At 45.7% G+C, this 57,671-nt stretch carries 51 protein-coding genes, 1 pseudogene and 1 riboswitch (2 of these 53 running past the window's edge); of the genes and pseudogenes, 11 read left to right on the top strand and 41 right to left on the bottom strand.

Going from position 1 to position 57,671, the window contains the following annotated elements:
• Positions 1-1,042, bottom strand: the beginning of a protein-coding gene (locus FZC79_RS14275; RefSeq protein WP_252183336.1) for a bifunctional diguanylate cyclase/phosphodiesterase. The gene continues 1,202 nt to the left of window position 1, outside the view; only the first 1,042 of its 2,244 coding nucleotides appear in the window; it begins with the start codon at positions 1,040-1,042; the stop codon falls past the left edge of the window.
• A gap of 272 nt (positions 1,043-1,314) precedes the next feature.
• Here FZC79_RS14275 and FZC79_RS14270 point away from each other — a divergent pair, with 272 nt between their 5' ends.
• Positions 1,315-2,844, top strand: coding sequence for a BCCT family transporter (locus FZC79_RS14270; protein WP_148947440.1), 1,530 nt, complete (start codon positions 1,315-1,317; stop codon positions 2,842-2,844).
• An 811-nt stretch (positions 2,845-3,655) separates the two neighbouring features.
• Here FZC79_RS14270 and FZC79_RS14265 read toward each other — a convergent pair.
• Entirely contained in the window at positions 3,656-4,297 is a 642-nt protein-coding gene (locus FZC79_RS14265) for a vWA domain-containing protein (RefSeq protein ID WP_252183335.1), read from the bottom strand.
• A 42-nt stretch (positions 4,298-4,339) separates the two neighbouring features.
• On the opposite strand from FZC79_RS14265, the gene FZC79_RS14260 reads away from it, so the two are divergent.
• A complete protein-coding gene (locus tag FZC79_RS14260) occupies positions 4,340-4,840 on the top strand; it encodes a hypothetical protein (RefSeq protein WP_148947439.1) in 501 nt (166 codons plus the stop codon).
• Positions 4,841-4,951: 111 nt separating this feature from the next.
• On the opposite strand, the gene FZC79_RS14255 is transcribed toward FZC79_RS14260, so the two are convergent.
• Entirely contained in the window at positions 4,952-5,914 is a 963-nt protein-coding gene (locus tag FZC79_RS14255) for an ATP-grasp domain-containing protein (protein ID WP_148947438.1), read from the bottom strand.
• The gene (locus tag FZC79_RS14250; protein ID WP_148947437.1) at positions 5,907-6,971 is read right to left on the bottom strand and encodes an LLM class flavin-dependent oxidoreductase; all 1,065 of its coding nucleotides are present in this window, start codon (positions 6,969-6,971) and stop codon (positions 5,907-5,909) included. The genes FZC79_RS14255 and FZC79_RS14250 overlap by 8 nt, the downstream gene beginning before the upstream one ends.
• Before the next feature lie 240 nt (positions 6,972-7,211).
• Between FZC79_RS14250 and FZC79_RS23210 the strand changes: the two genes are divergently transcribed.
• Positions 7,212-7,385: a hypothetical protein gene (locus tag FZC79_RS23210; RefSeq protein WP_187442791.1), complete on the top strand. Its 174-nt coding sequence runs from the start codon at positions 7,212-7,214 to the stop codon at positions 7,383-7,385.
• Positions 7,386-7,548: 163 nt separating this feature from the next.
• Here FZC79_RS23210 and FZC79_RS14245 read toward each other — a convergent pair whose 3' ends face one another.
• The 15 genes from FZC79_RS14245 to FZC79_RS14175 form a co-directional block, all read right to left on the bottom strand.
• Positions 7,549-8,157: a DedA family protein gene (locus FZC79_RS14245; RefSeq protein ID WP_148947436.1), complete on the bottom strand. Its 609-nt coding sequence runs from the start codon at positions 8,155-8,157 to the stop codon at positions 7,549-7,551.
• Positions 8,158-8,476: 319 nt separating this feature from the next.
• On the bottom strand, positions 8,477-11,704 hold the full coding sequence (locus FZC79_RS14240; RefSeq protein ID WP_187442790.1) for a BTAD domain-containing putative transcriptional regulator: 3,228 nt from the start codon (positions 11,702-11,704) through the stop codon (positions 8,477-8,479).
• A gap of 892 nt (positions 11,705-12,596) precedes the next feature.
• A complete protein-coding gene (locus FZC79_RS14235) occupies positions 12,597-14,090 on the bottom strand; it encodes a class I adenylate-forming enzyme family protein (RefSeq protein WP_148947435.1) in 1,494 nt (497 codons plus the stop codon).
• 16 nt (positions 14,091-14,106) lie between these two features.
• Entirely contained in the window at positions 14,107-14,838 is a 732-nt protein-coding gene (gene fabG, locus FZC79_RS14230) for a 3-oxoacyl-ACP reductase FabG (RefSeq protein WP_148947434.1), read from the bottom strand.
• A complete protein-coding gene (phaZ, locus tag FZC79_RS14225; RefSeq protein WP_148947433.1) occupies positions 14,835-15,746 on the bottom strand; it encodes an intracellular short-chain-length polyhydroxyalkanoate depolymerase in 912 nt (303 codons plus the stop codon). Before phaZ ends, fabG begins: the two co-directional genes overlap by 4 nt.
• 15 nt (positions 15,747-15,761) lie before the next feature.
• Positions 15,762-16,766, bottom strand: coding sequence for a 3-oxoacyl-ACP synthase (locus tag FZC79_RS14220; RefSeq protein WP_148947432.1), 1,005 nt, complete (start codon positions 16,764-16,766; stop codon positions 15,762-15,764).
• Positions 16,763-16,957: a hypothetical protein gene (locus FZC79_RS14215; RefSeq protein ID WP_187442789.1), complete on the bottom strand. Its 195-nt coding sequence runs from the start codon at positions 16,955-16,957 to the stop codon at positions 16,763-16,765. The genes FZC79_RS14220 and FZC79_RS14215 overlap by 4 nt, the downstream gene beginning before the upstream one ends.
• An 8-nt stretch (positions 16,958-16,965) precedes the next feature.
• On the bottom strand, positions 16,966-17,973 hold the full coding sequence (locus FZC79_RS14210; RefSeq protein WP_148947430.1) for a branched-chain amino acid ABC transporter permease: 1,008 nt from the start codon (positions 17,971-17,973) through the stop codon (positions 16,966-16,968).
• Between the two features lie 4 nt (positions 17,974-17,977).
• A complete protein-coding gene (locus tag FZC79_RS14205) occupies positions 17,978-18,838 on the bottom strand; it encodes a branched-chain amino acid ABC transporter permease (RefSeq protein ID WP_148947429.1) in 861 nt (286 codons plus the stop codon).
• A gap of 11 nt (positions 18,839-18,849) precedes the next feature.
• Positions 18,850-19,557: an ABC transporter ATP-binding protein gene (locus tag FZC79_RS14200; RefSeq protein WP_148947428.1), complete on the bottom strand. Its 708-nt coding sequence runs from the start codon at positions 19,555-19,557 to the stop codon at positions 18,850-18,852.
• Positions 19,541-20,308 carry an ABC transporter ATP-binding protein gene (locus FZC79_RS14195; RefSeq protein WP_148947427.1) on the bottom strand — a complete coding sequence of 256 codons (768 nt, stop codon included), beginning with the start codon at positions 20,306-20,308 and terminating at the stop codon, positions 19,541-19,543. The genes FZC79_RS14200 and FZC79_RS14195 overlap by 17 nt, the downstream gene beginning before the upstream one ends.
• Before the next feature lie 284 nt (positions 20,309-20,592).
• Entirely contained in the window at positions 20,593-20,805 is a 213-nt protein-coding gene (locus FZC79_RS14190; RefSeq protein WP_148947426.1) for a hypothetical protein, read from the bottom strand.
• Between the two features lie 105 nt (positions 20,806-20,910).
• Positions 20,911-22,116: a substrate-binding domain-containing protein gene (locus FZC79_RS14185; protein WP_187442799.1), complete on the bottom strand. Its 1,206-nt coding sequence runs from the start codon at positions 22,114-22,116 to the stop codon at positions 20,911-20,913.
• Positions 22,117-22,409: 293 nt separating this feature from the next.
• Complete coding sequence (locus FZC79_RS14180; RefSeq protein WP_148947424.1) at positions 22,410-23,027, bottom strand: acetate uptake transporter; 618 nt, start codon at positions 23,025-23,027, stop codon at positions 22,410-22,412.
• 410 nt (positions 23,028-23,437) lie between these two features.
• A complete protein-coding gene (locus tag FZC79_RS14175) occupies positions 23,438-24,223 on the bottom strand; it encodes an SDR family oxidoreductase (RefSeq protein ID WP_148947423.1) in 786 nt (261 codons plus the stop codon).
• Positions 24,224-24,376: 153 nt separating this feature from the next.
• Between FZC79_RS14175 and FZC79_RS14170 the strand changes: the two genes are divergently transcribed.
• A complete protein-coding gene (locus FZC79_RS14170; RefSeq protein WP_148947422.1) occupies positions 24,377-25,579 on the top strand; it encodes an NAD(P)/FAD-dependent oxidoreductase in 1,203 nt (400 codons plus the stop codon).
• Positions 25,580-25,737: 158 nt separating this feature from the next.
• On the opposite strand, the gene FZC79_RS14165 is transcribed toward FZC79_RS14170, so the two are convergent.
• From FZC79_RS14165 to FZC79_RS14075, 17 genes are all read right to left on the bottom strand, one after another.
• Positions 25,738-27,420: a glycoside hydrolase family 13 protein gene (locus FZC79_RS14165; RefSeq protein ID WP_148947421.1), complete on the bottom strand. Its 1,683-nt coding sequence runs from the start codon at positions 27,418-27,420 to the stop codon at positions 25,738-25,740.
• A gap of 123 nt (positions 27,421-27,543) precedes the next feature.
• Positions 27,544-29,151 (bottom strand): glycoside hydrolase family 13 protein, encoded by a 1,608-nt coding sequence (locus FZC79_RS14160; RefSeq protein WP_148947420.1) that lies wholly within the window; start codon positions 29,149-29,151, stop codon positions 27,544-27,546.
• A gap of 212 nt (positions 29,152-29,363) precedes the next feature.
• On the bottom strand, positions 29,364-29,519 hold the full coding sequence (locus tag FZC79_RS14155) for a DUF1540 domain-containing protein (protein ID WP_148947419.1): 156 nt from the start codon (positions 29,517-29,519) through the stop codon (positions 29,364-29,366).
• A 687-nt stretch (positions 29,520-30,206) separates the two neighbouring features.
• Positions 30,207-30,662, bottom strand: coding sequence for a DUF305 domain-containing protein (locus tag FZC79_RS14150; protein ID WP_148947418.1), 456 nt, complete (start codon positions 30,660-30,662; stop codon positions 30,207-30,209).
• 130 nt (positions 30,663-30,792) lie between these two features.
• Positions 30,793-32,241, bottom strand: coding sequence for a glycoside hydrolase family 32 protein (locus FZC79_RS14145; RefSeq protein ID WP_148947417.1), 1,449 nt, complete (start codon positions 32,239-32,241; stop codon positions 30,793-30,795).
• Positions 32,238-33,200: an aminoimidazole riboside kinase gene (locus FZC79_RS14140; protein WP_148947416.1), complete on the bottom strand. Its 963-nt coding sequence runs from the start codon at positions 33,198-33,200 to the stop codon at positions 32,238-32,240. The genes FZC79_RS14145 and FZC79_RS14140 overlap by 4 nt, the downstream gene beginning before the upstream one ends.
• A 477-nt stretch (positions 33,201-33,677) precedes the next feature.
• Complete coding sequence (locus FZC79_RS14130; RefSeq protein ID WP_148941806.1) at positions 33,678-35,054, bottom strand: sucrose-specific PTS transporter subunit IIBC; 1,377 nt, start codon at positions 35,052-35,054, stop codon at positions 33,678-33,680.
• A gap of 410 nt (positions 35,055-35,464) precedes the next feature.
• Positions 35,465-36,289 carry a PRD domain-containing protein gene (locus FZC79_RS14125; RefSeq protein WP_148947414.1) on the bottom strand — a complete coding sequence of 275 codons (825 nt, stop codon included), beginning with the start codon at positions 36,287-36,289 and terminating at the stop codon, positions 35,465-35,467.
• A 286-nt stretch (positions 36,290-36,575) separates the two neighbouring features.
• Positions 36,576-38,438, bottom strand: a complete 1,863-nt coding sequence (locus FZC79_RS14120; protein ID WP_187442788.1) for an alpha/beta hydrolase family protein — start codon at positions 38,436-38,438, stop codon at positions 36,576-36,578.
• A gap of 599 nt (positions 38,439-39,037) precedes the next feature.
• Positions 39,038-39,814, bottom strand: a complete 777-nt coding sequence (locus tag FZC79_RS14110) for a 3-hydroxybutyrate dehydrogenase (RefSeq protein ID WP_148947412.1) — start codon at positions 39,812-39,814, stop codon at positions 39,038-39,040.
• A 75-nt stretch (positions 39,815-39,889) separates the two neighbouring features.
• Complete coding sequence (locus FZC79_RS14105) at positions 39,890-41,212, bottom strand: GntP family permease (RefSeq protein ID WP_148947411.1); 1,323 nt, start codon at positions 41,210-41,212, stop codon at positions 39,890-39,892.
• Between the two features lie 97 nt (positions 41,213-41,309).
• Entirely contained in the window at positions 41,310-41,960 is a 651-nt protein-coding gene (locus FZC79_RS14100) for a CoA transferase subunit B (RefSeq protein WP_148947410.1), read from the bottom strand.
• A 12-nt stretch (positions 41,961-41,972) separates the two neighbouring features.
• A complete protein-coding gene (locus FZC79_RS14095) occupies positions 41,973-42,638 on the bottom strand; it encodes a CoA transferase subunit A (protein ID WP_397541110.1) in 666 nt (221 codons plus the stop codon).
• A 248-nt stretch (positions 42,639-42,886) separates the two neighbouring features.
• Entirely contained in the window at positions 42,887-44,245 is a 1,359-nt protein-coding gene (locus FZC79_RS14090) for a sigma-54 interaction domain-containing protein (protein WP_148947409.1), read from the bottom strand.
• Between the two features lie 183 nt (positions 44,246-44,428).
• On the bottom strand, positions 44,429-44,968 hold the full coding sequence (locus FZC79_RS14085) for a response regulator (RefSeq protein WP_148947408.1): 540 nt from the start codon (positions 44,966-44,968) through the stop codon (positions 44,429-44,431).
• Between the two features lie 81 nt (positions 44,969-45,049).
• A complete protein-coding gene (locus FZC79_RS14080) occupies positions 45,050-46,081 on the bottom strand; it encodes a fatty acid desaturase (protein ID WP_148947407.1) in 1,032 nt (343 codons plus the stop codon).
• Positions 46,082-46,828: 747 nt separating this feature from the next.
• Positions 46,829-48,298 carry a protein adenylyltransferase SelO gene (locus FZC79_RS14075; RefSeq protein ID WP_148947529.1) on the bottom strand — a complete coding sequence of 490 codons (1,470 nt, stop codon included), beginning with the start codon at positions 48,296-48,298 and terminating at the stop codon, positions 46,829-46,831.
• Positions 48,299-48,536: 238 nt separating this feature from the next.
• Between FZC79_RS14075 and FZC79_RS14070 the strand changes: the two genes are divergently transcribed.
• Both FZC79_RS14070 and FZC79_RS14065 read left to right on the top strand, forming a co-directional pair.
• On the top strand, positions 48,537-48,935 hold the full coding sequence (locus FZC79_RS14070) for a YndM family protein (RefSeq protein ID WP_148947406.1): 399 nt from the start codon (positions 48,537-48,539) through the stop codon (positions 48,933-48,935).
• 192 nt (positions 48,936-49,127) lie between these two features.
• A complete protein-coding gene (locus tag FZC79_RS14065; RefSeq protein ID WP_148947405.1) occupies positions 49,128-49,739 on the top strand; it encodes a hypothetical protein in 612 nt (203 codons plus the stop codon).
• A gap of 52 nt (positions 49,740-49,791) precedes the next feature.
• On the opposite strand, the gene FZC79_RS14060 is transcribed toward FZC79_RS14065, so the two are convergent.
• Both FZC79_RS14060 and FZC79_RS14055 read right to left on the bottom strand, forming a co-directional pair.
• Positions 49,792-50,061: a hypothetical protein gene (locus FZC79_RS14060; protein ID WP_148947404.1), complete on the bottom strand. Its 270-nt coding sequence runs from the start codon at positions 50,059-50,061 to the stop codon at positions 49,792-49,794.
• Positions 50,062-50,152: 91 nt separating this feature from the next.
• On the bottom strand, positions 50,153-50,401 hold the full coding sequence (locus FZC79_RS14055; RefSeq protein WP_148947403.1) for a hypothetical protein: 249 nt from the start codon (positions 50,399-50,401) through the stop codon (positions 50,153-50,155).
• A gap of 141 nt (positions 50,402-50,542) precedes the next feature.
• Positions 50,543-50,644: riboswitch (TPP riboswitch) on the top strand.
• A gap of 72 nt (positions 50,645-50,716) precedes the next feature.
• Between FZC79_RS14055 and thiT the strand changes: the two are divergent.
• A pseudogene (gene thiT / locus FZC79_RS14050) lies at positions 50,717-51,313 on the top strand (energy-coupled thiamine transporter ThiT).
• Between the two features lie 87 nt (positions 51,314-51,400).
• Here the strand turns inward: thiT and FZC79_RS14045 are convergent.
• Positions 51,401-51,835 (bottom strand): ASCH domain-containing protein, encoded by a 435-nt coding sequence (locus FZC79_RS14045; RefSeq protein WP_148947402.1) that lies wholly within the window; start codon positions 51,833-51,835, stop codon positions 51,401-51,403.
• Between the two features lie 1,283 nt (positions 51,836-53,118).
• Between FZC79_RS14045 and FZC79_RS14035 the strand changes: the two genes are divergently transcribed.
• Together FZC79_RS14035 and FZC79_RS14030 are read left to right on the top strand one after the other, a co-directional pair.
• Positions 53,119-53,394 carry a hypothetical protein gene (locus tag FZC79_RS14035; RefSeq protein ID WP_148947400.1) on the top strand — a complete coding sequence of 92 codons (276 nt, stop codon included), beginning with the start codon at positions 53,119-53,121 and terminating at the stop codon, positions 53,392-53,394.
• A 285-nt stretch (positions 53,395-53,679) separates the two neighbouring features.
• Positions 53,680-54,510: a manganese catalase family protein gene (locus tag FZC79_RS14030; protein WP_148947399.1), complete on the top strand. Its 831-nt coding sequence runs from the start codon at positions 53,680-53,682 to the stop codon at positions 54,508-54,510.
• A 58-nt stretch (positions 54,511-54,568) separates the two neighbouring features.
• On the opposite strand, the gene FZC79_RS14025 is transcribed toward FZC79_RS14030, so the two are convergent.
• On the bottom strand, positions 54,569-55,438 hold the full coding sequence (locus tag FZC79_RS14025) for a proline iminopeptidase-family hydrolase (RefSeq protein WP_148947398.1): 870 nt from the start codon (positions 55,436-55,438) through the stop codon (positions 54,569-54,571).
• A gap of 156 nt (positions 55,439-55,594) precedes the next feature.
• Here FZC79_RS14025 and FZC79_RS14020 point away from each other — a divergent pair, with 156 nt between their 5' ends.
• Entirely contained in the window at positions 55,595-56,497 is a 903-nt protein-coding gene (locus FZC79_RS14020) for a hypothetical protein (protein ID WP_148947397.1), read from the top strand.
• A gap of 240 nt (positions 56,498-56,737) precedes the next feature.
• Here the strand turns inward: FZC79_RS14020 and FZC79_RS14015 are convergent, their stop codons facing one another.
• Positions 56,738-57,028 carry a hypothetical protein gene (locus FZC79_RS14015; RefSeq protein ID WP_187442787.1) on the bottom strand — a complete coding sequence of 97 codons (291 nt, stop codon included), beginning with the start codon at positions 57,026-57,028 and terminating at the stop codon, positions 56,738-56,740.
• Between the two features lie 149 nt (positions 57,029-57,177).
• Between FZC79_RS14015 and FZC79_RS14010 the strand changes: the two genes are divergently transcribed.
• Positions 57,178-57,671: the 5' portion of a hypothetical protein gene (locus tag FZC79_RS14010; protein ID WP_148947395.1), read on the top strand. The gene runs 61 nt beyond the window's last position; 494 of the gene's 555 nt are visible here — the first part of the coding sequence; it begins with the start codon at positions 57,178-57,180; its stop codon lies off the right edge, out of view.

Raw genomic sequence — 57,671 nt, 5'->3', positions numbered from 1 at the left:
CTGCAAAAGATTGTGAAACCTCCTTTTCAATGAAGGTGCTCAGGTTCTGCTTAAACATGTTGCGGTTCGGAAGGCCGGTTAATGTATCGTAATAAGCCATCTCCCGGATGGTTTCTTCTGATTTCTTTCGCTGGGTGATATCCCTCCCCACCAATTGGACCGCAGACTTTCCTCCATATAAAATGGGCATCATGGACACTTCTACATCGATAACGGCACCATCCATACGTGCTGCTTTTATTTCGAATATCAAATTTTCCGATTTAGCAGAACCATTGTACTGATTTGCAGATTCCCTTATCAATAGAATATCCTGCTCACTCGCTATTTCTGAGACGTCCTTATTGATTAGTTGAGAAGGGTCTTCCGTGCCAAGCACCCTGCTTCCCGCAGCATTCATATAGATGAATTTCCCGTTGCGGATGACAGAAATAATATCGGGCGACATCTCAACCAGACTCCGGTACTGATCCTCACTCTCTTTTCGGTCAGTGATATCAAACAGCACACTGGAAAAATAAATGAGATCTCCTTTCTCATCCAAGGTCGGAATTCCCCTGTCTTGAATCCAGCGCACATTTCCATCCGGCTTGATGATCCGGTAGGTGCTTGTACAAGAGCGGCCAGACTGAATCATTTTCCTTCGGTCTTCCTGAGTGTACATGTCGTCAGGATGGATGACCTTTTTCCACAAAAGAGTGTCGTTATAAAATTCTTCCTGCTTTCTTCCATATAATTTTTCAATTCCCGGAGTAATCAGCAGTTTGTCGGATTTCATATCGTGCGACCAGATGGCAACATCCAGTGATTCAAAGATATGGTTCAGCTTCTGGTTGCTCTCTCCCACTTCTTTCGTCGCCTTAAAAATTCCTTTGAGCATGTAATAGACCAACCCTAAGGTCATAATGGTCAAGGCCACCTGCATGATTAAATTAGGGAAACTTTCGACTGGAAAATATAATCCTAAAATCAACTGCAGTATTTGGATAAAAATAACAATCAGCACAATATTTTTAAATGAAGTGTTCGTTTGATAACCCACTATGTTGGACTCCCATATGTAAAGTTTTGTGATTAAAATCAATCCTTATCTATAATATCGTCTTAAATTGAAAAATAATAAGGTGAAATCAAGACATCCCACTTCCTGCTCCGCTTTTTTCTTCAATTGATGGTCGGCATCTTGTATTTTTTGATAGAACAAACGGCAATCTAAACATAAGCCTTAAGTTGTTTTGTTTTACAAGCTTAAGATATCTATGCCATAGTAGGAATTTCTGTTTACTAAAGGACTACATTTAAAGGAGTTAAATTATGACATCTAAGAAACACACATCAGCAATTGATTGGCCTGTGTTTGCCATCAGTGGAGGGTTACTGATTGCATTCGTTATTGCAGGATTTATCAGCATTGATTCATTGACTGCCTTTGTGAACAACGGTTTTCAATGGTCAGCAAACTACTTCGGGGCATTCTGGCAAGTCCTCATGCTGTTACACTTCCTTGTGGCATTATATATAGCTTTTTCCAAGTACGGAAGTGTTCAATTGGGATCTCTTGAAAAACCGGAAATGAGTACATTCAAATGGTTGTCGATCATTATGGCAACATTGCTTGCCGGCGGAGGCGTGTTCTGGGCCGCTGCCGAACCGATGTATCACTTTATGACGGTTCCTCCTTTACAAGGGGGGATCGAAGCTCAGACTGAAGCAGCCGTCATGCCGGCTCTGGCTCAAAGCTATATGCATTGGGGGTTCCTTGCGTGGGCTATCCTAGGTACTTTAAGTGCGGTCGTTATGATGTATGGTTATTATCATAAAGGAATGCCGATGAAACCCCGTACAATTTTATATCCCATCTTTGGGGAAAAATTAAGGACAAGCTTTCTCGGTACCATCATTGATGCTTTCTCAATCATCGCGGTGGCTGCAGGTACAATCGGGCCTATCGGATTTCTCGGGTTGCAGGCAAGCTATGGGTTGTCCGCTTTGTTCGGCATCCCGGATCAATTTTCCACACAGCTGGCGATTATTATCAGCTTAGTGGTGGTATCCACGATTTCCGCAGCCACAGGACTTCACAAAGGAATTCAAATGCTGAGTAACTTTAATGTCCGCCTGGCAATCGGTTTGATCGTGTTCGTTCTTATTTTCGGCCCAGGATGGTTCATACTGGATTCATTCATCTCGTCTTTTGGATTTTATGTGAGCAATTTCATTGAAATCAGCACCTACAGGGGAGACAAAGGATGGCTTGGCGGCTGGACTGTGTTCTTCTGGGGCTGGTTCATCGGATACGGACCTATGATGGCGATTCTGGTCAGCCGGATTTCCCGAGGAAGGACGATCCGCCAGATCATCGTGGCAATTGCGGTTATCGCTCCCATTGTCACAACGTTTTGGTTTACCGTTGTCGGCGGATCCGGAATTTTCTATGAGATGCAAAATCCAGGGTCTGTCTCATCAGAATTAGCAAGCGGCGGAATGCCGGCAGCCATGATTGCCATTACAGAGCAATTGCCATTGGCTGCGATCATTTCCCCCTTATTTCTGCTATTGACCATCGTCTTCGTCGTGACCACAGGCGATTCGATGTCTTACACCATTGCAATGGCTGTTTCTGGTGAAGGAGATCCCAAGGTTTCCCTGCGTGTATTCTGGGCGATTCTGATGGGGGCAATTGCTGCCATCCTGCTGTATATCGGCAATGGCGGTATCGATGCCCTTCAAAGCTTTATCGTAGTTACGGCTGTTCCAGTCTCGATACTTCTGCTGCCGATGCTCTGGCTTGCGCCTAAGGTTTCAAAGGAGCTCTATGCAGAACAGGTGAAAAGTACAGATTGAGGCTATGGCCTCTTCAATTGAAAATGCCTTTCCCGGGTTTTGGGAAAGGCATTTTTTTAGAGGAGTCTGTGACTCTTGCTCAGGTTGATGGTCTTTAGCCATTTGCTTGATGGAATGGTTGTTTTACAGACTTGTTTGGGGCTGTTTTTACTCTATCATGTATGGTTTTGTAGTTTTGATGCTGATTAAACGCTGGTTTTACGGTATCATAATTACTTTGTATTGAAGCTGATGCTGTTTAAGTGCTGGTTTTACTGCATCATATTTGCTTGTTTTGAAGTTGATGTTGTTTAAACGCAGGTTTTACTGCATCACAGCTGCTTTTTGGTGATGTTGATGCTGTTTAAACGCTAGTTTTACCGCATCATAATTACTTTGTATTGATGTTGATGTTGTTTAACACCTGGTTTTACTGCATCACAACTGCTTTTGGTGATGTTGATGCTGTTTAAACGCAGGTTTTACTGCATCATGGCTGCTTTTTGTTGAAGTTGATGCTGTTTAAGCGCTGTTTTTACCGCATCATAATTACTTTGTATTGATGTTGATGTTGTTTAACACCTGATTTTACTGTATCACGGTTGCTTGTTGTTGAAGTTAATGTTTAAAACTTGGTTTTACTGCATCACGGCTGCTACTTTAGAAGTTGATGCCGTTTAAACGCTGTTTTTACCGCATCATAATTACTTTGTATTGATGTTGATGTTGTTTAAACGCAGGTTTTACTGCATCATGGCTGCTATTTGTAGAAGTTGATGCCGTATAACTATACTGCAGTCTATCGAATACCGCACCGCTAATGAGGAATCCATCAATGCTTACCCCTCATCTGCGAGACTTCCTCACACATCTTCGAGTACATCTTCTCCACTCCCTCTTCTGATGCTTCAAACTCATAGGCACTTTCGGCAAGGATCCCGATGTTCTCTGCTTCCTGGACAACATCGATGTTGGCTCCCATGAAGATGAACTCCCAATTGTATATCTCCCGCTGATGACGAATCATTTCGTTTATTTTTTCATAGCTGAATTCAACGCTTGCATTTTCATGGCCGTCCGTTGTGATGGCAAAGATCACTTTGCCGGGCCTTTCGCCTTCTGGTGTTTGAAAGAGGCGGTGACCGACTTCGGCAATCGTTTTACCAATCGCATCAAGCATGGCCGTACAGCCCTTGACGTAATACTCCTTCTCCGTCAGTTTCACGGTTTCCGCCGGTTTCCCCTGCCAAAGCACTTCATAATCATCGTCAAAGAGAACCGTCGTAATGACAGTCTTTCCATCCAGCTGCTCCTGTCTTTTCACAAATCCGTTGAAACCGCCTATCGTATCATTTTCAAGTCCTGCCATCGAACCGCTTCGATCCAGCAAAAATACCACTTCAGTTAAATTTTTGTTCATTTCATCCATCTCCTTCAACTTCTTGATGATATAATCATAACTAATCAAACCCATATTTTGGTCGCCTGCAAAGCGACATTTTAGGAGGCTGATTTCATGCTTGATCTCCATTTTTTAAAAGAGCTGAAGGAATACGTCCATTTTTATCAAGAGGTGACGCCTCAGATTGATGTCTGTGAATCTGACAGCAACTTGGATTATAAGCTTGAGGCCCCCATTGAAAATAGTGAATTAGAGGAATTTATCAGCACCAATGAGCAGCCTTCATTCAGAGAGGAACTGCTTGCCTTAATTGATGAAAGTAGATTTACTGATCCAGACATTTATCGAAGAGCCGGCATAGACCGGAAGCACTTTTCAAAAATCAGGTCGAAGCCGGGCTACCGTGTCGGCAGGAATACCGCGATTGCGCTGGCCTTGGCGTTGGAATTGGGGATAGAGGAAGCCGAGGACTTATTAGCCGCAGCAGGATATTCTCTTTCATTCAGCGACACCTATGATTTGGTTATCCGGTTCTGCCTGGAGAAGGAGATCCATGACCTCGACTATGTGAACCAGGCCCTTGATTCCCTCAGCCTAAAACCGCTGACAGGGTGAGCTTTTTTACGTTAAAGCACTAAGAGGGACTGTCCCGTTTCGTACTGTAAAGCACTAAAGTGAATCTACGTAAAAAAGCCTTTCCCGGCTTCTCGCGGGAAAGGCATTTTTTCAGATGACAACCTGTTCATTTTGCTCGAGCTTCTGCAATTCCTGCGCCAGGAAAACGGCGAGCTCCAGCATTCCATATTTATCTGCTTTTGCTTCAGCATCAGAATTGTAGTTTGTATTGGTATTGATGTCATACGTATAGACATTGCCTTCTTTATCAAAGATAAATTCAATTCCAGCGATCTGAATATCGTTGGCGGCGAGAACCTTCTCGTATTTTTCAAGTACAGGGTGATAGAACCCGTCTATGATTTGGAATTTCGGCTTTTCTTCCGGCTGCTCTTCTCCCGCAGGGCAGAATAGATCTCCGATAGAGCACGCATCCGCAGGGCAAAGCTCAAACCCTTCCGACGTATCGACCCTGACGGCGTAGAGAAACTTGCCTCCGATAAATTCACAGCGCGTAATGAAGCTTTCCGGCGCAGAAATGTACTCCTGGATCAAGGTGATTCCATCTACCGGCTCCTCAAAATCCGGGCTCTCCACATAGTTCTTAAGAGACTGGAGGTTTTGGAACAACTGCACGCCCAAACCTTTTCCGGCACGATTATGTTTGGTGATGAACGGTCTGCCTTCAAAAGATTCAGCCGCTCTCAGGATCTGCTCTTTCCCTACTGCCGCAATGGTCTTAGGCGTCTCTACTCCTTGCTTGCTCAATTCCAGATACTGTTTTACCTTGCTGACTTCGAGTTGGAGTGCACGGCTGCCATTGAATACCTTCCTGCCATGTGCTTCAAGCCACGCCAGTACCTGCGCAGTATATTCCGGGGCATAACGGTTTCCCCGTGTATGGGAAGAGGCACTCATTCTGCTGTAAAAAATGCCTTCAGGGGGCTCTTGCGAAAGATCGAGAGTCCCTTCGCCCAGATGCCACTCTTCATATGGAAGGCCCAGTTCTTCCAATCGTTTTGTCAGATGAACTGTCCACTCTGTGTTTTCATGGATTACATATATTTTACTCAACGGAAAGCACTCCCTCTGCTGTTTTTCGTTTTTCTTCCACCAATGGCATGACCTGTTTGGCAAAACGCTCCATCTCTTCAAGCTGCGGTGAGAATTGAAGAAGAAGCAAATCCAGCCCTGCATCCTCATATTTCAGGATCCTGTCGGCGATTTGTTCCGGCGTGCCGATCAGATTCGGGCGGAGACCCCTGTTGGAAACGGAGTAGTCCTGCAGTTGAATCTGCTGTTCAAGCTGGGACTTGCTTGTGAAATCCTTAAAGCCGGAGTAAGCGTCGGATTCTTTTACATCGGTGATTCTATCGAGCTCTTCCTGCGCTTCTTCTTCGGTATCACGGCAAATGACATAGGCCGCCATTCCAAAGGAACTCAGCTCAGGATTGTCCGTCTGTTCTCTCCTCGATTTCATATCCGCTACTTTCGCCTGGATTTCTTCAACCGTTCCCCCATGCATTACATAAGCATCGCATTTATCCACAATAGTAGATTTTCCTTTTTCACTTTCACCGCCGGCATAGAGAATTGGATTCGGTCTCTGGACAGGCTTCGGAAACAGCTTGGTTTCCTCCAGTTGATAAAAGTCGCCTTGATACGAGAAGGAATCTTCTGTCCAAAGGCCTTTTAACACATCTATGAATTCTCTGGTGCGGTCATACCGTTCGTCATGTTCCGTGAACACACCGCCGTATTGGCGCGCTTCTTCCGCCCACCATGCGGACACGACGTTCAAGGTGAAGCGGCCTTTGCTCAAATTGTCGATGTTTGCCGCCATCTTCGCCGCAACCGCAGGATTATGAAAACCGGGGCGGATTGCTGTCATAATTTCCAGTTTGTCAGTCGCTGCAGCCAATGCCGCAGCCGTCGTCCATGCCTCCAGAGAATCGTGTTTCTGTCCTTTTATATCATTTAAATAAAGCTCCGCAATCAACGTCGTGGAGTAACCCCACTCTTCCGCTGACTTAGCAACTTTCTCGGCATATTCATAAGTGGCCGGCATGTTTTCATCCTCAACATTCCTCAGCCATCCTCCAAAAATCGGTAACCAAAAACCAAATTTCATGATTTTCTCTCCTCCACTCACTAAACTCGACTATTCCCACCAATCAGGTCGGTTTTAAAGATGATAATATTGCAAATTGAAGGAATTGTCAATCAGTTAAAGCGGATTTGGGTAAAAGTCCTTCGACAAAAACCGGGTGGTGACTGTCACTTAGAAGGAAAAACCCATTGTTTGGGAGAATTAATAAAGAAGTAAAGTATATAAAATAATAGTTAAAGAGTGCTGAATGGAGGATGAAGAGTGTTTGTAAGAAAAAGAAAGGAACGCAGAATAAGAAAAAAATCAGAAGGGACCTACACATTCTGGGATGCGGTTGGGGACGTACTTATCTGGATTCCTGAATTGATCGTCCTGCCTTTCCGCATCCTGTGGTACCTGATCAGGGGGATTGGAAGCATTTTTGACTGGACATGAAAGAAAGCCATACAAAAGGCGTGCAGCTATGGTATGAGCAGCACGCCTTTCTCAGTATAAATCCTTTATTACTTTAAAGCATTAAGAGGGACTGTCCCTTTTAGCGCTTTAAAGCAAAAAAGATCTCCCTTATTTTTTATGCTTCTTTAATAGTTTCTATATGCTACGAGGATTTCCTCTTGAAGAAGAAGAAAACCAAAAACGCAATCCCCAGCACAGCGATGACAGCATAAGCAATGTTCGAGTAGATATCCATATAATGAACAATCTGTTCCCAGGAAGCCCCTACTTTGGCACCAAGGTTCACCAGCACAATATTCCAGATGAAGGTTCCGGCCGTAGTAAAAATCAGGAACGGAACAAACTTCATATTCGACATCCCTGCAGGAATCGATATCAGGCTGCGGATCAGCGGCACAAAACGGCAGAAAAAAACAGACCAGTATCCATACTTATCAAACCACGCATCCGCCCTGTGGATATCCTTTTTCGTCAGCCGGAGGATATGCCCCCATTTATCCACAATTTTCTCCATCCGTTCGACATCAAGCTGCAGCCCAAGCCCGTATAAAACAACCGCTCCGATGACAGAGCCGAGCGTGGAGGCAATGACGACACCCGTTATGGTTAAATCTGATGTAGTCGTGACAAATCCCCCAAAAGTTAGAATGATCTCAGAAGGCACCGGCGGAAATATATTTTCCAAAGCGATTAAAAGGAATATCCCGCCGTACCCAAAGTTGTTGATAATCTCCATCAGCCAGTTTTCCATGTGAATCTCCTTTATATCAAATGATCATATTTTTCAAAACTTGCAAATATATTTGGAGTTCTCTTCAATTTTTCTCTCTTTCCTCTCCCTTACAGCCAGAGTTTAAAACCCCTCACCTACTCGTCTATTGTTACCCAGGTCCCTGAAAAGAGCAATATATTTTTAGCAGTAAGTTAGTGGAACTTTAGTGCTTTAAACCACTAAGAGGGACTGTCCCTTTCACTACTGTAACGCATTGAAGCACTAAGAGGAACGGTCCCTCTTAGCGCTTCAGTGTGTTTCAGTATATGGGTCTCCCCGCTCCAGATCTCGTGCCGCATCACCAGATCTCGAGGTCGGCTGCTTGGGTGATCATACGGTACATTTCCTTTGTGGGTTCCATTGGCTCGACGCCCAGCTCGGCATTCAGCACTTTTTTACATTTGCCGTACCACTTGATTGCCTGCGGTCTATTGTTTTTTTGATAGTAACAGAACATCAGCAGCCGGTATGCTTCTTCCCATGTATCTTCCTCCATCAGGATTCTTTCACACCAATGGATGCACGTTTCGAAGTCCGACAGCCGGACCGACACCTGTGCGAGCATTTCAGCGGCCCGCAGGAAGAGGACCTGAAGGCGTTCTCTTTCCGTCAGGCACCAGTCAGCAAAACGGTGGTCCGGCAAATAGTCTCCCTCATACAGCTTCAGGCCCCTCTCCAGCAGCTCCTTTGCCTGAAAAGGATCTTTCTCGGTCAACCCCTCGGTCACCCACTCCTCAAACAAAACGGTATCCAATTGAAATACAGCATCAGGATTGATTCCATAGAAAGCTCCGTTCCTTCTGATAAAATAGGATTCTTCCCTCGCTTTACGGTGCGGCTCGATGGTCTTCAAAAGGGAATTCAATGAAACTTTGAAACTGCGGCTGGCCGCGTCCTCGTCCTGCTCCGGCCAGATTTCCCGGAAGATCTCCTCACGACCAACCAACTTATTTTTATTTGTTATAAAAAACTCAAATAATTCCTTGGCCTTTCCCCTCTGCCAGTCACTCTCCGAAACAACCCGATTGCCTAAATGGATCCTGAATTTCCCCAGGGCAGACACCTTCAATGTATATCCTGGATGATTGTCCATGCTGCCCATTCCAAGTTCAGAGATCGATGGACTGTGAATATTATGTTTTTGGGCTTTTACCAGCAGAGGGACAAAATTTTGGATATCAGCAGGGCCGAATGTTGTCCTTCTTTTCAGGAAATACTGATAGTCCCCTGCCTGCATTTCGGTCAGGAACTGTTTCATCTCTTGGGTGAATACTTCTTCTTTTCCTGTTTCATAGGCAGCATACGCCTTCCAAAAGGAAGTAAGCATCATCCCGTAACGATCTCCGCATTCTTCAAACTGGCTTCTGACTTCAACCAGCACCTGATAAGCAGATTCATATTTTTCACAGTAAATCCCCGCTATCCCCATACAAAGCTGAATTAGTGTGGATAACCAAACATCCTTCACTCTCTCTGTCTCATATAAGCCTTTTTGACCTGCTTCTATCGCTTTTTCATACTGCCCCTGTGTTCCCAGAAGGATGCACAGCCCCATATAAGGTTCAGCCTTTCCCCTTGGCACATCAATCGTATCCATAATATCAAGGGCTGTGTTATAGCACTTCTCGGCCAGATACGATTCATAGCGCTCGATCAGCTGGACGGCATGCCCCATCCTCATCCAGCCGCATGCTTCTACAAACGGTGACTGGATATCCATCCCGAGCTTCATCCCTTGCTCTGCGTACTTTTTGCTTTCTTCCGCGCGGCCCCTGAAAGCCTCAATAATCGATAACAGAATTTCCGTTTCCCTATGAGACTGTGACAAGTGAACGATGCCGGTATCTTTCGTGCTGTTCTTTTTTTTAAAAAGAAGGTCTCTCGCCTTATTAAGCCTTCCGGTGCGCAAGTAAATCCGCGCCTTCAAATTTCCTTCTTCCAATGGCAGGTTCAACGCTTCAGCCCGTTCATACCATTTCTCGGCTTTCACGGCTTGTCCCGAATTGAGCAGGTTTTCTGAAAGGAGATGGTACAGCTCTGCCATTTCTTCCTTGCTTCCATCGGAACGCTCCCTTAAACTAATAGCCCTCTGCAGGACCCGTTCTGCCTTATCCGGCTGGATCGTATCAAGGTAGATCCGGGCAACCCCCTCCAGTGAGATACTCATTAAATAATGATCTCTGATAGTTTCTCCAATTTCTATCGCCCTTTTGTAGCAGGATTCCGCCCACTCGTAGGAAGAACGCAGCCGGCTGATCTCCCCCTGATAGAACCATAGAATCGGAAAATCATTTTTCAGCACTTCAGGAATCGGTTTCAGATAGTCCAATAGCGTTTGCAGCTTCCCTTTCTGCAGCAGATCCTTCCCGCTTTGGCTGATGACATGAGCAGCCCGCTCATATTCAGCCACCTCCAGGTAATGATAGACCGCATTCTCGATATTTTCTTTCTCGAAGTAACGGGCAGCCCTCCGGTTGAGCCTTGCATGCTCCTCCGCATTCTTCATTTTCAGCTGATTTTGCAGAAACTCCTTGAATAGCGCATGGTACCGGTACTTCCTTCCGTCTATCTCTTGAATGAAAACATTCTGCTGAGACAGCTTCATTAAAACAGAATCCGAGTCTACCGTGTCCAGCAAGGCATCGCAGACCAACGGAGAAAGTTCATCAAGTATGCTTGTTTTCAATAAAAACTCCTGATGCCCAAAGGGTTGTTTCGATAATACTTCCAAGGCTAAAAAATCAAACAAGTCCTGCAGGGTTTCCGAACGATTTTCCAGAAAGCTCCCTGAAAAATTTCCATTCCGAAAACTTCCGGCCAGCATATGCACGGCTATGGCCCAGCCTTCCGTCAGATGGTGAATCCGTTCCAAATCCTGGCTTTCAATCGTAATTTCATAGCTGTCTTCCAGAAGATGTTCAATTTCTCCAGAACTGAGCATGAGGTCTTCCTGGGTAATTTCAAGCAATTCACCCTTTACCTTAAGGGATGTCAGCAGTCCCCATGAAGGCTTGCTGCGGCTGGAGATGACCACATGCAGATTGGAAGGGATGTACTCCAGGAAATGCTTCATCCATTTCTCGATGACCATGGATTTTTGAACATGATGGTAATCATCCAATATGATCACGACCGGGGTTTGCAAACCAATCGTTTCATTCACGACCATCGAAATCAGCGACCACAATTGTTCATCACTAATATGGTTGTGCAGCTTTTGAAGTTCAGTCAGAATTGCAGCACCGAAACCTGGATACTTGGCTTTTACAGCATGGACGAATTTTGTTAAAAAAGGGATGATGTCATCATCGTTGGGGGAAATGGAGTACCAGCAGGAATTAACCTTGATATCATGGGCGAAAAGGGTAAGAGCGGTACTTTTTCCATAGCCTGCCCTTGCATGCAGAATGGTCAGGGGATAGTGAGGAATGGAGGCGAGTTTCTTATGTAAGTTGGCACGCCTCATAAAACTTTCTTTCACAGGCGGCGGCATCAGCTGGCTTTGGATCACCGGTATGACTCCCATCTCTTTTCCTCCTTTCTCTATTGTGATTTCATTTAAGAAGTGCATGCGCTGTTTAGCTCCGACAGGCAAATGTTCCCTGGAGAAAAAAAGCGGGCTTTACTTTTATTTGCTTTGGGTTATTTGATCCCGAGGGGGTAAGTCCGTTCCAGTGGGTACGGACCCTCGGGCGCTGGAGCTGGATTCAGAACGCTCCCTAATTTTCAAACTGAAATTTTATACTTTCTTATCTTTTAAGAACACCATTCCAGAATGGCCTCTATAAAAATATATGCAGTGACTTTCATGGCTTGTACCGAAATATTACCTTCTTATGTAAATTCGCTAAAAGACACTAAAATCCTTTTTGGACGTCTATACCAGAATTGGCCTTTTTGACTGGATTTGCGGACCAACATCCGGTGGTTTTCTTGATCTCAACGGCCCGTAAACTCGATTTGCGGGCCAACATCTGGTGCTTTCCTTAATCTCAACAGCCCGCAAATTGGATTTACGGGCCAACATCCGGTCCTTTTCTTGATCTCAACGGCCCGTAAACTCGATTTGCGGGCCAACACCCGGTCCTTTTCTTAATCTCAACGGCCCGTAAACTCGATTTGCAGGCCAACTTCCGGTGGTTTTCTTGATCTCAACGGCCCGTAAACTCGATTTGCAGGCCAACATCCGGTGGTTCTCTTGATCTCAACGGCCCGTAAACTCGATTTGCGGGCCAATATCCGGTGGTTTTCTTGATATTTTTCAGAGGGCCACCACTTTTTTGGCATGTTTCCCAGCTAACCCCACCATTTTTCACCCTTACCGAACACACCAGCATCCTAAAAATCCACTTTTTCCCGACAATCTCCTTCTTACACAAAAAGCACCCGCCCACATTCTAGTGTGGCGGGATGCTTCGTTACGTCACCTTATCCAAACTCTTCCGCAGCTCATTTTTATTGATTTTGCCCACATGGGTTTTCGGGAGCTCGTCAATGAAATAGAAGTTTTTTGGTATTTTGTATTTCGCCAGTTTTTTCTTGCAGTAATTCACCAGAACTTCTTCTGTAAGGCCAGGGCTGCCAGCCGTAATGAAGGCCACTACTTTTTCTCCCCATTTGTCATCAGGGATTCCGATGACCGCGACTTCTTCTACAGTCTCATGGCATTCGAGCCAGTTTTCAATTTCCAAGGGATAGACATTTTCCCCGCCCGTAATGATCATATCTTTTTTCCTGCCGACGATATAGTAGTAGCCAGCTTCATCCTTCATGGCCAGGTCTCCTGTTTGAAACCAGCCGTCCCTCCACACTTCCTTCGTCTCTTCTTCTTTGTTCCAATAGTATTCAAACAGGTGGCTGCCGCGCAGATACAGCTCGCCTACTTCACCAGGATCTGCTTCATCTCCGGTTTCTTTCACAACCTTCACAGCATTGAACAGCATCGGCTTCCCTACTGAGCCTCTTCGCTGAAGGGCTTCCCGGGGATCGATGTAAAAGTTATTCGGTCCCGCTTCAGTCAATCCGTATCCTTCTTTGAATGCCAGTCCCTTGCTGCTGAAAACATCATAGATGCCCATGGGACAAGGAGCCCCTCCAGACAAAAAGACCTTCATGTCCGGAAACTTAGCACTCTTGAACTCCTTTGTTCTCGTCAACATGTGGTACATGGTCGGAACAAACAGGACGATGGAGCACTTGTATTTGATAAGGTCCTTCACTGCCTGTTCAGGTTCGAATCCTGGTGATAAAACAACCGTTCCGCCCGCAATCAGAACGGGGACCGACAAAGCATTCAGGCCGCCGGTATGGAACATCGGGATGCATGTCATCGTGGTATCCCTATCTGTGAGATTCCAGCTGACGATGGTGTTTACGGCATTCCACATGATCGAACGATGAGAGAGAACCGCCCCTTTTGGCTGTCCCGTAGTGCCGCCGGTATAGATCATCGCAAGCGGATCGAACTCCTGCAGAAGAGGTTTGCGCAGCCTGTCAACAGCTGGAAATTGGTCCAGGTAGTTATTGGAGTCCACTTCTATTAAATAAAAATCCTCCTGAAGCCCGCTTGCCTGTTTAATGAAACAGGACTGCACCCCCATGATCACTGGAGCTGCGTCAGACACCACAAACTGAAGTTCGTCGGTCGAAAGCCTCCAATTCAACGGCACAAAAACTGCTCCTATTTTTAAACAGGCAAACAGAAAATCGAAATAACTTATATGATTTTCAGAAAAAAGTGCAATACGGTCACCTTTTTCAACTCCCTGTGCCAGAAACAGGCCAGCGAGCCGGGATGCGCGCTCATTCAGTTCTTTGTAGGTCCAGGAATCCTGTGTAACGGAATCAATGACAGCGCATTTTTCTGGAAATAAGTCAGACCTGCTCTTCACCCAATCGATTTCATAGCTCACTCCACTCTCTCCTCTTCTACATCATGATTCCTCCATCGACATGAAGAACATGGCCATTGACATAATCTGATTCGCTGCTCGCCAGAAACAGATAGGCATTGGCGATATCCTCGGGCTTCCCTAGGCGTCCCATCGGAACCTGGGCTTTCATTTTTTCAATCACTTTTTCCGGAACTTCGGCAACCATGGCTGTTTCAGTGAAACCCGGCGCCACTGCATTGACATTGATGCCTTTTCTGGCAAGCTCCTTTGCCCATGTTTTTGTCATGCCGATCACCCCGGCCTTGGCTGCCGCATAGTTTGTCTGTCCAACATTGCCATAGGTACCCGTTACAGAAGAAGTGTTGATGATTTTGCCGCTTCCCTGCTCTGCCATGTAAGGCAATACGGCCTGTGTGCAATGAAATACTCCCGTTAAATTCACATTGATGACTTGCTGAAATTGCTCGCTCGTCATTTTTGAGAGCATGGAATCTCTTGTGATGCCCGCATTATTGATAAGGATATCGATGGTTCCGAAACGGTCGATGACAGTTTGGACGAGGCTGTCGACACTATCCCTGTCCGAAACATCCACCCTGACAAAAACGACTCCTGGATTCGCTTCCTCCGCTTTCTTGCCTGCCTCTTCGTTAAAATCGGCGATCACAACGTTTGCGCCTTCCCGCTTGAACGTTCGGGCCGCTTCAAGTCCGATGCCGTTAGCCGCCCCGGTGATCACAGCTGTTTTGCCTCTCAGTCTGCTCATGCTTTCTGTTCCTCCCTCTCCAAAAATTGCTCCATATGCCGCAAGAGCCCATCCAAATCATCAATCAGCGGTGAATGCCCGCAGTCCTTCATTTCTATGAACTTCACCCTGCCTTCAAAATCCTCAACCAATTCCTTGGTCATTCTCTCTGTGACCACAAGATCCCGGTCTCCCCTTAAGGCAAGAACTGGGATGTCAATGGTGTCGACTTCACCGTTTCCTTTCGTTAATCCGTTGTCATGCTTGCTGATATTGAAGGTATTCAAAGCCTGATAGACATCGGCTAAGTTCCGCTGTGTGCACATATCATCAAGATACTTTTCATATCTCTCCGGTTCCGGTTTGTGACTGGTGTAGATGAGCGCATTCCATATCGCTCTCAGCAGTTCATGGTTCTTCTGGTCATAAGCACCTTGGACAGGGAGAGTCTTTCCGTGATCGCGCTTTACCTCATCCAGCGTTTTCAATCTTTTTTCCGGGTCCGGAAGTCCCTGGTCATTGCTGCCGAAAAACGGGTAGCCTCTTGTAGATGCAGAGGCGACAAGCACAAGCTTGCTGCACCTGTCCGGATAATCGATACAGAACTGCTGGCAGACGGCTCCTCCAAGAGACCAGCCAACCAGGGCAAAGCCGCTCAGGTCCAGAACATCCGCAAACCCTTTTACATCATCAGAAAAATCTTTAATAGAATGGATCGGCCTGTGGTAAGAGGAGGTGCCGAAGCCTCTCAGATCAATCGCATATACTTTATATCTTTCATCCATATTTTCAAGTACAAGGTCCCAGTGAGCAGACGACGTCATGTTGCCGTGAACAAGCACAACCGTTTGGCTGCCGCCTTCACGCTCTCGGTATCCAATCGTTTCCCCGTTCTGTAATGAAACTTCCTTCAACGTGATTTCCGCCATAATTTCCCCTTCCTTTCATCCCCAGCGAATGACGTTTGCTCCCCATGCATAACCTACCCCTGCGCTCACCAGGACGATTATATCCCCCGGCTTCAGCATCCCTCTCTCTTCTGCAAGCTGAAGGGAAATGATCTGGTCCATCTGCCCGATATGTCCATAGTCTTCAAGATAGATAGATTTATCAGGGCTGACCCCCAGTTCATTCAGCACATAGTGGTGGGCGGATCTTTTCATATGAAGAATTGCGACGTAGTCAATGTCTTCCTGGGTGCATCCGCTCTTTTCAAGCGCGATTCTAATCACTTTCAGGAAATTCTCCATCGATTTCTTTTCCAGGCGCGCCTTCATTCCTTCTGGATCAAGGACATCCAATTGATAAAGTCCTGCTTCCAGGGCTTCTGGATTCAACGGGCTTTTTGTGCCGCCAACCGGAACGACCACATCTTCTGAAAAGGATCCGTCGGTGATGATATGGCTGCCGAGGATGATGTTTTGATCGGTATCCCTTTCGAGAATCATCGCCGCTCCACCTGCTCCGAGATTATACATGAACCTCGTCCTCGGATTCTCATAATCTATGAAATCCACATTTCGATAGCCCCCTGCCAGCAGTACTGTTTTAATAGCTGGGTCTGCTATCATCATATCCTTGGACATCTTAACCGCCATGATCGTCGTGCCGCAGCGCAGTGCCATATCAAAGGCAAACGCGTTGACGGCTCCTATCTCCTCCTGCAGCTTTATGGCTGCGGTCCAGAGAGGATATTCTTTGTACTCCTCGCCGATATAGATCACCATATCAATGGAGGCTGGATCCACCCCTGTTTTATTGATCGCATCCCGCGCTGCCTCGATTCCCATCTGGCATGTATGATCATCGGGACCCGGCAGCGGCTTTTCTTTGATTCCCAGTTTCTCTATGACAATGTTCTCCGGCATCCCTGCTTTTTCCGCGAGCTCCGCAGCCGTCATTTTCCGCTGGGGGATGTATACACCCAGCCCTTTGATTCCGGCATTCATTTCCGGTCCTCCTCTGGTAATTTTTGCAATCCTTCGACTGTCTGCTTTATATGATTCATTGCATCTTCAAAAGAATCAAATGAAATTTCGTTTTCTCCTTGAACATGCGTCAACTTAATCCTGTAATCCCGCTGATGAGATTCAATCACATGGCAGCGGACAATGAACGATGTGATAAGCTGGTTCATCATATCCTCCTTTATCGGGCTATATTCTTTTCAGGTTTCACTGGTTTTTCACGCTTTCTTGCACTCCTTTTTTTGAAAACCTCTTGCAGTGTACCGGCGATCCCTTTTGGAAAAAAGATGACGGCGAGTATATACACCGTTCCGAAAAGAATGATCCACCTTTCAAAAATCCAGTGAACACCTGAGAGATCCGACAGCCAGTGATGGGCGAACTCCACCAGTGCGGCCCCGATGATCGGTCCAATCAATGTGCCGACTCCCCCAATGATCGTCATCAGCAAAGCATCCAGCGTGACATCAGTGGCAAATACACTCGTATCGACAAATCGGAGCGACAGCATATATAACACCCCGGCAATGCTTGCGACGACTCCTGAAACGACACTGACAATTACTTTGTAATGAAGCACTTTGTACCCGAGTGATTCTGTCCGGCCCTCATTCTCCCGGATGGCAAGAAGCACCCTGCCCAGCGGTGATTCAGTGAAGCGTTTTAGACCAAAAAAGACAAGTACCATCACAATGAGGCAGGTCAGATAAAGAGTCGTCCGGTCCTTGAATATATCGGGAATGGAAAACGTAAATCCATCCGCTCCGCCGGTTACACTCCGCCACTTTTCGGCAGCAACCAGGAACAGTCCCGCCAATGCCAAGGTCAACATCGCATAAAAATGGCTTTTCAAACGAAGTGTCAGGACACCCACGATGAAGCTGACAATGGCTGCCACCACGACTGCAATGACAATGCCAAGCAGCAGCGTCAGCAGTGTCGGTTCCTGCTTATTAAACATGACAGCTGTGGAATAGGCCCCGATGCCAAAGAACATTGTGTGCCCGAACGAAACAATTCCTGTATACCCGAGCAGCAAGTCATAGCTCATCGCGAAAATGCCGAGAATGAAAATTTGCATCACTAGGAACAAGAGGCTTCTTCCACTCACCATAAAGGGAAGAACCGCGAGCAGAAGGGCGATGACAAGATAGATCCATGTACTGTGGTTCATGCGCAATGACTGCATTGTTTCACCCCTTCACCATAAATAGTCCCTGAGGCCTGAAAATCAAGACGACAGTCATTAGAAGCATATTGACAGCGAGCGACAGTGCCGGTACATAGTAAGCCATGTAGGCTTGAGCCAGCCCTACCAGAATCGCTGCCAGGAGTGATCCAGGGAAGCTTCCCATCCCGCCGATGACCACCACGATGAAAGCGAGGATTCCGAACTCCAGCCCCATTTCTGCATAGATCACACCCGAATAAGGAGCCATCAGCATCCCGCCGAGTGCGGCCATGGCTGCCCCTGCCATGAAGACAAGAGTAAAGACTACTTGGATATTGATACCAAGCGTTTGAACCATTTCCTTGTTCATGACGCCGGCCAGGACGATCAGGCCGATCCTTGTTCTTTTTAAAATAAAGTAGGTAATGGCAAATACAATCAGTCCCACGAGGATGATGAACAATCGGTATTTAATTAAAATGACATCCCCGATCATAAAGCTTCCTGCAAGAAATTCAGGAGGGGCTGCCGCTTTCTGGTCCGGCCCGAATACTACTTTTATCAGTTCAGAAAGGACCAGCATCAGGCCCAGGGTGATCAAGATCTGCTGGGTGTGATTACCGTATACCGGACGGATGATCAGATACTCAGTTACAGCTCCAAGAATGAGGCCGGTAATGATCGCCGCAATGATTCCGACCCAGAAGGATTCTGTCAGGTTATAGGCCCAGACACCGCTGAACGCCCCCCAGACGAACAATCCTCCATGAGCAAAGTTAAGGACATCCATCAGTCCGAAAATAAGGGTAAGCCCCGCAGCGAGCAAAAAGATGAGCATGCCGGTTGCCAATCCATTGATGGTTAAGCTGAAAAGTAAGTCCACATCTCCACCTCCTAAGCAATTCCAAGGTATTTTTTCATTAAAGCTTTATCCTGCTTGAGCTCCCTCATTATGCCGTTATGGACCGTCTGCCCATCATCAATGATATGGAAGCTGTCCCCGATTTTGCTTGCCATGATAAAGTTCTGCTCCACAAGAACAATAGTCGTTTTTTCTTTCATCTGCTGAATCGTTTCCATTACTTTTTCCACTACAATCGGAGCCAGCCCCTTACTCGGTTCATCAATTAAAAGAAGTTCATTGTCATTCACATAGGCGCGGGCTATGGCGAGCATCTGCTTCTGCCCTCCGCTCAACTGGCCGCCCGGCTTCTTCCAGAATTTCTTGAGATCCGGGAAAAGCTCGAGAACCCATTCCAGCAGCTTTGCCGTCGTCTCATCCTCCTTTTGCATGGCCACACGAAGGTTTTCCCCAACAGTTAAATCTGCGAAAACCCCTTGATCTTCCGGGACGTAGCCGATCCCCTTTTTCGCCACCATATAGGGCTTCCACTTGTTAATTTCCTCTCCTTTGAATAAGATGCTGCCGGAAGTTGCAGGGTTCAAGCCCATGATTGTCCTCAGGGTAGTTGTCTTTCCCGCCCCGTTCCGGCCGAGGAGTACGGTCACCTCACCTTTAGGTACTTCAAATGAAATATCATGCAAAATGTGAAACTGGCCTATATGTGTTTGGACATTATTCAACTCAAGCAAGGTGTTCATCATACAACCCTCCCAGATAAGCAGACTGCACCGTTTCATTCTCCATGATATCTTCAGGGCTGCCTTGGGCGAGCAGTTCTCCGTGAAACAAGACGAGCACCTCATCCGACAAATCGAGGATCATATCCATCTTGTGTTCAATCAGGACGATCGTCCGCTCTCCCTGCTCCTTGATTTTTCTAATCACTTCAAGAATGGCAGGCACTTCTTCAATAGACATGCCTGCCGTCGGCTCATCAAGCAGCAGGACATCGGTTTCCAGTGCGAGCAGCATCGCGATTTCCAGCTTTCTTTTTTCTCCATGAGCCAGATTAATAGCAATCGTGTCTGCTTTTTCTTTCAACAGAACCACTTCCAGCAAATCCAATGCTTTTTCTTTCATGGCTTTATAGTGCTTGTAATGGGCAAAAATCTGATAGCGGACCTTCGCTTGGGACTGAACAGCGAGCCGGACGTTCTCAAGGACGGTCAGGTTGGGGAATACATTGGTGATCTGGAAGGAACGGCCGATTCCCCGCCTGGCCCGATCGGTCGGGGACAAGGATGTGATGTCCTCTCCTTTATAAATGATTTTCCCTTCGGTGGGGGACAGCTGTCCGCTTAACAGGTTGAACAACGTCGTCTTTCCGGCGCCATTCGGACCGATGACAGAAGTGAATTTCTTTTCCTTGATGGCTACTGTGATTCCATTAACTGCACGGTGGCCGCCAAAATCGATTGACAGGTTTTCTGATTTCAGAATGTCTTGCATGGAGTTCACCTCGTTTCTTTAGTAAAGGGTGTTATTGTAAGCAACATTTTGAAAAGATGGTTGCTGCATTATGAGCAAGGGATTTCCGCTTCAGGCTTACGACTCCGCGGGGCGGGCGGTGAGCCTCCTCGGCTTCGCCTGCGGGGTCTCACCTGTCCCGCTAGTCCCGCAGGAGATCGTACGCCTTCCGCTCCAATCCTTCTGTATGAGTATGATGGAGTAATAAAATATTCAAAAACAAAAATCTTTAAGAAATTCCTTTTATTAAACTTTGTTGCTTCACTTTAAAATTTTCGGGATATTTCATCTAAAGCATCTTGGTAACCAAGAAAGAAAAGAGCAACTCTAACCGAGAAAGTTCCGGCACTTGTAATTTTACTGAAAGAAACAATTAATCCGAAATAGCCATTAAAAGAGAGCCTTTTATAAAGGACAATAGTAAAAAAACTGCACACATGAATTGGTTGATAGATATCATCATTTAGTTCCTTTTTCATATCTTTCTCTTAAAATCAGCATGCGTTTTTGGTGACAGTGCTTTACCTCATTCAATGAGAATGCATACCCTCACCAAATAATTGGCAAGGGTACTTTTTACAGAGTTATTGATTTAAGATTGGCGGTTCTGTTTCTTCAGGTGTCAGAACCCGCTTCAGGACTGGTACCGGATAATCGAAACCATCCTTTTCCTCCAAGGTGATGGCGTACAGGGACTGCATAGCCTGATGGTCTTCGGCGCGGAAGGTCATCGTTCCTTTAGGACTCTCAAAGCTCATCCCTTCCATTGTCTCGATTAATTTTGCCGAATCTGTATCACCTTCCGATTGCTTCAGTGCCTCCACAATCGAGATGGCAGCACTCATTCCCCCTGGAGTGAAAAGGTCTGGAACCTCTCCGTCAAAACGTTTCTTATGTTCTTCAACAAGCCAGTCATTAACTTCATTATCAGGAAGGTCATGATAATAAACCGTGAAGCCTTCCATGCCCACAAGCGGCTTCATTGTGGCAAGTGCGGCAATATCAGGCGCACCTGTTGAGATCTTGATTCCCTGCTCCTGCACTTTCATATCCGCAATCTGGTTCCATGGAGAGTTTGCCCCTGCCCAGATAACAAACAGGTAATCCGGTTTTGAATTGATGATTTTCTGAATGTTAGCCGTGAAGTCTGTCGCAGCCGGGTCGGCATATTCTTCATGTACAATGTCCGCTCCTAAATCTTTAGCGGCTGTCGCAAAAGCAGCTACACCGTCACGTCCAAAAGAGTTGTCTGGAGCAAGTGTGACAATCTTGACACCTTCCTTAGCGATAGCTGCGGCACCTGCCACTGCATCCTGGGAAGAGTTGCGTCCTGTCCGGAATATATATTCGTTGAATTCAGAGCCTGTAATACTGTCTGCGACCGCTGGTTCAACCACCATGATCTTCTCGTATTCTTCCGCCAGCGGCGTAACCGCCAATGTATCACCTGAACTTGAAGATCCGACCAGGAAATCGATCTTATCTTCTTCCAGCAATTTAAGGGCTTTTTGTCTCGCTACCTTAGGATCTGTTTCCGTATCTTCATAGATGATTTCAATTTTCTTGCCGGCAACTTCACCGGTTCCATCTGTGGCAAAATCAATTCCAAGTTCAAAGCCTTTCTTCGTCTGATCTCCATAAGCTTCAAGAGCTCCTGTCAATGAAGCAAGTACTCCGATTTTCACCGTTTCCTGCGCTTCATCTCCTCCGCTCCCGCTGTCTGTTTCGGTTCCGGAAGCCTCTTCATTATTTCCGCAACCAACCATGAACACCGCGACAAGCAAAGCCATCAGTAAAGCAACACCATACCGCTTCCAAGCCATACATGTTTCCCCCTCATTCAAAATAAGATCAACTGCTGTCCTCATCATAAATAATGGCAGTTACAACCGAGTTACAAACACGATGAAGAGGTCGCTTTAATGCTTTAAACCACTAAGAGGGACTGTCCCTCTTAGTGGTTTAAAGTACTAAAGCACAAAAAAGACTTCCCGGTTAAAGGAAGTCTTCTTGTAATTAACTATTGATAAGCAGGGGCAGGACAGCTTGCCGGCCATAACCGACAGGGTATCTGTGCGTCCTCTTATTTTTTAAAAATGCCAAACGGCTTTCCGATCGGAAGGAAAACTCGTCCAAAATGAGTATTCAATACGATTGCGGCAGATCCATAGAAAGACAGCAGGGCGATACACATTTCTGCAACTGCGGCCAGCATATGAGCGGCATCATGGAAGATTCCGAAAGTACTCAGGGAAAGCCCGATGAATAAGAAATCGATAAAAACAAAAATGAAGAACAATACTTTATGCGTCTCCAAAGCTCCAATTGTCATGAAGACACTGAATATCAAATATCCGATGAACGCAAATCCCAGCTGCCTTGGATCAGCATTGGCAGCCAAAGTTTCACCAAAGGCTCCTAACTGAATCAACCAGGACATCCCTACACCGAACCAGAACAGTCCGAATGCGGCAAAGGCTGTTGTTCCAAAAATATTATTGTGTTTAGCATCCAGCAATGCCGCGATTAACTGTGCCAATCCGCCCAAGAAAAACGCCCATGGCAAAATGAGAGAAAGTCCTTCCGTTAATCCCAGCTTCTGAGACGAAGCAACCAATGTCACCATTGCAAGCCCGAACAGGCCAAGTGCAGATGGATCTGCTGTTGTGATCTTTACATGTGTTTGATTCTGAGTATCCATAATTTCCTCCTAAAAAAAGCAATACTTATGTAATCTACTGGATTTGCGTCAGGGAGTCAATGGAATAAATTTACCAGACTCGGCCTGCTGTTTGGGTCCTGCATTGTGAGAGGCAGTTTTTTAGTGAACGGCACGTTTTCCGGCTAATCGTACCATTATAATTAAGATCCCTTTAGATTATGGTACGTTTCTCGGCTAATCGTACCAATACAATTATGATCCCTTTAGATAACGGTACGTTTCCAGATAGTGACTCATATTACGGTGTCTTGAAGTACTTATTATGCTTTTTTGACGTGATTTTTATTAATCAAACGTTTGATTAACTCCCCCGAAAGGTGACTCTGCCAACAAAAAAGCCCGTCTGAACCTGATGCTGCCTGGTTCAGACGGGCTTTTCATTATTCTGCTTAAATATCCATTTCCCAGCGTTCCTTCTGGGTTTTTTTCAGCTGTTCTTCTGTTTCCTTAGGATGAACGGTACGGAATTTATGGTGATCCGCCGGGATGATTTCAATCATTTTTTCGATCATATCCTGCGGGTCGAACTGGTCTTCCAGTCCTTTTTGCTGCTCTTTGATGTCTTCTATTGGTGTAAGATTTTTGTCTTCATCGAACCATTTGAAAATTTCTTCAGCGCTTCGTTTGTTGAAGCCTGTTTCGAAAGCACCTGGATTGATGGTTGCGACCTGGACACCGAATTGTTCCAGTTCATTTCTTAGAGTCTGTGCAATTCCTTCCACTGCATGCTTTGTCGCCGTGTAAGGACCGACATATGGTGTTGCGGAAATGCCTGCCATGGAACTCATGAAAATGATCTTTCCGCTTTTCTTCTTCATGAATTTCTGAGCAGCAATCTGAACCGTTTCCAGTGTTGCAAAAACGTTGACTTCAAATAATGCGCGGAACCTGTCCATCGGCACCTCTGCCAATGGGCCGCCTTCGTTGATCGCCGCGTTTGCAACGAATACATCAAAGTCGTATTCTTCGATCTGGGCGCGGTCCCGCGGATTGGTGATATCAAGCTTGAATACTTCCATATCCAATCCCTGATCCTCTGCTTCTCTCATTAGGTCCGTTTTCTGTGGTGTTATCTCTGTCGTCGCAATAATGCGGTGGCCTTTCTTTGCAAGCCCTAATGCTGCGCCGCGTGCCAGCCCGCTTCCTGCTCCGGTTATGAATATAGTTTTGCTCATTTAAGAATTCCTCCTATTTGAGTGTCTTCTATCATTTTCCCGGAAAAAGAGGTGGTGAAACGTGCTGCATTGCCTTGTACTTTAATCCGGTAAATGGTTTAATCGGGATTCCTTTCAGGGAATATGTTAGAAATTGAATTAGGAGGAAATCTCATGAAGCTGCATAATGGAAGCCTCTATTGGCCGACTACTTTTAACCCAACAGAAAATGAAGAGAAGGCTGTCCTGCCGGATGACCATTATGATGCCGTCATCGCGGGTGCTGGGATGTCCGGTGTTCTGTGTGCTTATACACTAGTAGAGGCGGGATTGAAAGTAGCTTTGGTGGATAAGCGGGAGGCCGGAGCGGGAAGTTCCTCTGCCAATACAGGTCTTTTGCAATACTCGAACGATATCATGCTTCATGAGTTGATCAATCAGATTGGGGAAAATCGTGCTGTCTACTTTTATAAGCTATGTTTGAAGGCTGTCGGCCATTTGGAAAAAGTGGCTGAATCAATACCTTTCCATGTGGATTTTAAAAGAAGAAACAGCATTTGTTTTGCAAGCAAGGAAGAGGACGCCGGGAAGCTTCGTGATGAATATGAGGCTTTGAAGAAGCATGGTTTTCCTGTTCATTTTTGGACAGATAAGGATTTAGAGAAACATATGCCGTTTACAAAACCGGTGGCTCTGGTTACACAACGCGATGCTGAGGTGAACCCTTATCGATTTGTAATGGGAATTATGCAGTTCTTAAGGGAGCATGGGGCCGATCTTTTTGAACATACTGAAGTCACACACACGGTAGAAAAGGAAGATCATATAGTACTTGAAACCTCCCGGGGGAACCTTAAAGCAAAACAAGTAATATTCTGCACGGGATACGAAGCCTCAGTGGCTGGTAAGAGTCTGGGCACGAAAATCAACCGCTCCTATGCCATTGCGACTGAGCCGGTTGTTGATCTTTCGGCATGGTGGGGCAGAGCTTTGATCTGGGAAACGGACAGGCCCTATTTTTATTTACGGACAACCAATGATAACCGCATTATTGCCGGCGGATTGGATGAGGAAATTCCTCATGCTCCAGAAAGCCGGGAAATCATTGACAGGCATGGCAAACGGATTGCTGATGAAATCAGAAAGCTGTTTCCCCATCTCGATATCGCTATCTCCCATGCCTGGGGTGCAAGCTTTGGCGAGTCACTGGACAACCTGCCTTTCATCGGAAAAGTCCCGGGAAAAGAACGAACCTACTGTCTCCTTGGATATGGAGGAAATGGGACGGTCTACAGCATGCTCGGGGCGAAGATACTAGCAGATCTGCTTCAGGGAAATGTCACTGAAGGGGCAGATATTGTTAAGCTGGAGCGTTAGAAAAAGACTAAGCTGACCGTAATCGGCAGGTCTAGAGGACTTTAACACTTTAAAGCACTAAGAGGGACTGTCCCTTTTAGCGCTTTAAAGCAGAAAAGAGGAGAATCACCGGCAGGCGATTCTCCTCTTTAATTTACAGCAAATAAGGATTTAATCACTTATTTCACAAGATACACACGCGCTTCGTACGGGCGGAGTTCCACTTGGCTGATGTCTTCTTCACCATCCACGTCATAGTTCCCTATGAGCAGTTCTTTGCTGCACCCTTGAAGTTCTGCCGGCAGTTCAAACACCGGTGTGTCCTCTGAGAAGTTCAGCATGACGATCATTTTTACACCCTCATACTCTCTTACATAAGCATAAATTTTATCATGGTCAGGCATGAGGAGGTCATAAGAACCGTACACCATGATTGGGTTTTCTTTGCGCAGTTCAATCAACTTTTTATAATAATGGAAAACAGAATCCGGGTCCTCCACAGCTTGCTTTGCGTTGATTTCCTTGTAATTTGGGTTCACTTGTAGCCAAGGCGTTCCGGTCGTGAAGCCTCCATGCTGACTGTCATCCCATTGAACAGGAGTTCTGGCGTTATCGCGGCCTTTTACATAAATAGATTCCATGACTTTTTCGTGGTCTTCCCCATTTTCAATGACCTTTTCACGGTACATATTTTTAATCTCAATATCCTCGTAATCATTGATCGAATTGAACTTAACATTCGTCATTCCAAGTTCCTCGCCCTGGTAAATGTACGGAGTTCCTTTCAGAGTATGAAGGAATGTCGCCAGCATTTTCGCAGATTCCACCCGGTACTCCTTGTCATTTCCGAAGCGCGACACCATGCGCGGCTGATCATGGTTGTTGAGGTATAGACTGTTCCAGCCTTCCTGCTCCAGTCCTTTTTGCCACTTTGTGAAGCTGTCGCGGAGGTCGCTTAATTTCAGAGGACGCAGATCCCATTTTCCGCCAGGGCCTGAGTCAAGGTCAACATGCTCAAATTGGAAGACCATGTTCACTTCTTTTCTGTCTTCAGCTGTATAGAGCTTCGCTTCTTCCACGTTTGCGCCCGGCATTTCACCGACTGTCATGACATCATAGCCGGAAAGGGCCTTTTCATTCATCTCCTGCAGATAGTCATGAATTTTCGGTCCGTTCATATAATAATCGCCGCCTGGAGCATATTTCCGTCCCTCAGGTAAAGGTGCATCCGGCAGGCCGTCCACTTTTGAAATGAAGTTGATGACATCCATGCGGAAGCCGTCGATTCCTTTATCCAGCCAGAATTTCATCATGTCATAGATTTCTTCTCTCAGTTTGGGATTTTCCCAGTTTAAATCCGGCTGTTTTTTACTGAAAAGGTGAAGGAAATATTCTTCAGTCTGTTCATCATACTGCCAAGCAGAACCGCTGAAGCAGGATTCCCAGTTATTCGGTTCTTTCCCGTCTTTTCCTTCTCTCCAGATGTAGTAATCACGGTAAGGATTGTCCTTCGATTTTCTTGATCCAACGAACCATGCATGTTCATCAGAGCTGTGGTTCACAACAAGGTCCATGATCAATCTAAGTCCGCGCTTGTGCATTTCTGCTAAGAGGCGGTCCCAGTCATCCATTGTGCCGAATTCGTCCATGATGCCGCGGTAATCACTAATGTCATAGCCATTATCATCATTCGGGGATTGGTACACCGGCGATAACCAGATGACATCGATTCCCAGCTCTTTCAGATAATCCAGTTTTGAAATGATTCCATTGATATCGCCTACCCCGTCACCATTCGAATCCATGAAGCTTCGAGGATAAATTTGATAAACGACCGCTTCTTTCCACCATTGTTTGCTCATATATTGTGTCTCTCCTTTTCTAGTAAAATAATGATTTTATTATATCATGCAACCGGTTGCATTGATAGCCGGGGGGTTCCCCATATTCACATGGGGAACCGGCCCAAACTTTTTTAAAAAAAACTATTTTCTAACTAGATAAATCCTCGCTTCATAAGGAGAGAGCTTCTGCTGCGCAGAGTCTTCATAGTTCCCTATCAGCAGTTCAGCGTTTTCAAATGAAAGAAATTGGCTCCAGTCTCTTTCAACAACTTCTTCTGAGATGTTCAAGAGAACCAGCCACTTCGTCCCTTCATACTCGCGGAAGTAGGCATAAACTTGTTCATCGTCTTCCAGGAGCGGCTCATAGCTTCCATAGGTCATGACTTCATTTTTCTTTCTCAGGTCAATCAGTTTTTGATAAAAATAATAAATAGAGTTCGAGTCTTGGAGAGCGTTCTCCACATTGATCTCTTTATAATTTGGATTGATATTGATCCATGGTTTTCCGCTGGTAAAGCCGGCGTTATCATTTCCATTCCACTGCATCGGAGTCCTAGAATTATCGCGTGCCAGCGGGAGCAGCTCCTCGAATACCTCTTGAGGATTTCTTCCTTTTCCTACTTCTTCTTTGTATTTATTTTTCATGGCAATGTCATTGTAGTCCTCAATAGATTCAAACCTGACGCCGGTCATTCCGATTTCCTCTCCCTGATAAATATAAGGAGTTCCCGGCAATGTGTGGAGCATCGCGGCGAAACACTTCGCAGATTCTTCACGGTATTTCGTGTCATCTCCAAAACGGGTCACCAGGCGTGTATGATCATGATTATTTAAAAATTGCGAGTTCCATCCTCTGCCCCACAGGGACTCGTACCATCTTTTCTGAATGGATTTGAATTTCAGCATGTCCCAGCTTTCCATGTAATCACATACTTCAAAATGAAACAGGGTATGAAGCTCCTTGCGATTCTCTTCAACATACAATGGACCTTCCTCGGCTTTGACAAACGCCAGCTCACCGACTGTCAGCAGGTCATAGTGCTGCAGCACCTTTTCATTCATTTCCTTCAGATACTCATGAATCCCGGGGTTGTTGCCAAGATAGGAGATGTCATGAGGATTTTCTGCATCCGGGAAGCCCTCCTGCTTGGCCAGGATCGCAATCGCATCCATCCTGAATCCATCAATTCCCCTATCCAGCCAGAATTTCATCACATCATAGATTGCTTCCCTTACCTCTGGATTTTTCCAGTTCAGGTCAGGCTGTTCCACCGCAAAGGCGTGGAAATAGTACTGTTCGGTCCTCTCATCATACTCCCATGTAGATGGGCTGAAATAGGAACGCCAATTATTCGGCTCGTCGTGCCAGATGTACCAGTCCCGCTTAGGGTTATCCTTGGAGGCGCGTGACTCCAGGAACCATGGATGCTGATCGGATGTATGATTGACGACCAAATCCATGATCATTTTCATCCCGCGGGCATGAATCTCATCAATCAGCTTTTGAAAGATTTCCATCGTACCTGCTTTTGACATGACCTCGCAATAATCAGAAATGTCATAGCCATTATCAACGTCCGGCGACTCAAAGCAAGGATTCAGCCAAATGACATCCACTCCAAGATCCTTAATGTAATCCAGCTTTTCTATGACACCTTCCAGATCGCCATATCCGTCACCATTGCTATCTAAAAAGCTGCGCCAGTATACCTGGTACACAACTGCTTCTTTCCACCATGTCTTATTCATTTCAGACTTCTCTCCTTATCTATGCCTTTTTCGATATCGCTAGTATACTATGTAAACGCTTGCGATAGTAGAGAGAAATTATGGAGAGGTTAACTGCTTTACCATTTTAAACGGTTAAAAGGGACAGTCCCTCTCAATAGTTTAAAGCGGGAAAGCATCCAGCACACAAAAAAAGACAGCCCGCGTTAAAATGGCTGTCTCTTCCTTTTCTATTAAGCTTCAGGTTCAAATGTCTGGCAGTCCGTTTCTTCACTTTTCCTCGGTTTGCTGCTGCTATGGCTGCTGACGAAAATCTGATCAGCCGTGCACTTTCGGCCATCTCTGTTGTATACACAGTTATTGACTTCGCATAAAACTTCCTGTGCCATAACTGTACACCTCCTTATTTTTAGTAGAACGTATTCTCTAAGAAATAGTTGGAGAAGATTGTACCTTTAATTGATATATACCCATATGAAAGATTATTAACCTCTTTCCCCCTCTTCTATTTAAAAGGTTCATTTCGTAAACACCTCATAAGCAAGCATGAAAAAAGCTGCTCTCTCCATTTAGTGTGAAAACCCTGCTCTTAGGATTTTTCCAAAAGCCACAATCAGTATGAAAACAGCCATATTAAAACCACAAGCGCTCCTTTCAAGCGGATTCAGTATTTTGAATAGTAAATAGAAGAAAAAAGTTCCCTTATTTACTAAAAAAAATTGAAAGCAGCTAAAATAGTGGAATAAATTTCCCTTATTTATCTTGAATACACTAAAAAAATGAGCTTTTTGTCACATAAGGGAAAAATCTTCCCTTATTCACTCTAAAATAAGCTTGAATTTGCAATTAACGGAAAAAAGTTACCTTATTTTCATCTCTGGGTAATTAATTTAGGAACTGAAAGGCAGCTTTCGTAATAAGGCCACTCCATCACGCGCCCACCAGCGGAGTAGGATTTCTTAAAACGAAACCCAGCACTCTCTCTTAATACCTGAAGCGTAAATTCAATTCTTTTAAAACAGCCATGAAAAAAGGACTCCACGTATAGACCGTGGAGCCCTCTTACAAAAGAACCATTACTCCTCTTTCTCTTCCAAATCTTCAATCAGTCGTTTCATTTCTGCAATTTCCTCACGCTGGGCTTCAATGATTTCTTCTGATAGTTCTTCAACCCGCGGATCGTCGATGTCAGCACGTTCACTGGTCAAAATCGCGATGGAGTGGTGCGGAATCATTGCTTCCATATAATCCTGGTCGTCTACGGTCGCCTGGCTTCGCAGAAGGGAAAGCGCGACAATGAATAGGACGACGCTTCCTGCCGCTATCCCGATGTTAGCCTTCTTATTCTTCAGCATGTGCGTCATGAAGGCCAGCATGATGACAGCCATCGTTGCTCCCATTAATAACGCCATGTAGGCCCTTGTTTCACTGAAAAAAATATGATCGATTTTATATGTGCTTAAATATTTGAATAAGAACATGACAATGGTCGACGTCAGCACCATCGCTCCAAACCTTACATAGGGTTTCATAAAATTCACTCCTTTGAAATCTGGTTTATATTACTACTACCCGGATTTTAAAGGAGTATTCCCAGATTACTTTCGCGCTTTAAAGCATGAACGCGCCGCAAAGGACCAGCCCTTTCGGCGCGTTTGTGTACTACGGTGAAGTTAAACTCCACTTATATAATGTATAACTTGAATTTCCAGATGCACTGAAGGTAATGCTTTGGTCATTTGGCGATGGATAGATACGAGAAGTGAAGCATTCTTCCCCGCCATTCAAGAAAACTTCTATGGAAGAGGTATCAAGGAAAATCCTAAGAGAGGACAATTCCTCTATCAGGCACTGCCGTTTTTCCACCGTGCCATCAACATAGCTCTTACGTTCCAAAGTAAACAGCTTGGTCCCTGGATTATACATGACCCTGCAGCCATCACCAAAGGCAATATCCATCCAGCCGCCTTCAATCGAAATATTGGTCAATTCCAGCTCGACTGCGTTTCCTTCCACACCTTCAAAACTGCAGTTTTCTTTAATAAGGTTAACCGAGCACTCCAGAGCCTGGCCACTTCGTAACTCTTCAAGCTCCTCGAGCGGCACCTGATGAACCTTCCCATCCACCAGCTTCAGCTCTCTCGGTATCGTCATGCAGTGCAGCCACTTATGCTCAACCGTCGGATGCTCCTGCTCATTCTGATCGGGGACGCTCATCCAGGCAAACAACAGCCTCCTGCCCTTGTGGTCAAGCGTCGTCTGCGGAGCATAGAAATCGAAACCTCTGTCCAGCTCATCAAACTCTCCGTGCTGATATTCACCGGCTTCCGGATCAAACTGCCCAACCACATAGCCCGCCTGGTAGACATTTTGATAATGTATTCCGCTCGGTTCCAGCCCTTGTGGAGAAAAAACAAGGATATCCTGTCCATCAAGAGAAAACAAATCGGGGCATTCAAACATATATCCGAAGTAACCAAGCTTTCCGTTATCTCCGCCAGCAATGATTCCCTCATAGCTCCAATCCATCAAATCGGTTGATTTTAAAAGAGCAGCTGCTCCATTTAATGCGTCCGTCTGGGCACCAACCACCATGAAATAGCGGCCGTCCTGCTCCCAGACTTTAGGATCACGGAAATGAGGCGTAAGTCCTTGAGGCAGGTCCACTACAGGACCTTTTTTATCAAAATGAACAGCATCCTCTGAAACAGCAAGGCACTGATAGGTCTCCCGGTTTCCCTCATCATCTTTAACATTGCCCGTGTAAAAGGCATAAAGTTTACCCTCATGCTCAATGGCACTTCCAGAATAGCAGCCATTTTTTTCATACCATTCGGAAGGTGCCAACGCAATTTCTTCATGTTTCCAATGGACAAGATCCTCAGAAGAATAATGCCCCCAGAACTTGGCTCCGTGACCGGTCTTAAAAGGCATCCATTGATAATAAAGATGATAGACACCGTTAAATTCGATGAAGCCGTTGGGATCATTCAGCAGCCCGGCAGGAGGCATGAGGTGGTACTTCAGACGATAAGGGTCTTCCTCCACCAGACGGCGGTTTTTTCCCACTTCTTCATAAGCTTGCAGTCTTAACTCCTGGTCCCTTTTCATTTACGTGAGCCTCCTCCGCCGAGGTGCTGCTTTACTTCTTCCAGAGTCGGCAGGGCGGTCATCGCTCCTTTTGTCGAAGCGGCAAGCGCACCGGAAACCGCGGCAAACGCAGCCATCTCCGCTGCTGCCTCGATTGTCAGGCTTTGAATATCCCCTTCATATTCATGGAGCTGATAAAGCATGCCGGATACGAAAGCATCGCCCGCACCCGTTGTATCCACCGCCTGTACCTTCATGGCCGGAACATGTCTATGTCCATCCTTGGTATAGACGTGGCATCCTTCTGCCCCCATTGTAATGATCATCAGAGGAATATTGTAAGACTTCATTTTTTCCAGGCCGGCCTCAAAATCACTCTCACCTGTAATGAACTCCAATTCCTCTTCAGAGATTTTGAGAAAATCTGCCTGATCCAGCATGCTTTCAATGGTGGTTCTAGCATTTTCCTCTGAATCCCACAATCCCAGCCTTAGGTTAGGGTCATATGAAACCAGCATCCCATTTTCCTTAGCAAGCTTCACTGCGTGATGGGTTGCTTCTTTGGCCGGACTGGAGATCATCGAAATTGAACCGAAGTGAAGAATCTGATGCGAAACAAAATCTTCTTCTTTAATATCATCAGCTGTAAGAAAACGGTCTGCACTTGGATCGATATAAAAGTCGAAGCTTCTTTCGCCATCCTCAGCATTGGTAACAAACACGACACCCGTCCTTGTATCCCGGGTCAAGTACATCTGCTCCGTCCCCACTCCGTAATCTGTCAGGGTCTTTTGTAAAAACTCCCCCAATACATCTTTGCCCACTTTTCCTAAAAACGAAGACCTGGCACCCAATCGCGCCAATCCTACGGAAACATTGGCAGGTGCACCGCCGGGGCTTTTTTGACAGGAAATATTCTCTTTATCTAAAGGGATAAAATCGATAAGTGCTTCTCCAAGCGAGATGATTCCATTTTTCATATATGTGTTCCTCCCATTCATTTTTTAAAAGGCTGTTTTCGTAAACTTTGTTGCTATTTGATGCTAACTCCTAAGAAATATCAATCTCAAGAAGGAAAAAATACGGTAATATCGAGAAAAAAAGAGCTACTCTTCCCCGATAAGAGATAAAACTCTTAGTATCCGGGGAAAAATCCGGATCTTGGGATTTTCCCGGAAGCAACAATATGTGCGCAAAACAGCCTTTTTTAAAGATAACATTTTAGATTGAAAATTAGCGAGCGTTTCTGAATCCAGCTCCAGCGCCCGAGGGTCCGTACTCACCGGAACGGACTTAGCCCCTCGGGGTCAAATAACCCTGGAGAATAAAAGGAAAGATCCCCTTTTTTTCTCCAGGGAACATTTGCCTGTCGGGGCTGAAAGGGGCGCTTGCGCTTTTTATGTAAGGAAGGGGCTGACCCTGAAATGAAGTCAACCCCGTTTCTATTTTATTATGGATTATTTGCTGTCTTCTTTCCACCCCAGTAAAAGGGTTGCCGCGAAAGCGCCAGCAGCTGCAATGATAAATCCGATTCCATAGTTGATTGGATCTTGAACAATCGCAAACAAAGGAACACCGGTCAAGCCTATACCGTTGGCTGCCACCTGGGTGAAGACCACATACGCTCCGCCAAGCGCACCGCCGATTGCTGCTGCAATGAACGGGCGGCGGTATTTCAAGTTGACCCCGAATATCGCTGGCTCGGTGATTCCCAGGAATGCTGAGAATCCTGCAGGCAATGCGATTTCCTTCGTCTTTTTGTTTTTCGTTCTGAAGAATACTGCTAATGTGGCTCCACCTTGCGCAACGTTTGCCATTGCCCAGATCGGCAGAAGGTAGTTTGCCCCGATATTAGCCAGAAGTTCAGCCTCAATGGCATGGAAGCTGTGGTGTACACCTGTCAGAACGATGGTCGAGTACAATCCGCCGAAAACCAAACCGGCGATTGGGCCTGCTGTGTTATACACAACATCCAGCACCGTTGTAATTCCGTTACCAAGAGTTCTTCCAAGCGGACCGACGACCAGCATAGCCACGAAGCCTGTCCCAATAATGGTCAAGAATGGCGTCACAAGCAGGTCTACTGCGTTCGGAACGACCTTGCGCAATCCTTTTTCCAGTTTTGACATGATGTAAACCGTTAATAACACAGGAATAACCGTTCCTTGATACCCTAACATTTCAACTCCAAATCCGAAGAAATCAAGTGTGGATGGCTCTGCATCAGCAAGCCCCCAAGGATTCAGCAGGTTAGGGTGCGTCATGATTCCTCCTATGACTGCACCCAGATACGCGGTTCCGCCAAACTCTTTCGCTGCACTGAAACCGATCAGGATCGGTAGAATAATAAAGGCAGCAGATGAGAACATATCGAGCATCACGAATAATCCGCTGTCAGAATCCACCCAGTTGTACGTATTCATAAGTCCAAGAAGTCCCATCAGCATACCAGCTGCCACGATGGCCGGAATGATTGGCACAAATATATTCGATAAGGTTCTTGCGAAGCGGGCAAACGGATTCATTTTCTTTTTCGCCGCATCTTTATGGGAGACTCCTTCTTTTGGAGAATCATCATCCATCGAGGCCCCAACCAGTGGTCCGAAATGCTGATAAACCTTATTGACGGTTCCTGTACCGAAGATGACCTGGAATTGGCCTGAGCTTGAAAAAGCCCCCTTTACTCCATCCAATTCTTCAATGGCCCCTTTTTCTATTTTGCTTTCATCGTCTATCACTAAGCGCAGGCGGGTGGCACAATGAGTGGCACTGATGACATTCTCTTTACCGCCTAACAATTCAACGAGCTGCTTAGCAGTTTCCTGATGATTCATGAAGTATTCCTCCTTATTAAGTGCAAGGATTTTGTCCAATAAAAAAGGCTCTTTTCGTAAACTTTGCTGCTATTTGATACTAATTCCGAAAAAACAACCATATTAAGAGGGGGAAACTAGTAACACAGAAAAGAAAAGAGCTACTTTCCCTCAATAAGAGATAAATCTCTCAGTATCCGGGGAAAAATCAGGCTCTTGGGATTTTTCCGAAAGCAACAATATATGCGAAAACAGCCATAAAAAAAGACAAGACCTAAAATATATAAGAAATGGCTGGAGGTAGGTCAAAGAGAGACGATCTACCTGTGCCGTCTTATACATTCTAGGTCTTGCCTGCATTATCAGTAACAATCCCGCACTATTTATTTATACTCGATTTTATAACATGAAAACGCTATCGTCAACACTATTTATTTTAGCAATCTTTGGATGTGCAGGGCGATGTAGGCTACCTCAGAATAAGGAAAGCTGATTTCATATTCCTTGCTTAAAAAGTCCAATGTCTTCCCGGATATCTCAAAAGCTTCTTTGTACTTCACTTTGATCAGTTCCAGCATATCCTCATCAATCGGGGAGAACTGACCGTCTGTTTCAATTCGGTTCAAGGCGAATCGGAGGTGTGTGATAAGCCTCTGGTAATCGATACTGGACTCTTCGATTTTTTTGCCCATCAGTATCTCTACTTCCGTAACAAAATCCTTTAAAATGGACGCTTGCTTCAAAGACTCTCCCATTGAGGGGGCATCCATTTTGGCGGTGTGGATATGAAGAGCAATATGCGCTGCCTCATCCTCAGGGATTTCAACACCAAGCTTTTCACGGATGCGCCCCTTGGCCCACAGGCCGATCTCATATTCTTTCCGGTACAGCATCCTGATTTCGCTCAGCAGTTTATTTTGGATGGGGATCCCCTGCTGCAGCCGTTCCAGGGCAAAAGAAAGGTGATCCGTCAAAGCAATATGGATATGATCGCTTAAGGGCGCGTTTAAATGGCCTTCGGCGTAACTGATGATATCTTCAGCCACTTCAATATGGCTCTCAGGCAATGTAGCCAGCAGCTGTTGAAATTTCTCGGAAGAAGTTTCCCGCAAAACGAAAATCTTCTCAATCCTATCCTTTGGAACAATATCGTTTCTTTTCTTCTGAAAAGCAATGCCGCTGCCCATAACGATTTTCTCCTGAGGGCCATCTATTACAACCACAGCATTATTGTTCAGCACTCTAAAAATCCTCATTAAAACCCTCCGCACACATACTTCTTTTAATATTACCATCCACTTGCGAAATAATGCCATCCCCATGCTCGCCTGTGTTCGCTGTCTTTATTGCTTCACCGCACTGAAAGGGACAGTCCCTTTTTGTGCGGTGACGCGTTAAAGCATGACCAGGGACAGTCCCTTTTAGCGGTTTAAAACTTTACCATACGAAGAGGGACTGTCCCTCTTCGGACTTTAAAGCACTAAAGCGGCGGCCATACAAAAGGACACCCCGCACAAAGGCGGGGTGTCCTCTCATTCAGTATTAAAGCTGTGTCAATGTGTTGCTGACCATCATGACGGAAACAATAATCGCGTAGATGATTCCGCCAAGATAAGGATTTTTGGTGACTCTGTAAATTTTACGTGTAATAATGGCCGCCAACGGAATGATGATCACGATTGGGAACAGCCAGATGCCGATGATCGGCGATAGTGATGAGAAGTAGACATCTCCTTCAATAAAGAAGTGTGTGTACTGAACCACAATCAGCACGGCAGCACTTATTCCGTTGAAAACGGCCATCAGCGCTGTGTTGACCCACTCTTTTCTGCCTCCTGATACATAGTTAAAGCAGTTGATGGCAATGGAATTTGCCACATAGAAAATCAGGAAGAATGGCAGGAATTTCAGTGCCAGTATGATTTTATCCGGCGTGAATGCTTTGATTGCGATGACCCAGAATCTGAAGTCTGTTTTGAAGAAGTAATCGGCTGCGAACACTAATCCGAAAGCCGCAACAGTAACAATCAGAGATAGGACAACCGTTTTCCCAAGAGATCTCCATCCAATTAATGCACCCGTTTCTCTTAAATCCATCCCTTGTTTTTTGGAGAACAGTTTGTAAGACAGGAACAAGATGATTAACGTAACGACACCCATGACGACTGACCAAACGCCGATGTAAAATACCGGAGCCTGAGGAAGGAATGCCGGACGGTTTTCCATACTCCAATTATAGACACCGAGGTAAGACCATCCTGAGATAATCGCACTGACAACCAGGCCGCCCCAGAACCACGCTTTTCCGATTCCTGCCGGAGCCGCTGCTGCCGTTGCTTCTTTAGATGCCCTTAATGATGAGAAGGCCTTTGTTTGCAGCATAACCTTCGTAAAGCTGACAACGAACATGAAGAAGCCGATCAGCCCAAGTAAGTTAAAGAATACCTTGTACTGCCAGATCTGGTTAGAAGCTGAGATTGGATCGGGTGCGCCTACTGTTTTTTCAAAGTAATCCAGACTGCTTTCCACTACAGAAGCTGAGAAGTGATTCCAAGGATGAATTTGGTCAGGATTGTAGATCACCCTTACCGCTTCTTCTCCTTCCACTTCCTGTTCATACATCTGATAGCTCTTACGCGGTTCGCCTTCTGGATCAACACCGAAGTTCAGGAAAGACTGCGCGTATTCCGTATCGATATAATCTCTAGGCGGTGTAACTGTTCCATCTTCCCCTAAGCTTCGGAAGAAAAATTCATCATATTGAGCTGCAATGATTCCGACGTCCCTTGAACCATAATTATTGGTGTATTCCTGAGTGTCATTTCTCATTGACCAATACAGCGGTTCAGCTGGGTCGCTCGAGTACATTGCATCGTTCGCAACCAGCAACACCGAAGAAATCAACTGCTCATCTGCCGGTTTTTTGTTATCTTCAAGAATCGACCAATTGGCTGCACGGGCTCCGTTGGAATGTCCCGTTACCCCAATATTGGATACATCCACATAGGGAAGGTCAGCCATCAGTTCGACCGCATCATACATTCCCGTGCCGCGATTCTGCCAATCTGTTGCAGGAATCGCATCTGAGTTACCGTGACCATACATATCAATGGACATGACTACATATCCACGTCTTGAATACTCAACAAAATTCAAATCCTGCATCTCACGGTTGTTGTACCAGCCATGGCTAGTGACAATACCGGGAGCAGGGCTATCAACTGATGCGCTGTCTGGAACAAATAATAAGGCACTCATCAAGTGGCCTGAAGGAGTTTCCCATCGCAAGTCCTTGACTGTCACTTTTCCGCCGGATGTCTGTACAAATGAAGCTCCGACCATGCTGATCAGCACAAGAATCAGTGAGATGACGAGAAACCTTTTTGCACTATGCTTCTTTTTCATCTTTTCACCCTCCGTATAATAGTTTTAAGATAAAATTTTAGTATTACTAAATATTTAATATAGCTTTGTCCTGTTTATGCCTTTAAAGCGGGGAATAATAATATGTATTATTATTCCAGAAACAAAAACAGAAGCACCTTGCTCAGCCCCGACAGGCAAATGTTCCAAAGAGAAAAAAAGGCGAGCTTTCCTTTTATTCTCTTCGGGTTATTTGACCCCGAGGGGCTGGACGTGGATAACATCGTAAAAAGTTCTTCACTAAGTAAGATTAATTTTAAAATGTCTTAAGCAATAAAAAAGTTAACAAACAGGCAGACAGTCCTCCTTTCTTTTCTCACTGGCCATAAAAAAGATCACAAGAAACTCCCTGGGCAGAACCCGGGCATTTCAAGTGATCTCTTCATCTCCATCACGACTATTAACTTTTATATTATAAGAATAATAGATAATGTAAACGTTGTCAATATTCGACGAATTCTTACAAATTCCATCAAAGTACTTTATACCTTTAAAGTGTGACCAGGGACAGTCCCTGGTCGTACACTAACGCGTTGACGCACTAAGCGGGACTGTCCCTTTCAGTGCGTTTATCTACCATTCTATTGAACAGTGTATCCTCCATCGAGCACGACGGCCTGCCCCGTGACTCCCCGGGCTCCTTCTCCGCATAAGAAAATGGTATATTCAGAGATTTCTTTTACAGATAAGAGGCGCTTCTGCGGGACAAGCGGATAGATGACATCTTCGAGCACTTTTTCAAGCTCAACACCACGGGTCCTCGCCAGATCCCCAAGCTGGCCCCTTACCAGCGGAGTATCCACATATCCCGGACAGACGGCATTCACCGTCACACCGTATTGGGCCGCTTCCAACGCTGCGACCTTCGTTAACCCGATCACTCCATGCTTTGCCGAATTATAGGCAGCTTTGCCTGCAAACCCGATAAGACCATTAATGGAGGACATATTGATGATGCGCCCGAATCCCTGCTTCTTCATGACAGGCAATGCATGCTTGATCGCGACAAAAGGAGCGGTCAGCATCACCTTGATCAGAAACTCGAATTTCTCTGTAGGAAAATCTTCAATGTTAGAGACATACTGAAGCCCCGCATTATTGATTAAAATATCCAGCCTGCCGAATTTTTTGACAGCCGCTTCTATTGCGCCAATGATATCTTCCTCAGATGTCACATCGCACTTCACCCCGATGGACTCGTAACCAGCTTCCGCCAGCTCTTCAGCAGACGCTTTCACTTTATCTTCCTGCAGATCGGTCAGCACCACCTTGGCTCCCCGCTCTGCGAAATCTTTCGCAATTTCGTATCCGATTCCCTGTGCAGCTCCTGTAATCAATACCACTTTATCCTTCACCATAAAGCACCAACTCCTTTGGAAGGCGGTTTCCGCTTAATTTTTTCCCAAGCGGTAACCACCCTCTTCTTTTAAAAATTAAATTCCTACACCTAAAGAGAATAATAGAATCGCAATGGCCAGCCCGATGAGCGGGACAATGACCGTCACAGCCCCGACCGCGCCATATGCGGCTGCATGAGTTTCATTACAAATAGAGCGGATCGTTGTAACCACGTAACCATTGTGCGGAAGCGAGTCCAGCGCACCAGACGATATCGCAACCGTACGGTGAAGAGCTTCCGGATTGACCCCCATATCCATATAATGCGGTGCAAGGATTGGAAGCGCGATAGCCTGGCCTCCGGATGCAGACCCAGTCATACCGGCAATGACACTGACCGCGATTGCTCCTCCGATCAACGGAGATCCAGGAATGCTGGTCATGACATCCACCGCCGTTTCAAAAGCAGGCACTGCTTTCGCAACACCGCCGAAGCCGACAACAGCCGCCGTGTTACCAATCGCAATCAACGCTCCAACCGTACCTTCTGAAACAGCTCCCCAGAATCCTTTGAAATATTTTCGGTTTAATAGATAAGCAGAGATGACCCCGCCCAGAAGTGCTATGATCAGGGCCGATTGTTTTAAAGAATCATGGAAAATATAAGCGATGACCAGCACCACCAGCAATGGCACAAGCCCCATCATTGGATGAGGTAATTGTCTGCTTCCATCGATGACAGGATCTTCTTTACGAGCCTCAAATTTTTCTCCTTTTGAAACAGCCTTATTAATCATGCGTTTCAGCCACCAATACCCGAACACCGCCATAAACACAGCGACAATTGCACTTACTTCCCACCCGGCATATGGACTGGTTCCCAGGTAATCAATCGGAATCCAGTTCTGGATTTCCGGCGAACCTGCAGATGTCATCGTAAAAGTTACCGATCCAAAGGCAAGCGCAGCCGGGATGAAACGCCGCGGCAGATCTGCTTGTTTGAACAGGCTGACCGCCATAGGGTAAACCGAGAATGCCACGACGAATAAGCTGACTCCCCCATATGTTAAAACTGCACAAGCCAAAACGATCGCAAAAACAGCGAACTTCATTCCCATTTTTTCTACCACAAAACGCGAAACACTGTCCGCAGCCCCGCTGTCTTCCATTACCTTGCCGAATACAGCGCCGAGCAGGAACATCAAATACCAGGAAGCTATGAATCCAGTGAAGCCGGACATGTAGTTGCCGACGAGATTGGCTTCCCCTTCTCCCACTAGCTGCGGAAACAGCGGCAATCCGCTGAGCACACCCACGAACAGAGCAGAAATCGGCCCCACAATCAGGATATTCATACCCCTCATGGTCAAAATAATTAATAATGCGAGTCCCCCAATTAACCCAATCATGCTTAACATGAAAGTTCCCCCTTTGTGTTGTATAACATCCACTCTTTCTGAAAAAAACAATCACCATCTCTGCACCTCTACAAGAGCAGAACGCCACTAGAAAAAATTATGATTTCACATTACTGACATCAAGCTCAGGCTCCGTGGAACTCAGGATATCTTCTACAGTGAACCCTTCGAATACTTCCACTAGCTTAAGACCGCTATCTGTCACATCGATGACCGCTCTTTCGGTGATGATGCGGTCGACCACGCCCTTTCCTGTCAGAGGCAGACTGCAATCGCTTACATTTTTAGGCGCTCCATTTTTAGAAACATGCTCCATGATGACAATGATCTTTCTTGCCCCGTGAACCAGATCCATGGCGCCGCCCATCCCTTTTATCATCTTCCCGGGAATCATCCAGTTGGCAAGATCTCCTGACCGTGAAACTTCCATTCCCCCAAGGATCGCGACATCGACATGTCCTCCGCGGATCATGGCAAAAGACTCTGCAGAATCAAAGTAAGAAGCACCCGGAATCGCCGTGACAGTTTCTTTCCCTGCATTGATCAAATCTGGATCGACCTCGCTCTCTCTTGGATAAGGACCGATTCCAAGCAGCCCGTTCTCCGATTGAAGCACCACTTGCTTATGATCTGAAATATAATTGGCGACAAGCGTAGGCATGCCGATTCCCAAATTGACGTAGTCACCGTCATTAATTTCCTGTTCGGCTCTTCTCGCAATCACTTCTCTTACTGCTGCCTTATCCATTATTCAGCCTCCTTACCTGCTCACCGTTCGTTTTTCGATTCTCTTTTCTGGAACGGATTCTATCATTCTTTGAACGTAGATACCTGGTGTATGGACCTCATTTGGATCGATATCCCCTATTGCAGCCAGTTCCTCCACCTCGGCAATGGTGACTCTTCCTGCCGCCGCCATCAAGGGATTGAAATTTTGCGCTGTTTTATTGTAGACGAGGTTGCCCGCCAGATCTCCTTTTGCTGCCCGGACAAGACTGAAGTCTGATGTCAATGCCTCTTCAAGTACATATTCCTTTCCGTTGAAGAATCTTGTTTCTTTGCCTTCCGCCACCACGGTCCCTGCACCTGCTGCAGTGAAAAATGCAGGTATACCGGCCCCGCCTGCACGGATTCGTTCCGCCAGCGTTCCTTGAGGCACTAACTCTACTTCCAATTCCCCAGACAAAACCTGTCTTTCAAATTCTTTGTTCTCACCAACATAAGAGCCAATCATCTTCTTGATTTGCCTTTTTTGAAGAAGCAAACCCAGGCCCCAGTCATCCACTCCACAATTATTGGAAATGATGGTCAGATCCCTTACTCCCTTTTCAACCAGTGCAAGAATCAATTTCTCCGGTATGCCGACAAGGCCAAAGCCGCCGGCCATCAAGGTCATCCCATCTTGAATGCCCTCGATGGCATCCATAGAACGGCTGTATACTGTTTTCACGTCTGCAACTCCCTTCTTGTAAAAATTAGTACTCATTGGATTTAATGCAAGAAGTGTGCCAACTTGCTCAGCCGCATAAAACCTCACGCGAGCTTGTCCTGCTGTCCAAGAATCTGGACAATGTAACGAAAGCTGCCCCTTAATGTTTTCAAAATGTTCACATTTATAAGAACAAAATAAAGGCGTCCAGAAAACTGGACACCTTTCCGGAATTCCGGACACCTCTATTCAATCCCGAATTTATTAATTTTTTCATATAAGCTGGACTTGCTGATTCCCAGAGCTTTCGCTGCTGAACGTCTATCACAGTGCGATTTTAACGTTTGACCGATTACTCTTTTCTCTGTTTCCTCTAAAATTTCCTTTAAAGATTTTTCGTCAAATTTATACGCCTGATCACCCTTGATATAGGCAGGCAGAGAATCTACTGTGATCGTTTCGCCTGAAGTAAAATAAGTCGAGGCTTCTATCACGTTCTCCAGCTCACGAATGTTTCCCGGCCAGCTGTAGCGGTTGAAGATCTGCAGTACTTCCGGCTCCAGCCCCTTCAAGCGCTTACCCGATTTCTCCGCCGACTTGTCCATGAACTTTTTTGACAATGAAGGGATGTCTTCCACTCTCTCCCTCAAAGAAGGAACGGTAAATGGAATCACGTTGATTCTGTAATAAAGATCCTCTCTGAACCGCTTTTCCTCCATCATTTTTTCAAGGGGACGGTTCGTTGCCGCGATAATCCTTACATCCACTTGTTCCATTTCGGTCGCTCCCACTGGTTCAACCTCACCCTCCTGCAGGACACGCAGCAGCTTGGCCTGCATATTTAAAGGCATATCCCCTATCTCATCAAGAAATAATGTCCCTTTGTCGGCAAGCTGGAACTTTCCTTTTTTCCCGCCTTTACGCGCTCCCGTGAAGGCGCCTTCCTCGTATCCAAACAGTTCAGATTCAAGGAGCTGCTCAGGAATGGCCGCACAGTTTACCTTGATAAAAGGCTGCTGACTTCTTTCACTCAGCTGATGGATACTATGTGCAAACAATTCCTTTCCTGTCCCGCTTTCTCCCCTGATGAGGACAGAGATATCACTTGGCGCAACGGTCTGCACTTTTTGCTTAAGCTCCAACAGGGTCCTGCTGCCCCCGCTGATATCTGACAAGGTATACTTCGCTCCATTGTTGATATCCTGAATATAGCTTTGAATCTTGGACAGGAGATTCTTCACATGTGAACTCATCTGCTTCCATTCACTCGTATCACGGAAAAATACGGAACCGAACGCACCAACGACCCTGCCATCCACCTCGATTGGAATCCGGTTGGCGATCATGTAATTTCCTCTTATGTACTGCAGATCGGCAATTTCCTCTTTCCCTGTCCTTGCCACAATATGCATTCTTGTATTCTCTATGACCTCTGTCACATGCTTACCGACGGCCTGATCACGGTCCACTTCAAGAAATTCGCAGTAATTCTGGTTGATGAACAGAATCCTGCCGATGTCATCCACTACAACAAGCCACTCAAAAGCGTTCTCCAAGATTGTCTCGATCATATCTACTGATACATTTCCTAACAAACTCTTCATAGGATGCTCCTCTTTCAAGAAAATTCCGTCTTTTTTAATTATCTTACCATACGCGGAAGCCTTGAGGAATGCAGCTTTAACGCACCACCGTACTAAAAGGGACAGTCCCTCTTCGTGCTTTAACGTATTAAAACGCAAAAGGAGGATGGAATCTTTTCATTCCATCCTCCTTATGATTACAGTCTATCCTGCCGGTAATTTCATTTTGTCTTTGAAGGTCGTGAGATAACCACGGACCGTTTCAAGCGTTTTATTCTGCTGGTCAGAAGGTGCTTGGAAGCCCGGTTCACCACTTGAAGATCCGCTCCGCCCTTCCCCCTCACCTTTTCCGCTGTCATCGCTTTCCATGAGCGCCTGAGAATAGGCCCGCCCGCCTTCCATAATCTTTCGGATGGAAGAAACAAACTCCTCGCTGGAACTGTCTTTAGGGAGATACCCTTTTATGTCCATTTGGACTATTCTCTCAAAGTAGCCCGGTTTGGCAAATGTCGTCAGAATCATGAGTTTGCAGCCCGACGCATGTAACTTTTCGGCAGTGTCATTCTCTGAATGAGAATCCATGTCCATAATACAGATATCCGGCTGATGCTCCTTAACAAGCGCCAGCACCTCTGCGCCATCACTCGACTGTCCGACAACTTCCATATCCTCTTCAAGGCTGAGCAGGGACCCGATAATTCCCAACAAGAATTCTTGATCCTCTGCGATCACTATACGAATCATGTGTTTCCTCTCCTCAATGGTCCAGCTATACAAAGGCTCTCCTCTATTTTTCGAAGGAGAGCCGGGCGAAAATGGGCAAGATTAAAGTTCAGGCTTTGCTTGGGCTGAAACGCGGCGGTTATTGGCAATTGACTTGATGCCTTTTTTGAAGCTTACGAAGTTCTTGCTATCCTCATCCCACAAACGGAAACGGAGGGACTGCAAACTTGTCGCAAGCGTGATGGTCGGTACATGCTGCAGTGCAGCCGTATTGTAGTGAGCCTCTTCAAGTCTGTAATTCGGGACCCGCGGGCTTAAATGGTGAACGTGATGAAACCCGATGTTACCTGTCAGGAATTGCAGGACTTTAGGAAGCTTGTAAAAAGAACTTCCTTCCACAGCTGCAAGAACGTACTCCCACTCAGTGTTTTCTTCAAAGTAAGAATCTTCAAAGGTATGCTGAACATAAAACAGCCAGATTCCGATCGAACCGGAAATCATGAAGATTGATCCTTGCACAAGAAGGAACGACTGCCAGCCCAGAACTGTACCCAGAATTGCTATCAAAGCGACGATCATCACATTGACAAGATACGTATTATAACGCTCTTTCTTACGAGCATTCTTTCGGTTGAATCTATTTTTCAAAAGAAATACATAGATCGGGCCCAGCCCGAACATGACGATTGGATTACGGTAAAAACGATAAGCAAGACGCAGTCTGAGCGGTGCTTCTGCATATTCCTTCACGGTAAGAGTCCAGATGTCTCCTGTCCCGCGTTTATCCAGGTTTCCACTTGTCGCATGGTGGATATTATGCTCATGTCCCCATTGATCAAAGGGAAACAATGTCAGAACACCAACAAATGTTCCGACAATGCGGTTGACGCGGCGGCTTTTGAAAAAGTTATAATGCGTGCAGTCATGGAAGATGATGAAACTTCTGGTCAAAAATCCTGCCGCAAACACCATGGGAACCAGCGCAAGCCAGTAAGATACAGATAGACTCTGGTAAGCCAGGAACCACAATAAGAAGAATGGTCCTAATGTATTGATGATCTGCCAAACACTTTCCTTTGTTGTTGCTTTTTCATAGGGAGCTATTTCTTTTTTCAAAGTTTTGAGGTTTGTCATTTAGTAGAATCCCCTTCGTTTTTCGAGTTAACCATAGTATACCGGGGAAGCCGTTTTCTCATAAGTAGTAGGTGTCATATGCAGGGTATGACAAGTGTCATATAAGGCGTCTCAAGCGTTGATATAAAAAGGTTTTTGACTATAAAAAAATGTGCTTTTTTTTATAATTTCCTGCTTTTGCGCTAGAAAAGGGACAATCCATCTTCGGGGGTGGGCTTTGCGAGGTGCAAAGCGGGCAGTCACAGACCCAATTAAAAGGGGAGAGGGGCGGTTATCACACCAGGCTTTTTCACCAATATTTTAAGTTGACCGTGATCATTTGAGGCTGTTTTTAAAAGGCTTTTTTCGCAAACTTTGTTGCTATTTGATACTAAGTCCGAAAAAATAACCATTTAAGAGTGGTAAAAGCTGGTAATACCGAAAAGAAAAGTGCTACTCTCCCTCCCTTAGAAACTCTTAGGGATAACCGAAAGCAACAATATATGCGAATACAGAAGGCTTTTAAAATTAAGGGGAAAATTTCCCCTTACATCTACCGAATTCAATTCATTTTAAAATTTAACGGGAAAATCTCCCTTTATTTTTTGATATATTAGGCGGTTACTTCATTAACGATAGGATTCGTTTACAAATCAACCCGTCAATTAATGCGATTAAATTTTGCCAAAATAAAAAACGCACACTGTAAATTCACAGTGCGCTGATTTGAAATTTAGATCTCTAAACCCAGGTTTCCCTTAAAAATCATCATGTTCCGCAAAACGTCTGGTAAGGCTCATCGGGATTCTCCGGCAGCTTTGCATATTCTGCTTGGTCTGCAGAATGTGCATAAGGCTCAAGCAATGCATCCAGCAGACGCTCCATGACACTGTAGTCACCTTTTTCCACCGCTGCTTCCAAGGCTTCTTCGACACGGAAGTTCCGTGGAATAACAGCAGGGTTGCTCTTTTTCATCAGCTCATGAGCTTGTTCTGGTGACTCATCCTGCCTGCTCTGTCTTTCTTTCCAAATCGCATACCAGCGGTCAAATTCGGGCTTTCCGTAAAGCTCCGTTTCCTCAGGCTTGTCGAATGTCAGCGCGGCAAATGTATTGGTGTAGTCCGCTCCATGCTCATGCATCTTGCTCAGAAGAATATCAATCAGTTCCTTATCTTGATCTTCTGCATTAAACAGGCCGAGCTTAGCTCTCATCCCAGCAAGCCATTCTGCGTGGAACAACTCTGGAAATTCTGAGACCGCCGCCTGGGCGAGTTCAAGGGATTTCTCCTGCTCTTCATGGATCAATGGCAGCAGAGATTCAGCAAAGCGGGAAAGATTCCACCCGGTTATCGGCGGCTGATTTCCATAAGCATAACGGCCCTGCCTGTCAATCGAACTGAAAACAGTAGACGGATCAAATGCATCCATGAACGCACAAGGGCCATAATCGATGGTTTCCCCGCTGATGGTGACGTTGTCCGTATTCATGACTCCGTGGATAAAACCGACCATCTGCCACTGAGAAACTAATTTTGCCTGGCGCTTAATGACAGCTCTCAGCAAAGAAAGATAGGGATTCTCATCCTCTTCAACCTCAGGATAGTGCCGTTCGATCGCATAGTCTGCGAGAGCTTTCAGTTCCTCCGTATCAGCAAAATTGGCCGCGTATTGGAAGGTCCCTACTCGAAGGTGGCTCTCCGCAACCCGTGTGAGAATTGCTCCAGGAAGGTCCGTTTCCCTGATGATTCCCTCCCCTGTCGTCACCACTGCCAAACTGCGGGTTGTCGGGATACCAAGGGCATCCATCGCTTCACTCATGATATATTCCCTCAGCATCGGCCCAAGAGCTGCACGGCCGTCACCGCCGCGGGAGTAGGGAGTTCTTCCTGCACCCTTCAGCTGGATATCAAACCGCTCTCCTTGAGGGTTCAATTGTTCCCCAAGCAAAACGGCCCTTCCGTCACCCAGCATGTTAAAGTGGCCGAATTGATGACCCGCATACGCCTGTGCCAATGGCTCCGAGCCTTCAGGGAGCTCATTTCCAGCGAACATAGCTGCCGCGTCTTTCAATGCTTCAACATCCAATCCCAACTCTTCAGCCACCTCAATATTCAAGACGACCAATTCTGGATGGGATACAGCTTCCGGCTTCTGCCTTTTATAAAAAGCTTCCGGCAGACGGGCATAACTATTGTCCAGGTTCCAGCCTGCCTTCGTTGGTTTATTACTGTTTGTCATATAATCTTCCTTTATATTTTGACATTGTATCGTACTTATAAGACCTGGTTCCATCTTAACACAATTGGTTTTATTTTCTGTCCCGGCCGATTTATTATGCATTCCCTCACTTTAGCAAACTAAAGTGCAGTCCCCGCACGTTTTACTATAATTTGGAACTTTAAATACTGTTTGGACTGGATTTTCCCTCTAATAAACCGGGTATATAGGTACTAAATCAAATGAAGGAGGAATAAGGATGGAACATTTAAAAGCATTAGCCATTAAGTTTGTCATGGTCACAGTTGTGTTAGGAATTATTCTTACCGGAATTTATGGTGTACCTGTATCAGACATGCTCATCGTCAGTGTCATCTTGACATTGGGTGCATATGTACTGGGCGATTTATTAGTTTTCAAAAGATTGAATGGAGAACAGAAGAAGCGTAACGTCATTGCCACCATGGCAGATGCAGGACTTGCTTTCGTACTGCTCTGGTTCCTGGGTACAGCCATGTTCCCTGACCATAACGTCATTATGGCTTCACTCATCTCAGCCATTGTCATCGCAGCAGGTGAATGGTTCTTCCACAAATACTTGGATAACTCCGTTTTTAATGACAATAGAAGCTACCATTCAGATCCGATTCATCACTAAAATGAGACTTTAATAAGAAGCTATAAAAAACACACTGGAGTTCTTTCCCTTTCCAGTGTGTTTTTTTGCTCATCAGCTCCTGCTCTATTCATCGAATCAGTAAAAATCCCGAGGGATTTTATGTTAAACTCAAGATTACGGTGCTAAAAGACCTGCCGTTTAGAGAAGAATTTTAAGAAAGAAGGTGATTGTTTGAAGCAAACATTCAAGCCTGCTGGAAAGGTATTAAAGGGTTTCCTTTGGGCTGACATCGGTTTAACCGTACTATTGATGATAAACGTACTCATTATAGGTTTTATCGGGGCGGGAGAAGCATTCCTGAATTACGATGTGGTTGTATCTCTTGTGCTGACAACTATTGTAATTATCTATACAATTATCTATCTTGTATGGCTTTATAGAGTACATAATTATCTGCAAGAAATGGATCCGTCGTACCCTATAACACCCGGCGGAGCTTTGGCTCGCGTGATGATTCCGCTTTACAATTTGTATGGAGTCTGGAATGTGTATTCCACAATGGCGAACCACTTTAAAAAGAAGCCGTCCATAAGTGAAATCGGTATGCGTCTTTCCAAATATGTCCCGATCTACTATGTTCTTTTTCTAACTACTGCCATTTTAAATTCTTATTTATCAAGGCAGCCAATAGAAGAATTTTATAGTTCATTGTGGTTCATTGCGTATTCAGCTGACATTGCATTAGTAATTATGTATATCATGATCATTAAGATAGTCTCGGCTGGTCTAATAAGATTTTCTGCAGAAAAGAATGATTCCGGCAGTAGCGCTGATTTCTCATAAAGTGCGCGAAACTATAAAGCCCGCTGCTCATTATGGCAGCGGGCTTTCAACACTATTGAATATGGCCGTTATTCTCCTTCACAATCGCTTCCGCTTGGGCATACTGTCCTTCTTCCACCTGAAATTCCAGGACATGCGGGTTATGATGATCCTCATCATAGGCATTGCTTCTGCTGAACGTATCACGGATCAAATCCCATAGATTTGTATTGCTCTCAGGAACCTTTTCTACCCTGACGTCTCTTACACTCAACTTTTGCAGGCTCGCCTTAACATCTTCTGCTTCATTTTCATTTCTAAAATAAGCTTGTACACTTTTCATGATATATCTCCCTTCTTTTATCAAAAAATTTAAGAAAACTCATCTATTAGATATTTACCTTTTTAAAATAATCCCAAACAAATCAACAGGCTCAGCGCACATAACCATTATGTTCCTTCACGATAGCCCCCGCCTTTTCATGGTCCTCTTCTGCGACATGAAAATTCAAGATATGCGGATCATGCTTTTCTCCGCTGAAAAGGTCGGCTGCTACGTCACTTATGCTTCTGCCATCCGGCACTTTCTCAAGCATCCCATCTTCCACATTGATCGATTTCAATTTATTTCTGGCATCCCGTGCTTCTGTCTCACTTCCAAAATAGGCCTGGATCTTCCGCAACCTGCTCCACTCCTCCCTGAATTGACGCTTACCTTTCCATTCCTCTTTTTAAAAGAATTGAAACCGCTGTCTATTATTCATAAAAAATACTTTAACTTTCCAACCATTACCTATATAATGGGAATGAAAATTGAATAGTACGTTAACCACAAGGGGAGCGGTAAGCTGAGAGTGAACAATGATTGTTCTGACCCTTTGAACCTGTTAGTTAATGCTAGCGCAGGGATGTGGATCGGACGGACATACGTGTCTGTCATCCTTCATGTTCTCCCTTATGGTTGTCGTATCACAACTTGGATAAAGGGGGATTTTTTTATGTCCAAAATGAGATTGACGCCAATGATTGAAGCAGCGGTATTTGCTGCACTTGCAGTGATATTGGATTTGCTGCCTTCCATCCGGCTGTCACCGGCCATTTCCATTTCGTTTGCCATGGTGCCGGTATTTATCGTAGCGTTCAGGTGGGGACTTCGAGCCGGATTGATTTCCGGATTTCTATAGGGGCTTTTGCAAGTGGTACTGGGGGACATCTACTTCCTGACACCTCTTCAATTTGCCATAGAGTATTTCGTGGCGTTTACTTTTGTCGGCTTTGCCGGACTGCTTTACCGTCCGATCCAGACAAGTTTAAAAAATGGAAACCGAAAACAATTGCTGATGTGGGCTATTATCGGTGTCATCGCGGGCAGCCTTGCCCGTTACTTCTGGCATTTTGTCGCCGGGTTTATCTTCTGGGGTGAATACGCGCCAGAAGGACAATCCGCCGTCATGTACTCGCTGATTGCAAACGGAACCACGGTACTTGGCGCCATTGCCTTCTGTTCAATTGTCATTGCATTACTGGCCGGAAGCCTGCCTCGTCTTTTAAAAACAAACCATGCCGCTTGGACTGCAGATCGAAAAGCATCATGATAACCCGGACGAATCTTCTGTTTAGAAACAGGAGGCTCGTCCTTTTTTCTTGGTTGGAAGCACTCGGTTCTCTTTTATATATATTCCCTAAAAGACCTCTCCATGAAACTCCCAAAGACCAAGCCGGCCTTTCGCTGGAATGAATTCAGGGAGGGCCTTCATGCCTGTAACTTTCCACACATAATTGCCGACCCTGTAATCTCCCAGCCATAACTCCTTACCTGAAACAATCCGTCCGTCTTCTAAAATCGCCTGTTCATTGTGGCTTTCAATCACTTTGACACACTCCTGCAGAGTGCAGACACCAATTATTTTTCCCGTTGGAAGTGTCTTACTTTTTAAACCATGCCGGGCCAGCAGTTCTTGAACGACTGGCTGTTCGCAGGCAGATTTATCGATTTTCTGGCTTGCATGAATCGCAAAGTCTCCCCGGTAATTCGTTCGCCAAGTCCTTGTTTCGTTTTTGGCTTCACCGAGGACAAACAAACTGGCCCAGGGCTGAGTCATCGATAGAACCTTCATTCCACGACCTCCATTTTGTATTTATTTTTAAATGGTTTCTGAGCTGGCAAGCTTCTGCAGCATAGAGGTAAGGTTAGTAATGTAATACCCGGTCTTGCCTCCGGAGACACCAAACTGTATAGCACGACGGTGTCATCTTTTAGAGACCACTTCAGCTGGATTTTCCTGCTGCACTGGTCTCTTGCAGGCTTTTTGACACCACTTCAGCTGGATTTTTCTGCTGTACTGGTCTCTTGCAGGCTTTTTGGCACCACTTCAGCTGGATTTCCCTGCTGTACTGGTCTCTTGCAGGCTTTTAAACACCACTTCAGCTGGATTTTCCTGCTGTACTGGTCTCTTGCAGGCTTTTTGACACCACTTCAGCTGGATTTTTCTGCTGTACTGGTCTCTTGCAGGCTTTTTGACACCACTTCAGCTGGATTTCCTGCTGTGCTGGTCTCTTGCAGGCTTTTTGACACCACTTCAGCTGGATTTTTCTGCTGTACTGGTCTCTTGCAGGCTTTTTGGCACCACTCCAGCTGGATTTCCCTCCGGTACTGGTCTCTTGCAGGCTTTTTGACACCACTTCAGCTGGGTTTTCCTGCTGTACTGGTCCCTAGCATGCTTTTTGACACCACTTCAGCTGGATTTTCCTGCTGTACTGGTCTCTTGCAGGCTTTTTGACACCACTTCAGCTGGATTTTTCTGCTGTACTGGTCTCTTGCAGGCTTTTTGGCACCACTCCAGCTGGATTTCCCTCCGGTACTGGTCTCTTGCAGGCTTTTTGACACCACTTCAGCTGGGTTTTCCTGCTGTACTGGTCCCTAGCATGCTTTTTGACACCACTTCAGCTGGATTTTCCTGCTGTGCTGGTCTCTTGCAGGCTTTTTGACACCACTTCAGCTGGGTTTTCCTGCTGTACTGGTCCCTAGCATGCTTTTTGACACCACTTCAGCTGGATTTTCCTGCTGTACTGGTCTCTTGCAGGCTTTTTAAACACCACTTCAGCTGGATTTTCCTGTGCTAATGGTCTCTAGCTGCTTTTTGACACCTTCAGCTGTGGATTTCCCTGCTGTAATGGGGTCTAGCAACTTGAGGACATCTTCCGGCTTTCCCTGACGGTTTGATGTTCCCGAGCCGGCTGCTTGGAGACATTTTATGGGCAGATCACTCGTTTTGATGTCTTCAAGTTACCCATTCGGGTACCTCTCTTCTAAGGTGATGATTTTTATAAATATCCCGGGACAGCTGCCTATGTATTTGCATAGGATATTGCAAACGTCATACAAGAAGGAGAATGAGAGATGAATTCACACTATCATTATTACAGGCCGGTCCACGGAGGCGGAGGGCATGCGAGCTGGGGACATGGCAGCGGTCATGCAACCTGGCATCACGGAGGAGGATACAATCCAGGCTGGGGGTATAATCCCGGTTTTGGAGCAGGAGCGCTTACCGGCCTTGCAGTTGGAGCGGCTGTTTCACCTGGACCTTATCCTTATCCTGTCCCGGCTCCGTACCCCTATCCATATCCGTACCCTTATCCATATCAAACACCGTACTACCCGCAAAGTTACTAAGAATCGCTTTAAGACGTTAAAGTATTAAGAGGGACTGTCCCTGGCAGCGCGTTAACGCGTTACGCCGCTAAAAGGGACTGTCCCTTACAATGCTTTAAAGTGCTGAAGCATACCCTTGAAAACAATAAAAGGGTTCTTTCCATGGTCTTTTGGAAAGAACCCTTTTCTATTTCCCCTCATCATCCATCATACAGTTTTTTGTAAAAATCGGTTTAACCCCGCCCTTTCAGTGGAAAGAAAAATACGTGTAACACAATTCCAATAATTTGAAAGGCGGTTATAAGTGTGGCATTTTTACACAGAAAGCAACTCGTATTTGAAGCTAAGCCAGAAAAAGCCGATCCCTTATTCGCGAAAAAATTACAGGAGTTAATCGGCGGTCAATACGGTGAAATGACGATCTTCATGCAGTACTTGTTTCAAGGCTGGAACACGCGAGGCAAGCATGAGAAGTATAAAGATTTAATTATGGATACAGGAACAGAAGAAATCGGGCACGTAGAACTGCTGGCAACAATGGTGGCCAGACTATTGGACGGAGCTCCTGTCAGTGAACAGGAAAAAGCAGCCAAAGATCCTGTCATCGAAGCAGTACTTGGCGGCATGAATCCACAGCACGCAATCGTTTCAGGACTTGGCGCCATGCCTTCCGACAGCAACGGAAACCGCTGGACAGCCGACTATATCGTCGCAAGCGGAAACCTGATGGCTGATTTCCGCGCCAACCTTAACGCAGAATCACAAGGACGCCTGCAGGCTGCCCGTCTTTATGAAATGACAGATGATAAGGGCGTCAAAGAAATGCTGTCCTATCTGATTGCTCGTGATACGATGCATCAGAACCAGTGGATTGCGGCACTGCAGGAACTGGCTGAAGAAGAAGGCGGACTCATTGTTCCGACAACCGTCAAAGAGGACAAGGAAGCGGACGGATTCTCTCACCAGTTATTCAACTATTCCGAGGGTGAGGAAAGCAGTCAGGGACGCTGGGCAAATGGCGCAAGTCCTGACGGAAAGCAATTCGAATACGTAGACCATCCTAAAATTGTCGGCGGCCCGCTGGAATTGGATCCGGCACCGGCTGAACTTCATAATACTCCGCCGCCGAAGAAATAATATCAAAAAAACGGGAGACAGTCCGGCTGTCTCCCGCTTCTAATTTATCCTGCACAAATTAATCAACACTTCTCAAAAAACCGCTAATCACCTCTACATATTCCTCCGGCTCTTCCACATACGGCATATGTGCACTCTGCTCAAATACATGGAATTTCCCGTCAGGCGTGAGGGAGCTGAAGTATTCGGTCGATTTCGGAGTCGCTTCATCAAAACGGCCGCACGTATACAAAGCCGGCACCTTGAAGTCTTTCAATTCACCTGTACAATCAAAGCTTTTCAGGTTGCCGGTCACATGGAATTCAGAAGGTCCCCACATATGGTTATACACTTCAGGCCCTCTGAATTCCCTGCCTTTTTTCAAAAATTCCGGATACGGATCAAGCCTGCAGACAAAGTGCTTATTGAACACTTCAGTGGCTTTTTTATATTCCTCAGAATCGGTTGTACCGTTGATTTCATTTCTTCTCAATGCATCTTGCACTTCAACCGCAAGGAGCTTTCGATTCTCTTCCTGGTCCTCAGCCCACATCGGAGCGCTTAGGCATGGACTTGAAAAAATGATGCTCTTTACTCCTTCTGGGTTCGCCAGATAGTAGGCAGCAGCCAATGTCGTTCCCCAGGAATGACCGAGGATATGAAACTCCGCCAAACCAAGTCCGTCTTTCACCTGGCCAAGCTCCTCGACAAACCGTTCAATGGTCCATAAAGACTTATCCGCCGGGCGGTCTGACTTACCGCAGCCTAACTGATCATAGAAAATCACGGGGCGGTCTTCCGCAAGAATGCGCAGCCCCTGCATCGAATAATGCGAAGAACCCGGCCCTCCATGTAAAATAATCACCGGTGTATTATTCGATTTTTCATTATGTATCTGATACCAAACCTTACCGCCGGTTACTTCGATAAAACCCTCATTCACTACCATTTATTTTTCCTCCCTGCTCTATAAAAAATTACATATAGTAAGAATTCTACCATATTCACTTTAATCCTTTTGATAGTGACAAATCCATTGAAACCCATTAGAATAGAATTGTAACAGTATTTTCCAAAACCTTTAGAAAGCAGGTTGATCTAATTAATGAAGAAATCCCCACCTTGTCCCTGCGGATGCGGCAAAAACGCATACGCCTGCAAGCCCCCCCTCAGTGTAAGAGTTTCCTCAAGACCCTTCAACACCCCTGAAGAACGGGCAGAAATCATCGAGAACGTCGAAGCTTGCTCCACTTTCAGAATGCGGATGCGCGGCCACTTCCTCTTTTATGGTAAAGATCTTGCAGCGTATGTAAAAACCACCACTGTCACTCCCAACACAACCCCCTTCCTCCACCGGTTTTCCAACTACTTATACGAAAAATGCGACTCAGGCACCTTACAATCATGGGAAGACTGCGGACATCACTTTTGGGATGAATTCATCTCTGCCTTCTGCCCTCACCACCTCCCGCTCTCTCATAAAGAGAAAGAAACCGAGAAATTTCTATTTCAATTAACCAAGTTTGCCAACTGGCTGGACATTCACACCAACTCAGCCACGCTTCCTATCATCACTTCCTCTATAAAGACACATAAACCTCAGCTGAAGCTATCTGAAAAAATAACTAACCATCTCTTAAAGAAACACTTCCCAACTATCTTAAGCAAGAACTGGAACTATTCGAATGCAATCCATGAATTTAATACCCATTTTGAACGCTGCCAGAATATCGCCGACGGGTTATTCGAAGTAACGGGAAGCATTGATAAAATCGTGCTGGCTGCTCACCTCGAAACAAATAAGATCTACCACATTCGCGGACTCCCCGCTCACCTGCTTCAGTCACCGCTTCTTATCCACGGTGTGATTGGAAAAGGATACAAGGAAAAGAGATGGAACTGGATCTTTACCTCCGGAGCTTACCCTATGGGTGCCAAAGAATATCTGTTACTTCATATGGAAACTGCTCAATCAAGCCCATACCTGGATACCTGGTTTTGGGTCTGATGAGCAATTCCATGTCGCCATATTAAATAAAAGGAGACAGAAATCCCGCTCCCGGGACGACTGTCTCCTTTTTGCAGTGTGCTTGGTGGCTGCTTGCAGCTTATCGGCGGGGCCCACACTTTTATCAGCGGAAATCCACAGTTTATCTGCGGCGCCCACACTTTTATCGACGGATAACCTCACTTTATCGGCGAAATCTTCGATTAACCAGCCCGCGACAGACCCGCTCCCTCTTCTTCTCTAGCAGTTAACCTCCGGCAGCACTTCCTGCTCTTCAAGCAGCTTGAAAACCCGGATATGAAATGCGAACTCCTCATAACTCATAGTGGCGCCCTGGCGGAAATCATACGAAGAAAAGAAGGACTCCAGCAACTCGCCGCTTTCATTATCCAATAGACTTGATAACAGCAGTTTATTTTTAAGCGTCATATACATTTGGGAATGTCCATACAACTTGAAAATTTCTTCCATTTCTCTTTCTGTCATGATTCTCTGATTCTCCTTTTTCACAAGATTCAATAGTGTATGCAAGTGCCGGTTCTCCCGAAGCGGTACCTGTCCCGGCAGGAATAACAGCCTTCTGCAAAGAGGCACAGGCAGAACTACCATTTTTGGAACAGAGAAGAGGGTGCTTGTTTATAATAAATCGAATGATATTTTTACAGAAAGGAAGCGACAGCATGACAAAGGAAAAAATCCCTTCAGATTTATATGAAGCGTTGCGAAACGCCGGTTTTCAGTTGGAAACACAGCTCAATGAATATATTCATAAGTATATGAATCAAAAAGAATTTGCCGCTGCGGCATCTGTTTTTAAGAAGGCACACGGAAGGCTTATGGATCTTCTGCAGGAGTTTCACGAAACAGCGTCACCTCATATAAAATCTCCTACAAAGCAAGATGTGGCGAACATCGCACAGCTGGTTGTACAAGTAGAAGAAAAAGTAGATGTTCTGAGCGACCAGGTTGCCGAGTTAACCGAAACAATCAAAAAGTTGAACAGCGGCACGCCGGACAAAAAGGAACAAACCGAGCCTTCCGCAGAATCCCCAGAAGAGACAGCTGCCTGGGATACTCTTAAAGAGGCAAGAAGGAAAAGGCTGCAGGCGATGAGTGAAGCGGCGAAAAGTTCAATAGAGTCAAAGCTTGGGACTCTTTCAGCTTCTGAAAAACT

It is taken from the genome of Rossellomorea vietnamensis (assembly GCF_008180615.1).
Lineage (GTDB): Bacteria > Bacillota > Bacilli > Bacillales > Bacillaceae_B > Rossellomorea > Rossellomorea vietnamensis_D.
Note: the sequence above shows the minus strand (reverse complement) of the source record. Positions and strands in the feature narration are given on the sequence as shown.

Excerpts from the sequence above, each read along its gene's own strand:
- FZC79_RS14200 (WP_148947428.1), bottom strand. The coding sequence starts at position 19,557 with ATGAACACCTTGCTTGAGTTGAATAATGTCCAAACACATATAGGCCAG.
- FZC79_RS14155 (WP_148947419.1), bottom strand. The coding sequence starts at position 29,519 with ATGGCACAGGAAGTTTTATGCGAAGTCAATAACTGTGTATACAACAGA.
- FZC79_RS14125 (WP_148947414.1), bottom strand. The coding sequence starts at position 36,289 with ATGAGGATTTTTAGAGTGCTGAACAATAATGCTGTGGTTGTAATAGAT.
- FZC79_RS14025 (WP_148947398.1), bottom strand. The coding sequence starts at position 55,438 with ATGGTAGTGAATGAGGGTTTTATCGAAGTAACCGGCGGTAAGGTTTGG.
- FZC79_RS14175 (WP_148947423.1), bottom strand. The coding sequence starts at position 24,223 with ATGAGCAAAACTATATTCATAACCGGAGCAGGAAGCGGGCTGGCACGC.
- FZC79_RS14180 (WP_148947424.1), bottom strand. The coding sequence starts at position 23,027 with ATGGATACTCAGAATCAAACACATGTAAAGATCACAACAGCAGATCCA.
- FZC79_RS14170 (WP_148947422.1), top strand. The coding sequence starts at position 24,377 with ATGAAGCTGCATAATGGAAGCCTCTATTGGCCGACTACTTTTAACCCA.
- FZC79_RS14035 (WP_148947400.1), top strand. The coding sequence starts at position 53,119 with ATGAATTCACACTATCATTATTACAGGCCGGTCCACGGAGGCGGAGGG.
- FZC79_RS14095 (WP_397541110.1), bottom strand. The coding sequence starts at position 42,638 with ATGGATGCCATCGAGGGCATTCAAGATGGGATGACCTTGATGGCCGGC.
- FZC79_RS14160 (WP_148947420.1), bottom strand. The coding sequence starts at position 29,151 with ATGAATAAGACATGGTGGAAAGAAGCAGTTGTGTACCAGGTATACTGG.
- FZC79_RS14085 (WP_148947408.1), bottom strand. The coding sequence starts at position 44,968 with ATGATTCGTATAGTGATCGCAGAGGATCAAGAATTCTTGTTGGGAATT.
- FZC79_RS14090 (WP_148947409.1), bottom strand. The coding sequence starts at position 44,245 with ATGAAGAGTTTGTTAGGAAATGTATCAGTAGATATGATCGAGACAATC.
- FZC79_RS14120 (WP_187442788.1), bottom strand. The coding sequence starts at position 38,438 with ATGAAAAAGAAGCATAGTGCAAAAAGGTTTCTCGTCATCTCACTGATT.
- FZC79_RS14080 (WP_148947407.1), bottom strand. The coding sequence starts at position 46,081 with ATGACAAACCTCAAAACTTTGAAAAAAGAAATAGCTCCCTATGAAAAA.
- FZC79_RS14215 (WP_187442789.1), bottom strand. The coding sequence starts at position 16,957 with ATGATGAACCAGCTTATCACATCGTTCATTGTCCGCTGCCATGTGATT.
- FZC79_RS14150 (WP_148947418.1), bottom strand. The coding sequence starts at position 30,662 with ATGAAACCCTATGTAAGGTTTGGAGCGATGGTGCTGACGTCGACCATT.
- FZC79_RS14265 (WP_252183335.1), bottom strand. The coding sequence starts at position 4,297 with ATGGGTTTGATTAGTTATGATTATATCATCAAGAAGTTGAAGGAGATG.
- FZC79_RS14140 (WP_148947416.1), bottom strand. The coding sequence starts at position 33,200 with ATGAAAAATGGAATCATCTCGCTTGGAGAAGCACTTATCGATTTTATC.
- FZC79_RS14020 (WP_148947397.1), top strand. The coding sequence starts at position 55,595 with ATGAAGAAATCCCCACCTTGTCCCTGCGGATGCGGCAAAAACGCATAC.
- FZC79_RS14110 (WP_148947412.1), bottom strand. The coding sequence starts at position 39,814 with ATGGTGAAGGATAAAGTGGTATTGATTACAGGAGCTGCACAGGGAATC.
- FZC79_RS14130 (WP_148941806.1), bottom strand. The coding sequence starts at position 35,054 with ATGAATCATCAGGAAACTGCTAAGCAGCTCGTTGAATTGTTAGGCGGT.
- FZC79_RS14220 (WP_148947432.1), bottom strand. The coding sequence starts at position 16,766 with ATGAATGCCGGAATCAAAGGGCTGGGTGTATACATCCCCCAGCGGAAA.
- FZC79_RS14105 (WP_148947411.1), bottom strand. The coding sequence starts at position 41,212 with ATGTTAAGCATGATTGGGTTAATTGGGGGACTCGCATTATTAATTATT.
- FZC79_RS14145 (WP_148947417.1), bottom strand. The coding sequence starts at position 32,241 with ATGAAAAGGGACCAGGAGTTAAGACTGCAAGCTTATGAAGAAGTGGGA.
- FZC79_RS14210 (WP_148947430.1), bottom strand. The coding sequence starts at position 17,973 with ATGCAGTCATTGCGCATGAACCACAGTACATGGATCTATCTTGTCATC.
- phaZ (WP_148947433.1), bottom strand. The coding sequence starts at position 15,746 with ATGGCGGAAATCACGTTGAAGGAAGTTTCATTACAGAACGGGGAAACG.
- FZC79_RS14270 (WP_148947440.1), top strand. The coding sequence starts at position 1,315 with ATGACATCTAAGAAACACACATCAGCAATTGATTGGCCTGTGTTTGCC.
- FZC79_RS14190 (WP_148947426.1), bottom strand. The coding sequence starts at position 20,805 with ATGAAAAAGGAACTAAATGATGATATCTATCAACCAATTCATGTGTGC.
- FZC79_RS14260 (WP_148947439.1), top strand. The coding sequence starts at position 4,340 with ATGCTTGATCTCCATTTTTTAAAAGAGCTGAAGGAATACGTCCATTTT.
- fabG (WP_148947434.1), bottom strand. The coding sequence starts at position 14,838 with ATGAGCAGACTGAGAGGCAAAACAGCTGTGATCACCGGGGCGGCTAAC.
- FZC79_RS14100 (WP_148947410.1), bottom strand. The coding sequence starts at position 41,960 with ATGGATAAGGCAGCAGTAAGAGAAGTGATTGCGAGAAGAGCCGAACAG.
- FZC79_RS14075 (WP_148947529.1), bottom strand. The coding sequence starts at position 48,298 with ATGACAAACAGTAATAAACCAACGAAGGCAGGCTGGAACCTGGACAAT.
- FZC79_RS14165 (WP_148947421.1), bottom strand. The coding sequence starts at position 27,420 with ATGAGCAAACAATGGTGGAAAGAAGCGGTCGTTTATCAAATTTATCCT.
- FZC79_RS14250 (WP_148947437.1), bottom strand. The coding sequence starts at position 6,971 with ATGAAATTTGGTTTTTGGTTACCGATTTTTGGAGGATGGCTGAGGAAT.
- FZC79_RS14185 (WP_187442799.1), bottom strand. The coding sequence starts at position 22,116 with ATGGCTTTGCTTGTCGCGGTGTTCATGGTTGGTTGCGGAAATAATGAA.
- FZC79_RS14245 (WP_148947436.1), bottom strand. The coding sequence starts at position 8,157 with ATGGAAAACTGGCTGATGGAGATTATCAACAACTTTGGGTACGGCGGG.
- FZC79_RS14045 (WP_148947402.1), bottom strand. The coding sequence starts at position 51,835 with ATGAAGGTTCTATCGATGACTCAGCCCTGGGCCAGTTTGTTTGTCCTC.
- FZC79_RS14195 (WP_148947427.1), bottom strand. The coding sequence starts at position 20,308 with ATGCAAGACATTCTGAAATCAGAAAACCTGTCAATCGATTTTGGCGGC.
- FZC79_RS14070 (WP_148947406.1), top strand. The coding sequence starts at position 48,537 with ATGGAACATTTAAAAGCATTAGCCATTAAGTTTGTCATGGTCACAGTT.
- FZC79_RS14060 (WP_148947404.1), bottom strand. The coding sequence starts at position 50,061 with ATGAAAAGTGTACAAGCTTATTTTAGAAATGAAAATGAAGCAGAAGAT.
- FZC79_RS14240 (WP_187442790.1), bottom strand. The coding sequence starts at position 11,704 with ATGGGAGTCATACCGGTGATCCAAAGCCAGCTGATGCCGCCGCCTGTG.